Origin of the sequence: Rhodococcus sp. H-CA8f, assembly GCF_002501585.1 — a bacterium.
Taxonomy (GTDB): domain Bacteria; phylum Actinomycetota; class Actinomycetes; order Mycobacteriales; family Mycobacteriaceae; genus Rhodococcus_F; species Rhodococcus_F erythropolis.
Map to the genome: position 1 here is coordinate 5,113,095 of NZ_CP023720.1, position 56,210 is coordinate 5,169,304.

At 62.4% G+C, this 56,210-nt stretch carries 53 protein-coding genes (2 of these 53 cut by a window edge); 24 read left to right on the plus strand and 29 right to left on the minus strand.

Going from position 1 to position 56,210, the window contains the following annotated elements; genetic code table 11:
• Positions 1-1,693 carry the 3' portion of an MMPL family transporter gene (locus CPI83_RS23825; RefSeq protein WP_097387801.1) on the plus strand. Its footprint begins 1,259 nt before the window's first position, so only the last 1,693 of its 2,952 coding nucleotides appear in the window; its start codon lies beyond the left edge, outside the window; its stop codon occupies positions 1,691-1,693.
• A gap of 1 nt (position 1,694) precedes the next feature.
• Here CPI83_RS23825 and CPI83_RS23830 read toward each other — a convergent pair whose 3' ends face one another.
• A complete protein-coding gene (locus CPI83_RS23830; protein WP_097387802.1) occupies positions 1,695-3,539 on the minus strand; it encodes a DUF2339 domain-containing protein in 1,845 nt (614 codons plus the stop codon).
• A gap of 121 nt (positions 3,540-3,660) precedes the next feature.
• Positions 3,661-4,233: a TetR/AcrR family transcriptional regulator gene (locus CPI83_RS23835; RefSeq protein WP_019747106.1), complete on the minus strand. Its 573-nt coding sequence runs from the start codon at positions 4,231-4,233 to the stop codon at positions 3,661-3,663.
• 150 nt (positions 4,234-4,383) lie between these two features.
• Between CPI83_RS23835 and CPI83_RS23840 the strand changes: the two genes are divergently transcribed.
• Together CPI83_RS23840 and CPI83_RS23845 are read left to right on the plus strand one after the other, a co-directional pair.
• Complete coding sequence (locus CPI83_RS23840) at positions 4,384-4,911, plus strand: cupin domain-containing protein (RefSeq protein WP_047889125.1); 528 nt, start codon at positions 4,384-4,386, stop codon at positions 4,909-4,911.
• A gap of 35 nt (positions 4,912-4,946) precedes the next feature.
• Complete coding sequence (locus CPI83_RS23845) at positions 4,947-5,399, plus strand: MaoC family dehydratase (RefSeq protein WP_019747104.1); 453 nt, start codon at positions 4,947-4,949, stop codon at positions 5,397-5,399.
• 4 nt (positions 5,400-5,403) lie between these two features.
• On the opposite strand, the gene CPI83_RS23850 is transcribed toward CPI83_RS23845, so the two are convergent.
• The 4 genes from CPI83_RS23850 to CPI83_RS23865 are packed head-to-tail and all read right to left on the minus strand — an operon-like array spanning position 5,404 to position 9,196.
• Complete coding sequence (locus CPI83_RS23850; RefSeq protein ID WP_021333130.1) at positions 5,404-6,123, minus strand: DUF1707 domain-containing protein; 720 nt, start codon at positions 6,121-6,123, stop codon at positions 5,404-5,406.
• Positions 6,124-6,140: 17 nt separating this feature from the next.
• Positions 6,141-6,773: a response regulator transcription factor gene (locus CPI83_RS23855; protein WP_166655100.1), complete on the minus strand. Its 633-nt coding sequence runs from the start codon at positions 6,771-6,773 to the stop codon at positions 6,141-6,143.
• A 28-nt stretch (positions 6,774-6,801) separates the two neighbouring features.
• Positions 6,802-8,025 (minus strand): DUF5931 domain-containing protein, encoded by a 1,224-nt coding sequence (locus tag CPI83_RS23860; protein WP_020906401.1) that lies wholly within the window; start codon positions 8,023-8,025, stop codon positions 6,802-6,804.
• Positions 8,018-9,196 (minus strand): AI-2E family transporter, encoded by a 1,179-nt coding sequence (locus tag CPI83_RS23865; RefSeq protein WP_097387804.1) that lies wholly within the window; start codon positions 9,194-9,196, stop codon positions 8,018-8,020. Before CPI83_RS23865 ends, CPI83_RS23860 begins: the two co-directional genes overlap by 8 nt.
• A 192-nt stretch (positions 9,197-9,388) precedes the next feature.
• Between CPI83_RS23865 and CPI83_RS23870 the strand changes: the two genes are divergently transcribed.
• Together CPI83_RS23870 and CPI83_RS23875 are read left to right on the plus strand one after the other, a co-directional pair.
• Entirely contained in the window at positions 9,389-10,867 is a 1,479-nt protein-coding gene (locus CPI83_RS23870; RefSeq protein WP_003945952.1) for an adenylate/guanylate cyclase domain-containing protein, read from the plus strand.
• Between the two features lie 9 nt (positions 10,868-10,876).
• The gene (locus CPI83_RS23875; RefSeq protein WP_097387805.1) at positions 10,877-11,983 is read left to right on the plus strand and encodes a YbhN family protein; all 1,107 of its coding nucleotides are present in this window, start codon (positions 10,877-10,879) and stop codon (positions 11,981-11,983) included.
• Here the strand turns inward: CPI83_RS23875 and CPI83_RS23880 are convergent.
• Positions 11,980-12,660, minus strand: coding sequence for a FadR/GntR family transcriptional regulator (locus CPI83_RS23880; RefSeq protein ID WP_007734477.1), 681 nt, complete (start codon positions 12,658-12,660; stop codon positions 11,980-11,982). The two genes, CPI83_RS23875 and CPI83_RS23880, sit on opposite strands and share 4 nt — an antisense overlap.
• 163 nt (positions 12,661-12,823) lie before the next feature.
• Between CPI83_RS23880 and CPI83_RS23885 the strand changes: the two genes are divergently transcribed.
• The 4 genes from CPI83_RS23885 (at position 12,824) to CPI83_RS23900 (ending at position 17,159) form a co-directional block, all read left to right on the plus strand.
• Entirely contained in the window at positions 12,824-14,560 is a 1,737-nt protein-coding gene (locus tag CPI83_RS23885) for a 2-isopropylmalate synthase (RefSeq protein ID WP_097387806.1), read from the plus strand.
• 78 nt (positions 14,561-14,638) lie between these two features.
• The gene (locus CPI83_RS23890) at positions 14,639-15,187 is read left to right on the plus strand and encodes a YceI family protein (RefSeq protein ID WP_097387807.1); all 549 of its coding nucleotides are present in this window, start codon (positions 14,639-14,641) and stop codon (positions 15,185-15,187) included.
• Between the two features lie 61 nt (positions 15,188-15,248).
• A complete protein-coding gene (locus CPI83_RS23895) occupies positions 15,249-15,629 on the plus strand; it encodes a DUF3054 domain-containing protein (RefSeq protein ID WP_097388239.1) in 381 nt (126 codons plus the stop codon).
• A 57-nt stretch (positions 15,630-15,686) separates the two neighbouring features.
• Positions 15,687-17,159, plus strand: coding sequence for an oligopeptide:H+ symporter (locus tag CPI83_RS23900; protein ID WP_019747095.1), 1,473 nt, complete (start codon positions 15,687-15,689; stop codon positions 17,157-17,159).
• Positions 17,160-17,165: 6 nt separating this feature from the next.
• Here the strand turns inward: CPI83_RS23900 and CPI83_RS23905 are convergent, their stop codons facing one another.
• The 3 genes from CPI83_RS23905 to CPI83_RS23915 all read right to left on the minus strand — a co-directional run bounded on the left by CPI83_RS23905 (position 17,166) and on the right by CPI83_RS23915 (position 21,538).
• Positions 17,166-17,903, minus strand: a complete 738-nt coding sequence (locus tag CPI83_RS23905; protein ID WP_003945554.1) for a sulfite exporter TauE/SafE family protein — start codon at positions 17,901-17,903, stop codon at positions 17,166-17,168.
• A gap of 30 nt (positions 17,904-17,933) precedes the next feature.
• A complete protein-coding gene (locus CPI83_RS23910) occupies positions 17,934-19,613 on the minus strand; it encodes an NTF2-like N-terminal transpeptidase domain-containing protein (protein WP_097387808.1) in 1,680 nt (559 codons plus the stop codon).
• Positions 19,614-19,720: 107 nt separating this feature from the next.
• Positions 19,721-21,538, minus strand: a complete 1,818-nt coding sequence (locus CPI83_RS23915; RefSeq protein ID WP_198586317.1) for a penicillin-binding transpeptidase domain-containing protein — start codon at positions 21,536-21,538, stop codon at positions 19,721-19,723.
• 96 nt (positions 21,539-21,634) lie between these two features.
• Between CPI83_RS23915 and CPI83_RS23920 the strand changes: the two genes are divergently transcribed.
• Positions 21,635-22,189, plus strand: a complete 555-nt coding sequence (locus tag CPI83_RS23920) for a hypothetical protein (RefSeq protein ID WP_029254565.1) — start codon at positions 21,635-21,637, stop codon at positions 22,187-22,189.
• Positions 22,190-22,203: 14 nt separating this feature from the next.
• On the opposite strand, the gene CPI83_RS23925 is transcribed toward CPI83_RS23920, so the two are convergent.
• Complete coding sequence (locus CPI83_RS23925; protein WP_232816794.1) at positions 22,204-23,004, minus strand: HpcH/HpaI aldolase/citrate lyase family protein; 801 nt, start codon at positions 23,002-23,004, stop codon at positions 22,204-22,206.
• Positions 23,001-23,825 carry a 2-oxo-hept-4-ene-1,7-dioate hydratase gene (hpaH, locus tag CPI83_RS23930; RefSeq protein WP_097387811.1) on the minus strand — a complete coding sequence of 275 codons (825 nt, stop codon included), beginning with the start codon at positions 23,823-23,825 and terminating at the stop codon, positions 23,001-23,003. Before hpaH ends, CPI83_RS23925 begins: the two co-directional genes overlap by 4 nt.
• Positions 23,826-23,932: 107 nt before the next feature.
• Here hpaH and CPI83_RS23935 point away from each other — a divergent pair, with 107 nt between their 5' ends.
• Entirely contained in the window at positions 23,933-24,529 is a 597-nt protein-coding gene (locus CPI83_RS23935) for a MarR family transcriptional regulator (RefSeq protein ID WP_097387812.1), read from the plus strand.
• Here the strand turns inward: CPI83_RS23935 and CPI83_RS23940 are convergent.
• Both CPI83_RS23940 and CPI83_RS23945 read right to left on the minus strand, forming a co-directional pair.
• On the minus strand, positions 24,496-25,131 hold the full coding sequence (locus tag CPI83_RS23940; RefSeq protein ID WP_232816795.1) for a flavin reductase family protein: 636 nt from the start codon (positions 25,129-25,131) through the stop codon (positions 24,496-24,498). The genes CPI83_RS23935 and CPI83_RS23940 overlap by 34 nt on opposite strands.
• Positions 25,128-25,583: a VOC family protein gene (locus CPI83_RS23945; RefSeq protein ID WP_097387814.1), complete on the minus strand. Its 456-nt coding sequence runs from the start codon at positions 25,581-25,583 to the stop codon at positions 25,128-25,130. Before CPI83_RS23945 ends, CPI83_RS23940 begins: the two co-directional genes overlap by 4 nt.
• Positions 25,584-25,864: 281 nt before the next feature.
• Between CPI83_RS23945 and CPI83_RS23950 the strand changes: the two genes are divergently transcribed.
• The 3 genes from CPI83_RS23950 to CPI83_RS23960 all read left to right on the plus strand — a co-directional run bounded on the left by CPI83_RS23950 (position 25,865) and on the right by CPI83_RS23960 (position 28,971).
• Positions 25,865-27,466 (plus strand): ABC-F family ATP-binding cassette domain-containing protein, encoded by a 1,602-nt coding sequence (locus CPI83_RS23950; RefSeq protein WP_097387815.1) that lies wholly within the window; start codon positions 25,865-25,867, stop codon positions 27,464-27,466.
• A 51-nt stretch (positions 27,467-27,517) separates the two neighbouring features.
• Positions 27,518-28,057, plus strand: coding sequence for a hypothetical protein (locus CPI83_RS23955; RefSeq protein WP_021343034.1), 540 nt, complete (start codon positions 27,518-27,520; stop codon positions 28,055-28,057).
• A gap of 143 nt (positions 28,058-28,200) precedes the next feature.
• Positions 28,201-28,971, plus strand: coding sequence for an alpha/beta fold hydrolase (locus CPI83_RS23960; RefSeq protein ID WP_097388240.1), 771 nt, complete (start codon positions 28,201-28,203; stop codon positions 28,969-28,971).
• An 18-nt stretch (positions 28,972-28,989) separates the two neighbouring features.
• On the opposite strand, the gene CPI83_RS23965 is transcribed toward CPI83_RS23960, so the two are convergent.
• Positions 28,990-31,023, minus strand: coding sequence for a heavy metal translocating P-type ATPase (locus CPI83_RS23965; RefSeq protein WP_232816796.1), 2,034 nt, complete (start codon positions 31,021-31,023; stop codon positions 28,990-28,992).
• Positions 31,024-31,180: 157 nt separating this feature from the next.
• Entirely contained in the window at positions 31,181-31,831 is a 651-nt protein-coding gene (locus CPI83_RS23970; protein WP_029254561.1) for a DUF305 domain-containing protein, read from the minus strand.
• Positions 31,832-32,046: 215 nt separating this feature from the next.
• On the opposite strand from CPI83_RS23970, the gene CPI83_RS23975 reads away from it, so the two are divergent.
• Both CPI83_RS23975 and CPI83_RS23980 read left to right on the plus strand, forming a co-directional pair.
• Positions 32,047-32,760 carry a response regulator transcription factor gene (locus CPI83_RS23975; protein ID WP_030534660.1) on the plus strand — a complete coding sequence of 238 codons (714 nt, stop codon included), beginning with the start codon at positions 32,047-32,049 and terminating at the stop codon, positions 32,758-32,760.
• On the plus strand, positions 32,757-33,863 hold the full coding sequence (locus CPI83_RS23980) for an ATP-binding protein (RefSeq protein ID WP_097387817.1): 1,107 nt from the start codon (positions 32,757-32,759) through the stop codon (positions 33,861-33,863). Before CPI83_RS23975 ends, CPI83_RS23980 begins: the two co-directional genes overlap by 4 nt.
• Here CPI83_RS23980 and CPI83_RS23985 read toward each other — a convergent pair.
• Positions 33,847-34,137: a YiaA/YiaB family inner membrane protein gene (locus tag CPI83_RS23985; RefSeq protein WP_003945505.1), complete on the minus strand. Its 291-nt coding sequence runs from the start codon at positions 34,135-34,137 to the stop codon at positions 33,847-33,849. The genes CPI83_RS23980 and CPI83_RS23985 overlap by 17 nt on opposite strands.
• A gap of 180 nt (positions 34,138-34,317) precedes the next feature.
• On the opposite strand from CPI83_RS23985, the gene CPI83_RS23990 reads away from it, so the two are divergent.
• On the plus strand, positions 34,318-35,526 hold the full coding sequence (locus tag CPI83_RS23990) for a macrolide family glycosyltransferase (RefSeq protein ID WP_097387818.1): 1,209 nt from the start codon (positions 34,318-34,320) through the stop codon (positions 35,524-35,526).
• Positions 35,527-35,532: 6 nt separating this feature from the next.
• Here the strand turns inward: CPI83_RS23990 and CPI83_RS23995 are convergent, their stop codons facing one another.
• Both CPI83_RS23995 and CPI83_RS24000 read right to left on the minus strand, forming a co-directional pair.
• The gene (locus CPI83_RS23995) at positions 35,533-35,979 is read right to left on the minus strand and encodes a hypothetical protein (RefSeq protein WP_097387819.1); all 447 of its coding nucleotides are present in this window, start codon (positions 35,977-35,979) and stop codon (positions 35,533-35,535) included.
• Between the two features lie 57 nt (positions 35,980-36,036).
• The gene (locus CPI83_RS24000) at positions 36,037-37,443 is read right to left on the minus strand and encodes a PLP-dependent aminotransferase family protein (protein ID WP_019747079.1); all 1,407 of its coding nucleotides are present in this window, start codon (positions 37,441-37,443) and stop codon (positions 36,037-36,039) included.
• Positions 37,444-37,581: 138 nt separating this feature from the next.
• On the opposite strand from CPI83_RS24000, the gene CPI83_RS24005 reads away from it, so the two are divergent.
• The gene (locus tag CPI83_RS24005; protein WP_019747078.1) at positions 37,582-38,802 is read left to right on the plus strand and encodes a pyridoxal phosphate-dependent aminotransferase; all 1,221 of its coding nucleotides are present in this window, start codon (positions 37,582-37,584) and stop codon (positions 38,800-38,802) included.
• Positions 38,803-38,885: 83 nt separating this feature from the next.
• On the opposite strand, the gene purQ is transcribed toward CPI83_RS24005, so the two are convergent.
• Together purQ and purS are read right to left on the minus strand one after the other, a co-directional pair.
• Entirely contained in the window at positions 38,886-39,563 is a 678-nt protein-coding gene (purQ, locus tag CPI83_RS24010) for a phosphoribosylformylglycinamidine synthase subunit PurQ (RefSeq protein WP_019747077.1), read from the minus strand.
• Positions 39,560-39,799 (minus strand): phosphoribosylformylglycinamidine synthase subunit PurS, encoded by a 240-nt coding sequence (purS, locus tag CPI83_RS24015; RefSeq protein WP_003945817.1) that lies wholly within the window; start codon positions 39,797-39,799, stop codon positions 39,560-39,562. The genes purQ and purS overlap by 4 nt, the downstream gene beginning before the upstream one ends.
• A 165-nt stretch (positions 39,800-39,964) precedes the next feature.
• Between purS and CPI83_RS24020 the strand changes: the two genes are divergently transcribed.
• On the plus strand, positions 39,965-40,612 hold the full coding sequence (locus CPI83_RS24020; protein WP_097388241.1) for an MBL fold metallo-hydrolase: 648 nt from the start codon (positions 39,965-39,967) through the stop codon (positions 40,610-40,612).
• Between the two features lie 8 nt (positions 40,613-40,620).
• Here CPI83_RS24020 and CPI83_RS24025 read toward each other — a convergent pair whose 3' ends face one another.
• The 4 genes from CPI83_RS24025 to CPI83_RS24040 form a co-directional block, all read right to left on the minus strand.
• Positions 40,621-41,982 carry an Ig-like domain-containing protein gene (locus tag CPI83_RS24025; protein ID WP_097387820.1) on the minus strand — a complete coding sequence of 454 codons (1,362 nt, stop codon included), beginning with the start codon at positions 41,980-41,982 and terminating at the stop codon, positions 40,621-40,623.
• 226 nt (positions 41,983-42,208) lie between these two features.
• The gene (locus tag CPI83_RS24030) at positions 42,209-42,913 is read right to left on the minus strand and encodes a DUF2334 domain-containing protein (protein ID WP_019747074.1); all 705 of its coding nucleotides are present in this window, start codon (positions 42,911-42,913) and stop codon (positions 42,209-42,211) included.
• 100 nt (positions 42,914-43,013) lie between these two features.
• Positions 43,014-43,511, minus strand: coding sequence for a glutathione peroxidase (locus tag CPI83_RS24035; protein ID WP_003945816.1), 498 nt, complete (start codon positions 43,509-43,511; stop codon positions 43,014-43,016).
• Positions 43,512-43,591: 80 nt separating this feature from the next.
• Positions 43,592-44,530: an iron-siderophore ABC transporter substrate-binding protein gene (locus tag CPI83_RS24040; RefSeq protein ID WP_097387821.1), complete on the minus strand. Its 939-nt coding sequence runs from the start codon at positions 44,528-44,530 to the stop codon at positions 43,592-43,594.
• Between the two features lie 122 nt (positions 44,531-44,652).
• On the opposite strand from CPI83_RS24040, the gene CPI83_RS24045 reads away from it, so the two are divergent.
• The 3 genes from CPI83_RS24045 (at position 44,653) to CPI83_RS24055 (ending at position 48,262) form a co-directional block, all read left to right on the plus strand.
• Positions 44,653-45,639 carry a sucrase ferredoxin gene (locus CPI83_RS24045; RefSeq protein ID WP_232816797.1) on the plus strand — a complete coding sequence of 329 codons (987 nt, stop codon included), beginning with the start codon at positions 44,653-44,655 and terminating at the stop codon, positions 45,637-45,639.
• 125 nt (positions 45,640-45,764) lie between these two features.
• The gene (locus CPI83_RS24050) at positions 45,765-47,042 is read left to right on the plus strand and encodes an acyl-CoA dehydrogenase family protein (RefSeq protein ID WP_097387823.1); all 1,278 of its coding nucleotides are present in this window, start codon (positions 45,765-45,767) and stop codon (positions 47,040-47,042) included.
• Positions 47,039-48,262 (plus strand): acyl-CoA dehydrogenase family protein, encoded by a 1,224-nt coding sequence (locus CPI83_RS24055; protein ID WP_019747070.1) that lies wholly within the window; start codon positions 47,039-47,041, stop codon positions 48,260-48,262. The genes CPI83_RS24050 and CPI83_RS24055 overlap by 4 nt, the downstream gene beginning before the upstream one ends.
• A gap of 131 nt (positions 48,263-48,393) precedes the next feature.
• Here the strand turns inward: CPI83_RS24055 and CPI83_RS24060 are convergent, their stop codons facing one another.
• Positions 48,394-49,806 (minus strand): C4-dicarboxylate transporter DctA, encoded by a 1,413-nt coding sequence (locus CPI83_RS24060; protein ID WP_003945501.1) that lies wholly within the window; start codon positions 49,804-49,806, stop codon positions 48,394-48,396.
• Positions 49,807-49,925: 119 nt separating this feature from the next.
• Here CPI83_RS24060 and CPI83_RS24065 point away from each other — a divergent pair, with 119 nt between their 5' ends.
• Positions 49,926-51,512 carry a sensor histidine kinase gene (locus CPI83_RS24065; RefSeq protein WP_019747069.1) on the plus strand — a complete coding sequence of 529 codons (1,587 nt, stop codon included), beginning with the start codon at positions 49,926-49,928 and terminating at the stop codon, positions 51,510-51,512.
• Positions 51,509-52,198, plus strand: a complete 690-nt coding sequence (locus tag CPI83_RS24070) for a response regulator (RefSeq protein WP_020906370.1) — start codon at positions 51,509-51,511, stop codon at positions 52,196-52,198. Before CPI83_RS24065 ends, CPI83_RS24070 begins: the two co-directional genes overlap by 4 nt.
• A gap of 12 nt (positions 52,199-52,210) precedes the next feature.
• Here the strand turns inward: CPI83_RS24070 and CPI83_RS24075 are convergent, their stop codons facing one another.
• The 3 genes from CPI83_RS24075 to CPI83_RS24085 form a co-directional block, all read right to left on the minus strand.
• Positions 52,211-54,325, minus strand: a complete 2,115-nt coding sequence (locus tag CPI83_RS24075) for a S9 family peptidase (protein WP_019747068.1) — start codon at positions 54,323-54,325, stop codon at positions 52,211-52,213.
• Complete coding sequence (locus tag CPI83_RS24080; protein ID WP_019747067.1) at positions 54,322-55,215, minus strand: phosphoribosylaminoimidazolesuccinocarboxamide synthase; 894 nt, start codon at positions 55,213-55,215, stop codon at positions 54,322-54,324. The genes CPI83_RS24075 and CPI83_RS24080 overlap by 4 nt, the downstream gene beginning before the upstream one ends.
• Before the next feature lie 155 nt (positions 55,216-55,370).
• Positions 55,371-56,210: the 3' portion of an ABC transporter substrate-binding protein gene (locus CPI83_RS24085; protein ID WP_097387824.1), read on the minus strand. It continues 195 nt past the right edge of the window; only the last 840 of its 1,035 coding nucleotides appear in the window; its start codon lies off the right edge, out of view; it ends in the stop codon at positions 55,371-55,373.

The window sequence follows — 56,210 nt, forward strand, 5'->3', positions numbered from 1 at the left end:
CGACGAACTCTTCCCCGGCAATCGCACCGAGCCCGTTCGACTCGTCATCGAGGGAGCGGACAACACCACTCTCGGTCAGATTTCCAAGACCGCAAACGCTGCGCCGGGTCTGGTCGAGAAGTTCACCCCGGAGGTTGCGACCAAGGACGGGGTCAACGTCCTCAAAGCCGGTCTGACCGAGCGCAACGAGGCACGTCCCACCATCGACTATCTGCGATCCGCGGATTGGCCCGAGGGCACAACTGTGCTCGTCGGCGGCACTCCGGCCATCGAGCAGGACAGCGTCGACGCGTTGCTCGACCGTCTGCCGCTGATGGTCGTATCGGTCATCCTGCTGACGACCTTGCTCATGTTCTTGACGTTCGGTTCGCTCGTCCTGCCCATCAAGGCTGCGTTGATGAGCGCGCTCGGCCTGGGTTCGACGCTCGGAATCTTGACCTGGATCTTCATCGACGGGCACGGTTCCGGTCTCTTGAACTTCACGCCGGGACCGATCATGTCTCCCGTCCTGGTGTTGATCATCGCGATCGTCTACGGCCTGTCGACCGACTACGAAGTGTTCCTGCTCTCCCGCATGGTCGAAGCGCGAGCGCAGGGCGCGAGTACTACCGAATCCATCCGAATCGGCACGGCACATACCGGCCGGATCATCACCGCTGCCGCACTGATTCTGATCGTGGTCACCGGTGCATTCGGCCTGTCCGATCTGGTGATGATGAAGTACATCTCGTACGGCATGATCTCCGCGCTGATCATCGACGCCACGCTGATCCGAATGTTCCTGGTCCCCGCGACCATGAAACTGCTCGGCGACGACTGCTGGTGGGCCCCGGCCTGGATGAAGCGGATCCAGCAGAAGATCGGGCTGGGTGAGCCGATCCTCGACAACGAGCTCGTGCTCGCAAACGTCCCGCAGATCGCGCCCGTCGGTGCGATCGCCGGACCGGGTCAGCCGCGCAAGATCGAAGCGGCCTCGCGGGTCATGCCGCCGCCTGCCCCGGCTGCACAGCCGGAAAGCGGACCTCGCGTTCCTGATCCCCTCACCGAGCCCATTCCGCTCAGCGAAATGACGATCAAGGCACCGAACACGGATACACCTGCCGCGGAGAAGCCGGCACCGCGACGTCGTCTCGATATCGGGAGTGCAGCCAGCGCGCCCCAGAACTTGATCGAGGCACCGGTCCCCAATCCTTCGTACCGACCGCAACCGAACACCACCGACAAGCGGAGAAACCCGACGCCCGCTGCGCCGGCCGAGCGTCCCATCGAGAGTTGGTTGTCGGACCTGCGGGCTCGGGAACAGACTCCCCCGGCCTCACGGCCGCTGCCGGTGGTCCGGACGCCTTCGCGTACTAACGGTTCGGCAAGCAGCGGTTCAGGTACCAACGGCTCGAGCCGGAATGGCTCTGCAAACGGTGCTACCAACGGTTCTGCAACAAATGGCGCTGCAACAAACGGTTCTGCAACAAACGGCTCGGCCCCGACCTCGGTGGAGGCGACCCCCCAGTCGCCGCCTCCACCGACCGCTCCGGAGCGTCGTAACGGAGTTTTCACGGATGCGCCTTCGCCTACCAACGAGCCCCGAGTCTCGGATGCCTCTGACGGCGACGACAACGCCACCGGCAGGCACCGACCTGACGACGCAGGCGCCATCAGTGTCAGCGAGCTCATCGCTCGCCAGAAGCGAAGCTGACTCATGATCCAGAAGCGGAGCTGACCTGCTCCTGCTTGGCGAAGGCTCGTGCATAACGAGTCCCGACCAGCAGGAGCAGCAAGCCGACCACCAGGAAGGCAACGCTGCGCACCAGCCCACTGAGTGTGGCCAGGTCGAAGAGGAACAGCTTTGCCACTGCCGCACTGGTGAGAGCAAGCCCGGCTCCGAGCAAGACGCGAGCATGCTGACGGTTGTTCAATCCGAGCACCAGCGCTGACGTGGCGGCAAGCATCCAGACGATGGTTGCAACGCTGTGCCCGGCAACAAATCCGGTTGCACTGTCGAAGATTTCGACGCCGGATGAGACGAGCGCACACGTCACCGCGTAGAGGACACCAAACCCTGCGGCCGCCCATAGAACCGCTGCATTTGAATCGGCGATCAACTTCAGTCGGTGAATCGCCCACACCAGCATCACCAGTGCACCTATCGCCGTCAGGCTCGAGAGTGCCGTGATCGCACCGAGTTGCATGGATGCGGCACGGGCAGTCGTCAACGCTTCCGGCGGAACCGTCGTGAGGTATCCGATCGATCCGATTGCCGCAAAGGCGGTTCCGAGGGCGAAGACGAAGCGCGAACCCGCATACAGCGAGACTCCGAGGAAGATCATGCCGACGGTGAGGACCAGCGGTACGACCAGAGATTCCGTCGCCCCGGACAAGCAGCACAGCAACAATGCAAGAGCGCCGGTTGCGCCCAGTCCGAATCGCAGTTGCGTCGGCAAAGGCTTGGCTGCCGCTGCAGCGGAAAGTAGTAGTGCCGCAGCAATTCCGTACAGCACTGCGGATTCGGTGCGCCCGAGCACGGCCCCGACGCTCATCAGCGGAAGGGACGAGACAACAAAGGTAGCGGTGGACCACGCCCCTGCAACTCCGCCGCGCGAGGGCGAACCCGTCCACTGCACGGCCATCGCGCAGCCGGCCCCCACGATTGCAACCACGCCGGCACTGATCACCAATTGCACTGCACTGTTACCGGATTCGCTGAAGATTGCATTCGACGCTACCGCTACGAGCAGCGCGAGAACCACGGGTACGGTGCGCGCCATACCCAGGTACTTCCAGTCACGACCGAGCTGGGCGGAGAATGTCGCCGACTGGATCGCGAAGAGGAAACCGATGAGAGTCAACGATATTCCCGACGTCAACACGGGAGCCAGCACCGCTGCGCCCAGAACGATCATGAGTGCCAGTGATTCGGAATCCCATTTCACCGCCAAAGCAACCCCGGCCGCGGCAATCCCGAAGGCAATCACCACCGCGAGCGGCGTCGTCACCCAACCGTAGAGAACAGAGGCAGCGACGTCGTCGAGGTACATTCCCGCAAAACCGGTGGCAGCCAGAGCAATCGCTCCCACTTTGCCACCTGGTCGTCCGTGGACCCGCACTCCGGCAAACACCAAGGCGCCGGAAAGGAGTGCGCCACCGAGCACCCGCAGCGGCGGTCCGAAGAATCCGGCCTGCGCTGCAAGTACCAGCAGCATCACGACGCCGATCAGTGTGACGGCTACACCGGCCGCGGCCAGGAGTCGACTGATGACACCGTCGCGTTGCCACCAGGGCTGGCGAGGTGCGGCAACCGGATACGTCGGCGGCTGCCAGGTGGGCACGTTCTGCTGAGGACGCATTGGCGGCATCTGTGGCGCCGGAGCTGCGGGTGCCGGAACTACCGGCATGGGCGGGGGAACAGTAGCCGAGGCCAGCTGAGTCTGCAGGATCGACAGGTTCTGGCCCATGTGACGCAACTGCCGGCCGATGCTGTCGCACTCGGCCGAGAGGGCGGTCACCAGTCGCGGATCGACGGCGGAAGAACTCGGTGTGGTCATGGCTACGAGCTTGCTGCGTGGCCGAACCGATCAGATGAGTAGTACTACTCGATCAGCCTGGGGACTTCTCGTATTCAACTGAGGACACCTTCGACTGACAGCACCATCGACCGACAGGGAACTATCGCCGAGGCGCTGCATTCCGCAATCGTTCGGAGAGCAACCGACCCGAAGTGTGAAGCGGAGCGGGATCCTGACGCGCCCGAGCGAGGACAAGCGCGCCCTCGAGTGCGGACAGAGCGAGAATTGCCTCGGACTCTGCGTCTTCGCGGGACCAACCGTCGGCTTCGAGGCGCTGAGCCAGCAGCCCCAGCCACGAGTTGTACCCGTCCGCACAAGCACCACGGATGACCTCTGATTCGGTTGCGGCATCCAGTGTTGCCGTAGCCAGGGCGCATCCACGTTCGTAGTCCGAATCCGACAAACGCGCAGCCAGTGCGGCAGCAAATGCCGAGATCGCGGTGGCGGCATCGGGTGAGCTCTCCAGGAGATGCCGGATGAAATCGGCCATTGCCTCACCGCGTCGCCTCAGAGCCTCGCCTGCGAGTTCTTCCTTGCCGCCGGGAAAGTGAAAGTACAAGGACCCCTTGGTGGTCGCGCTCGCCGAGAGCACTTCCGACACACCCGTTCCCGCGTACCCCTTCCGCTGCAACAAGTCGGCAGCGGCATCGACCAACAAATCCCTTGTAGACATAAGTTCAACATACCGATCAGTACACATATCGACAACACTTGAAGTGCATAAATAGCCAAAGCCTTGCATCACTAGACCGATTGGTACATGATTCGAGAATCGAAACCGGAGCGCAGCCAACGACGCTCACGACGGCAAAGGACCAAATCGATGTCACCGAATTCCGCAAACCACACCACGACGACCGTCCTCGGACCGGACGTAGATCTCACCGGGACTCTCGCGGCCACCGGCGTCCGGATGATGGTTCGAAGCAAACAAACCGAGGGAGGATTCTCTCTTGTACAACACCGCATCGCTCCGCATTCGATGACCTCACCGGTCCATCGCCACAGCCGCGAAGACGAGTACACGGTGGTTCAAAGTGGCCGCGTCGCAGCGATGGTCGGAGACGAGGTCGTCTACGCGGAGACTGGCGCCATGATCTTCAAACCGCGTGGCCAGTGGCACGCCGTGTGGAATCCCGACGACGCTCCAGCACGGATTATCGAAATCATCACGCCCGGAGGGATGGAAGACCTGTTCGAACTGATGCCGAAACTACTGGCCGAAGCAGGTTCCGCCGCGGAATCGGTTGCAGCGCGGGTAGAAGCAGATTTCGGGATCGAATTCGATCTCGTTGCCACCGCCGAGATCGCACAGACGCACGGTGTGGGATTCGGCATCGAAAGTCACTGACCGACTGCCAGCACCTACCGATCAAAGGAAGATTCATGCTTGTACTCACCGGAGCAGAAGACCTCAGCGCCAACCTGAACCAAGAGTTGGGCGTCAGCGACTGGCACGATGTCACGCAGGAGTCCATCGACGAGTTCGCCCGGGTCACCGGCGACGATCAGTGGATTCACGTCGATGTGGATCGCGCGAAGGAGTCACCGTTCGGTGGAACGATCGCGCACGGCAACTACACGCTCTCACTCGGCCCCATGTTCTCGTATGCGATGTTCTCGCTCGAGGGTTTTGCGTTTGCTCTCAATTGCGGATTCGACAAGGTCAGGTTGCCTGCTCCGCTTCCGGTTGGCTCTCGCGTTCGCATGCGTGCGACGTTGAGCAAAGTCGAACCGATCAATGGCGGCGTCCAGATCACGGTGACGCAGACATTCGAACGAGAACACGGTGACAAACCCGTGTGCGTCGCCGAGATGTTGACCCGCGCGTATCACTGAAAGGTCAGGAGCCGAACATCTTTCGGATCGTGGTACCGAAGGGATGCTTCGCGGTGACACTGCCGAATCGCACCTTGCCGTGCACCACCAGATGCAGCGGGCCCATCTGCGGGCCGGAACGAACCTTGTTCGACGCGCTTCCCCCGACTGCCTCGACACCGTTCATGTCCACCGTCGCCTCTTCGGGAACGATCAGTGAAATCGAACTGGCGTAGTCGTCGATCGAGATGTTCACGACCTGCGTCTGCATCACAGCGCGCGTGAAATCGATAGTCACACTGGACATTCTGGTATCGACCACGACAGCGGGAGGAACGATCCATGCGCCGTTTCGCGTCACCGTCGCCATTCGTCCACGAATCACGGCAGCATTTGCCGTTCCGTAGTTACCGACAACCGGAGCGCCGACGGGAGCGCGGTAAGGCGGGCTCGGGTGAACCGGCGGCGGCTGGGGTTGGTATGTCGGCGATGGATACGGCTGGCCTTGGTACATCGGCTGACCTGCATTGGGATACGCGGGTGGGTCGTAGTCGGAGATCAGCGTGATGCCCGGAAGATCGGCGAGAACCGAGTTGAGCTCACCTCGCGTCTTTGCAGCCAAGGCAGTGTCCATGCGCTCGGTGAACTCACCGAGCGAGAGCATCCCTTGACCGACAGCTTTCTGCAGCAGCTCGCCGACGTGCTCTCGTTCGGCATCGGATACGCGTAGATTCCTGGCCTCCATGATTTCCAGGATAAACATTATTCCAGACCTTGTTCTATCGCGTATCGCGTGAGCTCGACGCGATTGGCCAACTGAAGTTTCCGCAGCGTCGCCTGGACGTGGTTTTCGACGGTCCGGTGGCTGAGCGAGAGCCTCGTGGCGATCTGTTTTGCGCTCAGCCCCTTGGCGACAAGACGGAGCACTTCGGTCTCACGGTCGGTGAGCCGAGGCAGCTCGGGTGCGCGATCGTCGGCCGGTGCCGTCGACATCCGGCGGTACTCGCCGAGCACCAATCCGGCGAGGCCGGGTGTGAAGACGGCTTGTCCGTCGAAAGTCGCTCGCACGGCCGCGAGGAGTTCCGCCACCGAAGCACTCTTGACCAGGTAACCCGACGCTCCGGCTTTGACCGCGTCGAGGACGTCGTCACGCTCGGCGGAGGCCGAAAGCACCAGTACCTTGCTCTTCGGCGAAACCTCGAGCACCGCGGTGGTGGCGTCGGCACCGTTTCCGTCCGGCAGGTTCATGTCCATCAGAACCACGGCCGGTTGCACGGCGGCGGCTCGGCGGCGCGCACTCTCGACACCCTCCGCCGTGGCGCTCACGGTGAAGCCCGCGGCTTCGAGGTCCCGGGAGACACCGTCGCGCCACATCGGGTGATCGTCGACGACCATCACCGTCACCGGATTCTCGCCCTTTTCGTCAGCCACGCTCACTCTTCCCCTTCGGAACGTTGATCTCCCATTCGGTGCCCTCCCCCGGCCCCGTTTGCAGGACTGCAGTTCCGCCGAGCACCTGTACTCGACCGAGAATGGACTTCGATACTCCCATGCGGCCTTCGGCCTCGGCCTGCGCCAAGCGACCTTCGGGGATTCCGACGCCGTCGTCGCGGACACTGACGATCACCTCGTCCGGCAGATCTTCGAGCAATACGTACGCCTTCGCCGCAGGACCGGCGTGCAGCCCGACATTGGACAGGGCATTGTCGACGATGGCTGCCAGTTCGATGGCTCGATCGCGCTCGATCACGACCGGGTGCGCGGGCGTCGACACCGACACCGACGTGCTGGCCTGCGTGGTCAGCAGCGGACACAGATCCACTGTCTGTCCGCCGACATCTGCCGCGGCACCCGAAACCTGCTCGGAAATCAGCATTCTCAACGCGACCTCCTGCTCGCCGGCCAGCGCGGCCAGCTCAGCTGCCTCGCCGCCGAGTGCGGCTCCTCGCCGGCGCACCATCGCCAGCACCTGCAGAACGCCGTCGTGCACTTCGCGTGCCAAACGTTCGCGCTCTTCGGTAGCCGCCGCCAGACGTACGGCCTGCTCGAGTTGTCGATGCGAGCGCCGAGCGGTGGTGGTGGCCAAGCCCAACGCCAGGCCGACCGATACGAGCACGGGAGCCGTCGCATCGCGCCAGAGGTCCAGGTTGACCTGGTCGCGGATGATCGCGCTGGCCGCCGAGATGACAACTCCGGACGCCATACCGAGCCACGGCCCGCCGAGAATTGCCGCGGAGATGACCGCGTTGGTGGCCCACAGCGTGGTGGGGAGCGTCTGGTGATTCTGATACCACTCGTGGTCGGAGACCAGCCTCGTCGACGCCATCAGCAAGATGACGACCACCTGATCGGCGATCACCACCTGGTACCTCGGCAGCGTCTTACCGAACAGAGCACCGGAAGTTCCGAGCAACAGCGCCGACACCCCGGTCCACACGGCCATCAGAGCGACGAAGAACCAGCTGAGCCGGGAGTTGGTGTAGTCGGAGGCCGAAGCGAACTGGTAGCTGATCGCGTACACAAGCGTGACGAGGCGAAATGCCTGCGCCGCCCGCCACAGCGGGGCATCAGGGTCGGTGTCGACGCCCGACGCCTCGCGAACGGTCGGCTGATAGTGCAGCCGGCGACGGCGGGTGGGCTCAGTCATCGGGAGGAGTGGGGTTCACGATGCGAGGCTCGGCGCGCGGCTCGTCGGGTTCGGCGGGGAACAGTGGGGTCTCCGGATCTTCGACGTGCAGTTCGGCGTACGCGATGTCCGGGTCGTCGGCGAGGAGGGAACGAATGGCGGTATTCAGGACCGCGACGATCGGAACAGCCAAGAGCCCGCCGACGATTCCGGCGAGGACGATGCCCGTTGTAATGGCGAGAACGACTGCCAGCGGATGCAGGCGAACAGCGCGACCCAACAACAGCGGTTGCATCACGTGCGCTTCGAGTTGCATGACGCCGATGATGATGCCGAGGACGATCAGTGCCGTCAGGAAACCCTTCGTGACCAGAGCGACAAGCACCGCGAGAAAACCGGTCAGAAATGCGCCGACGATCGGGATGAACGCGCCAATGAACACCAACGACGCCAGTGGCAGGGCGAGCGGCACCCCGAGGATCGCCAGGCCGGCACCGATACCGATCGCGTCGGCGGCGGCAACCGCGACCGTGGCGCGCACGTAACCGATCAGCGACCCAAAACCTGCAGAACCGGCGATCCGCACCCGACGACGCGCGTCGGGGGGAACGATCCGGGTGACGAACTGCCAGATCTGGTCGCCGCCGTAGAGGAAGAAGATGAGAGTGAACAGCGTCAGCAATGCCCCGGTGAAGATCTCGCCGATGACCGTCGCCGTGGTCAAGGCGCCGCTGGTCAGGGACTCACGATTGGATTGCACCGACTTGACGACCGAATCACCAGCCTGGCGGATCTGATCCTCGCTGAAGTGCAGCGGTCCGCTGGTGAGCCAGTTCTGAATCTGCGTGACGCTGGCCGTGAACTGGTCGGTGAGCTGGGGCAACCCGTCGATGAACTGCTCGACGACAAACGTCATGATTCCCGCGACCAGTCCGATCGAGGCAAGCAGAACGACGATGACGGCTGCCGAGCGAGGAACTCCCCATACCTGTAGCCGATCGACAACCGGAATCAGCAGAGCCGATGCCAGTAGAGCCAGCCCCACCGGGATGAGCACGGTCTCGAGGCGCAGAACCACGTATCCGAGGACCAGTAGCCCGGCAAAGATCACGATGAGGCGCCACGACCATTCCGCCGCGATGCGCACGCCCGGGTGCACCGCCCGAGCGTCGGCGGAGATGGGTTTGTTCATCCTCGAAGCTCGCTCCGCACGCCCCCTGTTTGCGTTCACCTCGCGAGCCTAACCGGACCGGCCGACACAGGTGAGCGGACCAATAATCGGACGCGCGTACCAACACTTCGAGCTCTGCCAGCTAAATTGAACCCTGTGCGGGCCTCATACAGAGCAATAGCGGTGACCATCCGCAGCCGGTGGCCCCTCTATATGCTCTCCATGCTCGCAGCCAATCTGATCGGCGCGGTGCTGGTCTTTGCCTTCGTCCGGTACGGCGTTCCGATCCAGGAGTCCGACGCGATAGTTGCCGACCGTGTCCGCAACTTCGCGATCTTCGGCGTTTACCTGGCATTCGCGGGTGCCGTCAGCCTCACCGCGGCGGCCATGATGTTGAAGTCGGTCATTCGTTGGCGGCTGCGCGGTGGTCCACCGACGAGGTCCGAGCAGATGGCGGCACTTCACGCGCCGCTTCGCCAGGCCATCGTGCACCTGGTGCTGTGGATTCTGGGCGGCATCATCTTCGTGTTCCTGACCATCACCGAGATGCCCGGACTCGCGATCGCCGTGATCGTGACGGTCTGCATGGCCGCGACCACGACCTTCGGGTTCACCTACATGCTCGGCGAGCGCATCTTGCGTCCGGTCGCCGCCCAGGCGTTGAGCGAGGGCGAATTCGATCGGACCATGGCGCCGGGCGTCGGAACCCGGCTGGCGATGACCTGGGGACTCGGCACGCTGATGCCCGTCGCAGGCATCATCTTGCTGTGCTCGACGCAGCTCACGACCGATCTCGAGTTCTCCCCCGACTCGCTCGCGTGGGCGATCCTGCTCATCTCGATCATGGCGATCGTGCAGGCCTTTGCACTGTCGATGCTGACGGCTACTCAGATCTCCGATCCGATCCGACAACTGCGACGCGCCATCGAGCGAGTGCAGCGCGGCGCCACGGACGTACGCGTCGAGGTGTTCGACGGCAGTGAGATCGGCCGGCTACAGGTCGGATTCAACCGCATGATGAAAGAGTCCGACGAGCGGCGCCTGCTGCGTGAGCTGTTCGGTCAGCACGTCGGCGAGGACGTGGCCCGGCGCGCGCTGAAGTTCGGTACCGAACTGGGCGGCGAAACTCGATTCGTGGCAGTTCTGTTCGTCGACATGGTCGGGTCAACCGGTGCCGCGGCCGAGCGCCCGCCGGGCGAAGTGGTCGAACTGCTCAACGAGTTCTTCCGTGTGGTCGTCGACGTCATCGATCGCCACCACGGTTTTGTCAACAAGTTCATGGGTGATGCGGCGCTCGCCATCTTCGGTGCACCACTCGATCGACCCGACGCTCCGACGGCAGCTCTCGCGGCTGCTCGCGAGCTGCGGTTCAAGCTCAACGACATCACCGGCCTGGACGTCGGTATCGGCGTGAGCGCGGGGCTCGCGGTCGCCGGCAACATCGGTGCTGCCGAACGTTTCGAGTACACCGTGATCGGCGATCCGGTCAACGAAGCGTCGCGGCTCACCGAGCTCGCGAAACTTCGGCCCAGCCGGGTGCTGGCGTCGACGAGCGCGCTGTATTTCGCCGACGAAGAGGAACAGGCCGAGTGGGAACTCGGCGAGCAAGTCCAACTGCGTGGACGCCGACGACTGACGCATCTGGCGTGGCCCGAAAAGTATCCAGAGGTCGATCCGGATCAAATTGGTTAGGGTGAGTCGATGGCTCAGCCTGGAAACACCCCACGGCGACTGAGACGACCACGCTCGCCCGTGGCCGAGACCAGTCGGGCCAGAGGGCGCTTCTGGTGGTTGAAGTGGCTGCTCGGGGTGGCTCTGATCGCCCTTCTGATCGTCGAGGGAATCATCCTGTGGCCTCGTCTCAACGAGTACTGGCAAGCTCTCACCGAAATCCATTGGGGTTGGGTGGCTGCCTGTGTAGCCGCCCAGGCGGTGTCCCTCAGTGGTTACGCGTCCGTTCAGCAGCGCCTTCTCAACGCGGCAGGTGTTGTCGCCGGTCACCTCAAGAACCTCTCGGTCATCTACGCCAGCACGGCGATGGCGTTGACGTTGCCTGCCGGCCAGGTCTTCTCGACAGCGTTCACGTACAAGCAGACTCGAAAGTGGGGGGCTACGCCGGTTGTCGCGTCCTGGCAGTTGGCAATGTGCGGTGTCATCGCCGCCGCGACTCTGGCACTACTCGGTGCCACTGGCGCAGTGGCGTTCGGCACCAAGGTCAGCCCGGTGACGCTGACGATTTCGCTCGTCGGCATGGCAGCACTGTTTCTGGCGTTGCGATACGTAGCCCAGAATCCCGGCAGCATCGAACGCATCGGGCACCGAGTTCTGGCGCTGTACAACCGTTCCCGCAAAAACCCGACCGGGCGCGGTATGCACCGTTGGTCCGAAATCCTCAAGCAACTGGACTCGGTTGAACTCAATCGGACCGACACTGCGGTTGCCTTCGGATGGTCGGCAGTTCACCGAGTTGCCGACGTCCTCTGTCTCGGTTTCGCTTGTTGGGCAGTAGGAGCCGATCCGTCCTTCGCCGGCCTGCTGATCGCGTTCACAGCGGCGAAAGCGGTGGGCAGTATTCCCCTCATGCCGGGCGGTCTCGGCTATGTCGAGCCCGTGCTCATCACAGCACTGACCATGGCGGGCTCTACCTGGGCGCAAGCCGCAGCAGCGGTATTCGTTTATCGGATAATCAGTTTCGTACTTGTCGCTCTGGTGGGATGGCTCGTCTTCCTCGTGTCATTCCGTGCAACCCACCACGAAGACCTCGAGATGGATCTCGAGTTCGAACGCCGCGAACAGCCGGGCGTTTAACGTCGCAACGCTGCCGCCATGTCGTCGAGGTGGGCTCGGCTGATCCGTACCGCTGCCTCCGCGTCGCCGGCTTCGATGGCGTCCACCAACATTCGATGCTCGTCCGCATCCGGCTGACTGTGTGGATGCAGGTCCAGAACCGCGATCAACTCGATCAACGCGGCCCGCAGACGCGGCACAAAAGTCTCGAAGAGTTCCGACAGCACGGGATTGTGTGCCGCATCCACCACTGCCCGGTGGACCGCAATGTCGGCGTCGACGAAGGCTGCGTCCCCGGAATGGGCGGCAGCAGTTCTACCGTCGAGCGCCTGCCGCAGAGCCGCGACGTCAACGGCATCGCGGCGCTGCGCTGCGAGGCGAGCCGCTTCGATCTCGACCGCGTTTCGCACCTCGACGACATGAAGAATCGCCTCGGCTTCGAGCACGCGCGGCCACTGATCCGGAGGCGTCGTACTCCGTAGGAAGACGCCGGCACCCTGTCTCGATTCGAGCATGCCGAGGCCCGCGAGGGTCCGCACCGCTTCCCTGATGGTGGACCGACCGATACCCAACTGCGCAGCCAAAGTGGTTTCACCTGGAAGTTTGGCGCCGACTTCCCATTCACCGCTCACGATCCGCGCTCGCAGCAACTCCGCAGCCTGGTCGGTGAGCAGCCGACGCTCGACGATCGGTGACACGTGAACTCCTCAGGTTGTCTGATAAGTGATTTCGTTCTAGTCTAGCCCGCATGGCTACAGGAGCACTCCTTCTCGACTGCCGCGGCGGGGCCTGACAGACCGGCACCCCTCCGCGGGGTTTCGCCATGCCGGTCTCTCGACTCGACCGCAGGAGAAACCGAAGATGAGTACTACCCGCGCCAACCGCTGGAACAACCAGAAGCCGTCACCCATGCCGTCCGAGCGCTATCGCGCCGCGTGGGATCGCGTCGACATTCCGATTTTCGACCGAACGTGGCCGTCCAATCGCACCACCGCGGCGCCCCTGTGGGTGCCCGTCGATCTGCGTGACGGCAATCAAGCCCTCGCAGAACCGATGGACCCCGAACGCAAGCGCCGAATGTTCGAACTGATGGTGGCGATCGGCTACAAGGAAATCGAGGTCGGCTATCCCTCTGCGAGCCAGACCGATTTCGATTTCGTTCGCGACCTGGTGCGGTTCGATCTCGTTCCCGACGACGTCACCATCGTCGTATTCACCGCCGCGCGTACGGATTTGATCGAACGGACGTACCAGTCGATCGAGGGACTGCCGAACGCGGTCGTCCACATGTACACCGCGACTGCGCCGACGTGGCGAAACGTGGTTCTCGGCAAGGAGCGAGAAGAGCTGCACGACATGATTTTCCGCGCGGCACAGGACGTGGCCCGTGGCGGCGAAGGCCACGACGGGTGGCGATTCGAGTTCTCCCCCGAGGTCTTCAACCTCACCGAACCCGATTACATCTTGCAGGTCTGCAACAGCCTCACCGAACTCTGGGACGCCAGTCCCGATCGCCCGGTCATCCACAACCTGCCTGCCACAGTCGAAATCGCCACCCCCAACATCTATGCCGACCAGATCGAATACATGCACCAGAACCTGGCCCGACGCGATTCGGTGATTCTCTCGGTCCACCCGCACAACGACCGCGGCACCGGGGTTGCATGTGCCGAACTGGCAGTACTGGCCGGCGCGCAGCGCGTCGAGGGATGCCTGTTCGGCAACGGCGAGCGCACGGGCAACGTCGACCTGGTCACGCTGGGGCTGAATCTGCATGCACAGGGCGTCGATCCGGAAATCGACTTCTCCGACATCGACAAGATCCGTCGAACGGTGGAGTACTGCAACCGAATTCCCGTCCACGAGCGCCACCCGTACGGCGGAGATCTCGTGTACACGGCATTTTCCGGAACCCACCAGGATGCGATCAAGAAGGGCTTCGCCCATCACTACGAGAGCGCGGAGGCTGCCGGCGTCGATCCGGGATCGGCGCCGTGGGCAGTCCCCTATCTGCCGATCGACCCCGCCGACGTCGGCCGCGATTACCAGGCGGTGATTCGTGTGAACAGCCAGTCGGGCAAAGGCGGAATCGCTTATCTGTTGCAGACCGAGTACGGGGTCGAACTCCCGCGGCGCCTGCAAATCGACTTCGCCTCGCGGGTGCAGCTCGAGACCGACGACTCGGGCACCGAAATGACCGCCGACCAGCTGTGGAAACTGCTGCTGCGCGAGTACGGGTACAACGGAGGAGTGCGTCGGTACTCACTGGAACACACCGCCGACGGTGATCAGTTGTTCGTCGCCATTGATCGCGACGGACACGAGGTCACCGCCGCCGCGAGTGCGTCCGGCCCGGTCGAGGCATTGAGCAAGATCCTGACGGAACAGGGCTCGGCCGTCGAGGTCGTCTCGCTCACCCAGCATTCACTGCCCCGCAACCCGGAGTCTTCCGGTAGTGCGAATTCGGCAGTCACCATCGCAGAATGCGTGGTGAACAGCGAAGGGCGCTGGGGCATTGCGGTGCATCAGTCAGTGACAGCGTCGGCGCTTCACGCCGTCTATGCCGCAAGCACAAACACTGTGATGCAGCTCACATGATCTTGCGGAAGGATTTCCTGGGGTCCATAGTTGAAGCTACAAGAACTTGAACATTCAACTACTTATTCAGGAGCTTCCATGACCACCGCAACCTTGCCCACATTGACCGCCGGAACCTGGGTCATCGACACCGTCCACTCCACTGTCGGATTCTCGGTTCGCCACCTCATGGTTTCCAAGGTTCGTGGAACGTTCGACGAGTTCTCGGGAACGATCACCGTTGCCGAAGACGGAACCCCCGCCGTCGAGGCCGAGATCTCCGTGGACTCCATCAACACCAAGAACGAGCAGCGCGACGGCCACATCAAGTCCGCTGACTTCTTCGACGTCGAGAAGTTCCCGAAGGCCACCTTCAAGTCCACCGCAGTGCGCTCCAAGGGCAGCGACTTCGTCCTCGCCGGCGACTTCTCGCTCCACGGCGTCACCCGCGAGGTCGAGCTGAACCTCGAGTTCAACGGCGTCAACCCGGGCATGGGCCAGGGCCCCGTCGCCGGATTCGAAGCCACCACCGTCATCAACCGCAAGGACTTCGACATCTCCATCGAGATGCCCCTCGAAGGCGGCGGAGCAGTTGTCGGCGACAAGATCACGATCACCCTCGAGATCGAAGCCGGCCTCCAGGCCTAACAACGTGCGCCTTTATTAACCGCCCGCGGTTAATAAAGGCGCACAGTCGTATGGTGTGAGCGTGAAGAAGTACGCACTCCCCTTGATCCTCGACGTCGTTCTCGTCATCGTGTTCTGCGCGATCGGACGTCAGACACACGACGAGGAAAATGCGATCGCCGGTCTTGCAACGACTGCATGGCCGTTCCTGAGCGGGCTCCTGATCGGGTGGGCAGCAACGTACGCGCTCTATCGCGACAAGTTCGATGCCTATCTCGTGATCCCGACTGGAGTCATCGTCTGGCTTTCCACCGTCATATTGGGGATGGCTCTGCGCATAGGCGTCTCAGGGCACGAATTCAAGATCACGTTTGTCATGGTCGCGACTCTCTCACTCGCGGTGTTCCTTCTCGGTTGGCGCGCACTCGCTCCGCTGGTAGCGAGGATCCGCACCAAGTCGTAACCAAACTCCACGGCTCGGAACCACCCGAAATGCTCGAGCACGTAGGACACTTTTCGAATGAGCAACACTACGGAGCCCGTCGAACGTAGCGAGAAAGAAGACCGGGGGTTCTTCGGCCAACCCTTTGCGCTGGCGAACCTGTTCGGCGTCGAAATGTGGGAGAGATTCTCCTTCTACGGGATGCAAGGCATCCTCATCTACTACCTGTACTACAGCGTCAGCGACGGCGGCCTCGGAATCAGTCAGGCGGCAGCGACCAGCATCGTCGGCGCATACGGCGGCACCGTCTATCTGTCGACGATTCTCGGCGCGTGGGTGGCCGATCGACTTCTCGGCTCCGAGCGCACGCTCTTCTACAGCGCTTCGCTGGTGATGGCCGGCCACATCGCCTTGTCGGTTCTTCCTGGCATGTGGGGTGTGGGTGTCGGCCTGGTCATGGTCGCCTTCGGCAGCGGCGGCTTGAAGGCCAATGCGACCTCTCTGGTCGGAGACCTATATTCCGAACAGGACAATCGCCGCGACGCCGGATTCTCCATCTTCTACATGGGCATCAACATCGGCGGTCTTGTCGGTCCACTGCTCACCGGAGCCGTCCAGGACGCCTGGGGATTCCATGCCGGTTTTGCTCTCGCCGCCGTCGGCATGGCTCTCGGCCTGATCCAGTACACGCTGGGTCGGAAGCATCTTCACGGAATCGGAGCCGAGCCAGGCAACCCGTTGCCCGCGGACAAGCGCGCGCTCTACATCGGGATCGGCATTGCTGCGATCGTCGTCGTCGCGGTCGCCTCGATCACCGGTTTGATCACCGCGGACAACATGTCCGACGTCGTTGTCGGACTCACGATCGTCGCGTCGGTCGGTTACTTCCTCCTCATGCTCACCAGCAAGAAGGTGACCAAGGTCGAACGCAGTCGAGTCTTTGCGTTCATCCCGATGTTCATTGCGAGCGCGGCCTTCTGGTCGCTGTTTCAGCAGCAGTTCACCACCGTGCCGGTGATCTCCGACAAACTCCTGGACCGCAATCTCTTCGGTTGGGACTTCCCGCCGACGTGGGTGCAGTCGATCAATCCGGTGTTCATCATCATCTTTGCCGGTGTGTTTGCAGCGATGTGGACAAAACTCGGTGACCGTCAGCCGTCGTCGCCGATCAAGTTCGCGCTCGGTACCGGCACGATGGGTCTGGCGTTCCTGGCATTCATCCCGATCACCGGTGGCGGACCGAACAGTGCACCGCTCCTCGGCCTTGCCGGAGTGCTTCTGCTCTTCACCTTCGCGGAACTCTTCCTGTCCCCCGTCGGCCTTTCCCTTGCAACCAAACTCGCGCCCGAGCATTTCCACACCCAGATGGTGGCGTTGTTCTTCTTGTCCGTTGCGTTGGGTTCTTCGATGGCGGGAACCTTGGCCGGTTACTTCGACATCGACGACAGTCGCCCGTTCTTCCTGATCATCGGTTTCTCGTCAATCGGAATCGGAGTACTTCTTGCTCTTGCCTCGCCCTGGATCAAGAAGCTGATGCAGGGCGTTAAGTAGACGGTCTCACTTCACCCACAACCACAGAGCCAACACGAATCCCGCTATCGCTACTGCCACACGCAGTACCGATGGCGGGATTTTCTTGACTACGGGCGGGCCACACCAACCTCCAGCCAACGCTCCGAGCGCCATCGCCAACGCGGCCACCCAATGCACCTGTCCGGAGAAGGCGAAGATGAGTGCAGCCACAAGATTGGCAATGCCGAGAAAGAAGCTCTTCAGGATCGTTGCACGCCACACCGTTTCGGAAGTGAGGATGAGCGTCGCGGCCAGGAAGATGACGCCGGCACCAGCACCGAAATAGCCGCCGTAGACCGCGACGGCAAACAGTGCGGCCGAGTAGATTCCGGGACGGTCACCGCCGCCGGACAACTCACGAATCTTCGGTTGCAGTAGCAACGCGAGCGAGGCGAACACAACCATCGCCGGCACAACGGATTCGAACGAACCTTCCGGTGCCAGCCACAGAATCAGGGCACCGATGATGCCACCGGCAGCCGAATAGAGAGACCAGCGAACAAGTTTCGGACCCGTGTCGGCAACTTCACGGGACGAGTTCGCCAATGCGCCGACGCCGACGGCCACCAACGCGACGGTATTGGTCATGTTCGCGCTGACCGGCGAAAGCCCGACGCTCAGCAGCGCCGGATACGAAACAATCGATGCGAGACCGGTGACAAAACCGACTAGACCGCTGAAGAATCCCGCTACGACGAGGAAAAGGAAATCGAGCAGGTTCACGAACCAGGAATCTACCCGCGGTGCCTGGTACTACTTGTCGGCAGGCTTGCCGAGTTCCTGGAAGAGCTTGTCCGTCATCTGCATTGCTCGATCGCCGCCGTCGGCGTCTGCGACGAACACTGCAAACGCGAAGTCACCACGTGATCCATAGAACCAACGATCGTCACCGCTCGCTGCACCGGCCGCCATCATGTCCGGGTACCCGGCCAGTCCGCCGGCCCCTCGCATGGCGTCGCGCAGACGATTGTTGACGTCGCCGGGCAATGCCGTCGGCGTGACGTCGGCGGTAGCCGGTTGTCCGAAGACCATCATCGGCAGCGGGGCACTGCCGCGGGCGATCGATGCCGCGAGCATCGCCATTCCGAACGGAGTCACTGTCGGCGCGTCCGCGTCGTTGGACGTCTTGTTGGCCATGACGTTGTTCATCGCCTGGTCCACGCCGGGGCGGTTCGCGGCAAGTACTGCCGTCTGCTGATCGAGTCCCTGAATGTGGAAGCCGTTGCCGAGTCCGAGTTGCTGCCCGGTGTCGGCCAACTGTTCGGGTGACACAAATCCGGGGTCGACGCCGTTCTGCATCGACGATGCGAGGCGGACCAAATCGAGGGCGCCGCCGGCCGGGCGCAACCCGGTGAATGCGATCGGGCCCTGTTCGATGGCCTGATTGTTCTGTGCTGCAGCCAGAATGGCGCCGTCCGACGGGCGGATCGCGACGATGGCGGCGGGAGTACCTGCACTGACGACGGCTTCGATCGCAGCGAGTTGAGCGTGCGAGTCGAGGGTTGCGGCGACGTCGGGGCCGGGAGGTCCTTGGAAGCCGGCTTGTTTGATCGGGAATCCGTTGGACTCCACCAGGTTGACCGCCCAACCGGCGGTGGCGTCGCGATTGGCCTGCCACACGGTCCGAAGCGGGTCCAGGAGCGGCGAGTTGATACGACGATCGGAGGCGATCAGCTTGGGTGTCTTGACCACGACGACGCCGGGGATTGCAAAATCGCTTTCCAGGTACGCGTAGTCGGGATCGCGGAGCAGTACGGCGGTGACGGGCTTGCCCGGGTTGGCCGCGAGGTCGGCCAGCATCGACTCCGAGGTCACCAACGGTGCGACGGGTTCGAGAACTGCGGCGAGGCGACGAGTGGTGTCGACGGGGTCCGGCATGGTCGCCGGGTCGAGAGTGATCGCGTTGATGGTCTGCTCGTTCATGAGCAGGGTGCCCGTGCTGTCGACGACCTTCGGCGGCGCAGCGTCGGTGCGGGTGTACGAGACGGTGCGCCCGTTTCCGAGGTCGGGAACCAGGACTGACGGGTCCCAGGACACCCGCCAACCGACGGAAAGATCGCGAACCTCGCCCTGCGACTGGTAGCTCCAGTCCTTGCCTTCGCCGAAGTTCCAGGACGCGTCGAGTGTGAAGAGTCCGGAGTCGCTACCCAGATCCATGACCTGAGCGACGTCGAAGTCGGTGGACTTGGCGGCCAGTCCGTCGAACATCTGCTGGATCGAGGGCCGGGCTGCGTTGGGGTACGACGTGAGCGCCGCAGCAGCTTCGGCGTCGTGGTTGTTGAGGGCGGTGACGAAGTCTTCCACCACCGAAGCGGCGTCGGTTTTCTTCTCCCCACCGATGACACATGACGCGAGCGCCACTGTCAGAACGACAGCAGTTATCGAAGCAACGACATATTTTCCACGACGGTTGTGCTGTCCTCCGGGCCCCATGCATGTAACTCTTTACTTCTGTCACACGAGTAACAAGCACGGGATGCCTACGAACGTGTCACGGTTGAGCTACGACGGCGTGATCCAACTGCAACGGAAAACAGGTTTCAGCGCAGAAAAGTGCCCGCTACCTGCACCGCAGGCGAAGAGCTGTCCGCGCCGGCAATGAACACCGCAAATGCGAGATCTCCCTTGATTCCGACAAACCACCCGTGTGCTGGACCACCTTCGGTTTCGGCCGTACCGGTCTTGCCCAGAAGCCCCGGAATGTCCTGCAACGACGTTGCCGTACCGCCTGTGACGGTCTCGCGCATCATCACCCGCAACTGTTCGGTCACCTCGGTGGGCGCGGGTGCCACGGTCTGATCTGCCACGCCGGGCTGTCCCTTGACCAACATCGGCGCGGGTGTCGTCCCGTTGGCGATCGAGGCCGCCACGAGAGCCATCCCGAAAGGCGTGGCGGTCACCGTGCCCTGTCCGATCGCGGACTCGACGCGTTCGGCGGGTGTGTTCGCATCGGGGACGTTGCCCGTCACCGTCGTGAGGCCCGGAGTGACGTAGTCGACGCCAAGCCCGAACTGCAGAGCCGCGTTGTGTAGAGCATCGGCAGGCAGACCGACGGCCATCCTGGCCATGGTGGTGTTGCACGACTTCGCGAACGCGGTGTGCAGCGGAACCGATCCGAGGTCGAACTCGTCGTCGTTGGGGATCTGACGGCCCTCGATGTTCTCGGTACCCGGGCACGCCAGAACGGTGTCCGGTGTAGCGACGCCGGCTTGCAGCGCCGCGGAGGTCGTCACGGTCTTGAACGTGGACCCCGGCGGGTACAGGCCGGTCAACGCAATGGGGCCCTGTGCGTCGGCGGGGGCATTCTGGGCCACCGCCAACACCGCTCCGGTCGACGGCTGTAGCGCTACGATCGCCGCCTGTTGCGTCACCCCGGCGAGCGCGTTCTCGGCGGCGAGCTGCAGTGGTCGGTCGATGGTGGTCGCGATGTTCGGAGCAACCGGCCCGTCTTGGCCGGCGACGGTGGTGACGGTTCCGTTCTGCTTCACCTGCTGCACCGCCCAGCCTGCGGATTTGTCCTGCCCCTCCTGCCACAGATCGGACAGCCCACTGAACGTCGGCGACGCCAAAGTTTTGTCCACCGAGAGCAACCGCGCTTGCGGCGCCAAGCTCACTCCGGGAATCGCCGCCAACCGCTCTTCGATCGGTGCAAGATCCTCGGCACGCAAAGTGATTGCGGTGACCGGCTTCCCGTTCGCCGACGCAAGGTCGCCGCTGAGCGATGCCGCCGTGATCGTCGGTGCGACGGGCGAGAGCAGGGCGGCCACGGCTGCCGTGTCCACCGGAGGAACCGCAGCGGAATCCAGATTGACCAGCGTCACCACCTGCTGCTCCATAATCGGCTGGCCTGCTGCGTCCATCACGGACGGCGGCGCACCGGGCGTGGGCGTGTAGCGCAGCGTGGTCGAGGCGGTCAGGTCCGGAGCCAGCAGCGCCGGATCCCACTGGATCAGCCAGTTGTCCCCGCTTTTCGACGCGTTTCCCTGCGTCGAGTAGTTCCAGTCCTGACCTTCACCGAACTTCCACGCCGCATCGAGTGTGAACGTCCCCGCAGAATCACCGGACTCGGTGGCGTCGGAGACGGTGAATGTCCCCTCGTCCTTGCCCAGCCCGTCGATCAGAGCCGAAATCGCAGTCGAGGCCGCTGCCGGATCGGTGGTCAGGGCTGCCGCCGCTTGCACGTCATCCGACGTGAGCGCGGAGGCGAACTCCTCTGCCACTGATTTCGGCTGGTCAGGGCCAGAACTGCAGGCAACTACCGATCCTGCGGCCAATACCCCCAGAGCCACGGCAGCCACGGGACGACGGAAAGTTCGGAAGCTCTGACGAGCGTGTGAAAGGCGCACGACTCCGATCATGCCCGAATTTGTGGCGCCGGTTCGACTATCGGTGTAATCATGTAATCAGTGCAATAAACGCACGTCATGCTCCACCAGCTTTCCGAGGAGAACGCCATGAAGAACTCACAAAGCTCCGGCGACCGCAGGTTCGGCCGTCCCGGAGGTTGGCAACAGGCATCAGTTCCCGACGCGAGTGATGCGTCCGACTGGTTTGCCGGTCGACTTCCAGATGACTGGTTCACCGGGACCGCCGACGTCCAGGTCGACCGCGAAGAAATCGTCGTGATCGGTGAACTCCCGGCAGTCGACGGTGGCGAGGCCGCCGCGGACGGAAGGATCTCGCGCTTTCGCGAAACCACGCGCGCCGACCGGATGCGCATCGCCGACGAGGCCGAGGCTCGCTACGGACGCAAGGTCGCCTGGGGTGTACGCCTGGACGAAAAGACCGTCCTGTTCACACATCTCGCAGTTCCGGTGATGACACGACTACGTCAGCCCGAACGCAAGGTTCTCGACACCTTGGTGGACGCGGGAGTTGCTCGCTCGCGAGCGGACGCTCTCATGTGGACAGTCCGGCTGGCGGGCAAGCACAGCGAACAATGGCTCACGGAACTCCGCGAAGCAATGTCGAAGGTCGACGATCTTCGGTCCGAAGGCCCGAAAATCTGAGGACCGTGCGATTTTCAGTAGACCGAGACTTTAACTCCACGAGTAGCTTTCGGAGCACGATACCTTTCCAACAAGGTCTCACAGCCTCGAACCAGCACCGCGACGTCGGTCCCGATTGCCACGAATCGACAACCGAGACCGATCGCGAAGTCGGCCACGGCGTCCGACCCCGCCAAAGTTCCCACCGGAACTCCGATTCGTGTGCACTCGTCCACCACGAATCGAAATGCCTCCTGCACCTGCGGATGCAGCGGCTGTCCGAGATGACCCGACGTCGCAGCGAGGTCCGACAAGCCCACAAAGACAGCGTCGATACCGGCTGTGCCCGCAATATCGCCTATGTTCGCCACAGCGCCGGGGGTTTCGATCTGCGCGATGAGAGTTATTCCGTCCGCGGAATTTTCGAGGTAGTCGACATCTCTGTTCCATCGTGAGGCGCGAGCGAGGGCGCTACCGACGCCGCGGTTCCCGAACGGCGGATATCGTGTTGCGGCAACGGCATCCCTCGCCGCTGAACCGGATTCGACCATCGGCAGCAGTAGCGTTCTCACGCCGATGTCCAGAAGTCTCTTGATATCAACGGCGTCGGTGCTCGGCGGGCGCACGATCGGTTCGACCGCATCAGCTGCAACAGCTCGCAACTGATCCGCCACCGACCGGAGGTCGTTCGGACCGTGCTCGGAGTCGATCAACACCCAGTCGAACCCGGCCCCGGCGCATATCTCGGCAGTGACCGCTTCACCGAGCCCGAGCCACAAACCGAGGGCGGGAGCAGTATCGGACCGAAGCGCGACCTTGAACGGCTTGGTTGTCATTGTTCCCCTTGTCCGGTCTCGGCGAACCGACACGAGACGGTGCCGAGCGAGCCGTAGTCGATGTGAAAGGTGTCCCCCGGCTGCGCCTGGATCGGACGGGTGAACGAGCCGGCAAGAATCACGTGGCCGGCTTTCAGTCCGACACCGAGACGTCCGAGTTTGTTCGCGAGCCACGCAACACCGATTGCCGGATGATTCAGGACCGCGGCAGCTACTCCGCTTTCCTCGACAACTGCGTTTCGATAGCAGAGCGCTGACACCCAGCGCAGATCGGTCTCGTTCGGTACCACCGGACGCCCACCGAGAATGATTCCGGCGTTCGCTGCATTGTCCGAGATGGTGTCGAACACTGTTCGTGTTCGACCTGATCCCGGGTCGACCTGCACGATCCGCGCGTCGATGATCTCCACCGCCGGAACGACATACCGCGTCGCGTCGAGTACGTCGTACAGTGTGACGCCGGGGCCACTGAGGTCCCGATCGAGGACAAACGCCAGCTCCACCTCCACCCGCGGAACAATGAAGCGCCCATGCGGTATCTCGGAACCGTCGGCAAAGAGCATGTCGTCGAGCAGTACCCCGTGGTCCGGTTCGGTGATGTTCGACGCCCGCTGCATCACCTTCGAAGTCAACCCGATCTTGTGGCCGATGATCGTCCTGCCCCTGGCAAGCTTTCTCGCGACCCATGCGGTCTGAATTGCATAGGCGTCGTCGAGGTCCATCTTCGGATATCCGAGTGAGAGCTGTCCGACCTGCCCACCGGACAGCTCTGCTTGGTCGAGTTCTTCGGCGGCGGTCCGTATTTGACGTTCAGTCAGCATGACGCTCCTGCTGTCGAGATTTCTGGGGGAGGTGAGTGCAGCGATCCGCGCGCGAGACGCTTCCGCCGCATTGCCGCGGTCGGCCTGCAGACTTGTAAGCTCGATTCGTGGAAGCGACGGGAACAAATGCCGATCGGCGCGGCGCGACAGGAACAAATGCCGAGCGCAGCAAACGGACCGCTGATGAAGCTATGGAACCCGTCCTGGCAATGTTCGACCAGTACGGATCTGCCGACGACCCTGCCGCTGCTCGACTGGGGCTGCTCGCGCTGTGGCTGGCCGACGACATCATCGGTTCGGTGAACCGAAGCCTCGAACCGTTCGAGATTTCCGAACGAAAGCTCGACGTTCTGCTCATCTTTGCCGCTCAGGCGATCAGCGACACAGACGAGCCGTACATGCGGCAGACACCGAGCGGCATCTCGGATTACTTCGGGATCTCCCGTGCCAGTGCAACCGGCGTCCTCGACTGGCTCGAGAAGCGCGAATTCGTCGAGCGCACTCGGACCGGGACCGACCGCCGGTCCACTCCCATCCAGATCACGGAAATCGGGAAAGGCACTGTCGCGGAGACGGTTCCTGCCTTCGAAGAGGCTTGCCGTGACCTCCTCGCCCCTCTGTCCGATCGAGACCGAAAAGACCTCGGCCGAATCCTCGGCAAGTGGTGGACTCATTTCAAAGATCCGGACACGACTGAAGGCTGATCGACCCGAGCGAGTCTGAACGGGTCGGAAGTGGTTGTGTACCAACCGCCACCGTGCATTCGCCCCACGAGATCGAGCGAAGCACCGTCGATGTGGCCTCGGCTCGGATCCAACACGTGCTCGTCGTCGACATGTGCGGTCGTGATCTCGCCGACCACGATCGATCGCCCGTAGCCGATCGACAACGTCTGTTGTTCCACGCATTCCAACGAAACTGGTGCTCTTGCCAACCGAGGGGGCGCAATGCTCTGTGAAGCAACCAGTTCCAGACCCGCGACAGTCGTTTCGTCGACTGCGGCTGGATAGTCTCCGGCGGTGATATTCATACTCTCGACAGACTCGAGATCTACAAGATTGATCACGAACTCACCTGTGTCGCCGATATTTCGAGCAGTATCCTTCGGAATTCCCTCACGAGCGCCGATCCCGATGCACACGAGCGGTGGCGTCCCCGACATCAGATTGAAGAACGAGAACGGGGCGGCGTTCACCAAACCCCTGACGTCCACCGTCGTGATCCAGGCTATCGGTCTCGGAACGATGAGGGAGGCGAGGAGGTTGTAGCGAGACTTCGGTGCCATCTCCCCCACGTCGAAAATCATTCGTTCGCACCGGCCGCAGACTGGGCGCGCAGGCTCTTACGGCATCTACACAATCCGACCTGGTGGAGTTCGACGAGGTTGCCGGCCGGGTCACGCACGAACAACTGCTTGAGGTCGGGCGAGGCGACGTTGTCCAGAGCAAAGTACTCAACACCGAGCTTGTCCAGTTCACGTTCGGCGGCCCCGATGTCAGCCACCGCGAGCGCTATGTGGTTTTCCACCGGATCCTTGCCCGGCCCCTTGCTGTAGGGCGAAGGTCCGTCGCTACCGAGAAGATGAATCTGCACGTCACTCGGAAGATCGAGGAAGTAACCATGAATACCGGGAATGTGCCAGCGTCCCGCATCCTGGGTCAAATTGAGAACGTCCCGGTAGTAGTCGCGGGTTCGGTCGGCGATGTCATTCCCCATCCCCAACCCGATGTGATGCAACTCGAGTACCTCTACGGCCATGATTTCCTCCCTGATACTTGCTCGAATATTTAGTATGGCAGACATATCATCTGGCAGGCGTAACAATGCCGATGCGTTTGCCTATTGTCAAGATCACAAGGAGCCGGACTCGAATAACCCATTGCACCGCCAGGTCGACCGCGTTAGCCTGGAACACGAATCATTCCCGACAGAACAGGAAACGGGCCGTTGCTCCTCTAGAGGTTCTTCACGCGAAGGCACTCGCACCCATCAGCAATTGCTGAGCCGGGCGCACAGTCCAAGCACCCTCTGGAGTACTCATGACCCAATCCCATCCTTCTCTGTCGCTCTCGGATCTCACCTTCATCTGGCCGGACGGCGAATCAGTCTTTTCCCGCACTAATTTTGTATTCCCCAGTGGCCGTGTCGGTCTCGTGGGACTTAACGGATCGGGAAAGTCGACTCTGCTGCGATTGATCGCGGGAGAGCTCTCACCGGGATCCGGATCAGTAACCGCTTCCGGCGAGGTCGGCTACCTCCGTCAGGACATCACACTCGATCCGAGTGTTCGGGTGGACGGCATCCTCGGTATCCACGAACTACGAAACGCTTTGCACCGCATCGAAACCGGTGACGGATCCGAGTCCGACTTTGCACTCGTGGACAACAACTGGGATATCGAGGAGAGCGCTCTCTCCACCTTGCATCGACTCGGCCTCGCGAAGGTAGTTCCGGATACGGCGGCACTGAGCCGAACCGTGGGCACCCTCTCCGGCGGAGAGACCGTCCTACTCGGCCTGACCGCAACGCTGCTGAAGAATCCGCAGGTGCTGCTCCTCGACGAGCCGACCAACAACCTGGACCGCGACGCTCGATCACGAGTTCATGCTGCAGTCCAACAGTTTCCGGGAACCGTACTGATCGTCAGCCACGACCGGGAACTGCTCGACACCGCGGAGTACACGGTCGAACTACGTCGGGGGGATCTACGCGTGTTCGGCGGCAACTACTCGCACTACCAGGAGGTCGTGACCGCTGAGCAGGAAAACGCACTCGCCACTGTTCGCGACGCCAAGGCCGATCTGGCGAAGCAGAGCCGCGAGCTGATCGACGCTCGAACAAAACTGGACCGACGTAAGCGCTATGGGCAGAAGATGTTCGAGAACAAGCGGGTGCCACTGATTATCGCGCAGGAACGAAAACGCCAAGCCCAAGTTTCGGCCGGAAAGCTGGCCCTCAACCATATCGGGAAGGTGGACGAGGCCAAGTCCGCCCTGTCGGAGGCAGAGGAACTCCTTCGAGACGATCGCGAGATTCGCCTGGACCTTCCTGCTACAGAGGTTCATCCGGGGCAGCAGGTTGCGCGGCTCGCCGAGGTGACGTTGCGGAGCGGCCAAGTGGTGTCGCTCCAGATCACCGGGCCGGAGCGGATTGCGCTACTGGGGCGCAATGGAATCGGCAAGACAACGTTGCTCGATGCACTCGCTGCGTCGACTCCGTTCGTAGCCTCTCGTGCGCTCCCCCAACGTCTCGACGTGTTCGACGAGGATCTCTCGGTGGCGGACAACGTCGCTTTGGCCGCGCCACATGCAACAGCCGAGGAAATTCGTGGGCAGTTGGCACGGTTCCTTTTCCGGGGAGCGGATTCCGACGTGTTGGCTTCTGCGCTCTCCGGCGGTGAACGATTGCGCGCGGCGTTAGCGACGATCCTTCTGGCCGAACCCGCGCCCCAGCTGCTTCTTCTCGACGAGCCGACAAACAACCTGGACCTACCGAGTCTCGCTCACCTCACGCAGGCACTTTCCGATTTCCGCGGTGCCATGGTGGTGGTGAGTCACGATCTGCCGTTCCTGCGCGACATCGGCATAACGCGATGGATCAGCATGGACGAGAATGGTATTCAGGACATCGATCCCGAGTAGGCCGACGGTTGACGCTATCGGTGCGAGACGGTCTGGCCTTACTGTGGGGCGATGTGCCTTCACCTCGACGCAACCGCCGCGCTGTCGATCGCAGGTTGGGTTCGCGAAGAACCTACTCGATCGGCCTCTGCCCCAGTTCCGCAACCGCTGGTCGGCGTTTGTGATCAACTCATCGTGTGGGCGAGTTCGTTCTCCGTACTTGCCAGTTCCGACGACCAGGTGTGGTTTCTCTCGGCGGAGAACTATGCCGGTGGAGTCGGCGTCAGTGATGAGGCGTTTCCTTGGAATGCGTTCCGGCACGAGAGCCTGGCGGTCGCTTCCGGGCCGGCTGAGCGCGCGGCGATCAACGCCTTCTGGTCCACTCACCTCCCGGTTCTGCTGTCGGTACGCAATGGGTACGAGTACCTGGCGCTCGCACCGGACGGTCAGGTTGTCCGTGGGGGAGAGCCTGAGTTCGAGGAGGTCACCGTAGTTGCCACTGATTTCGAGGCTCTGCTTCGGGGCATAGCCGCAGGCGTCAGCACGGCAGACCCCTTCACCGATGCACTGCTTGGAACGGTGGGTACTGCCCGGCCGGGCAGTGACCGGTAGCTCTGAGGGAGGCCGAGTTGATTGCTCGACTGGTCGTGAAAGTTCACGGCATCCGTCGGAATGGCTCCGGACGACTACTCGAGTTCGTGTGCGCAGTAGCTGGCACCCATACTGGACGGGTGTTGCACGACGTGAGAAATCCGGTGGACGGTGCGCGGATCGCCTATCAGATCGTGGGCGATGGCCCACCCCTGTTGATGGTGCACGGCACAGCGTTGTCGCGCTCCATCTGGCGTGGCTTCGGGTACGTCAAGGCGCTCCAGGAACAGTATCGTCTGATCCTCGTCGACATGCGGGGTCACGGACGCAGTGACAAACCACACGACTCCGATTCGTATGCAATGGATCTGGTGGTCGACGACCTCCTGGAGATCCTCGACACGGAGTCTCCGTTCGAACCGGCGCACGTCCTCGGATACTCGTTCGGCGGGCGCTCGGTGATGTCGCTGACTGTCGAGCACTCCGAACGGGTGCGATCGCTGACCGTCGGGGGCGGTAGTAGCCGGCCGATGACGGGGGCGTTCGACGCATTGTTCTTCCCAGGCTGCATCGACGCACTCGAAAGCGGCGGTATCGAGGGGTTTCTGAGCGGTTGGGGCGCGAGGCGCGGCAAACCGGTGGATCCACAAACTGCGACTGCCTTTCGAATCAACGATGCCCTCGCACTCGCGGCCTACATGCGCCGGGCCGAGAAGGAGCAGGGCATCGACGACGCCGTGCTTCAACGGATCACCACACCGGCGTTGTTGTTCGTCGGATCGAGAGATCGCGAGCGCCTGCCGGATACCGAGCATCTCGCGTCGCTGATCCCGGACAGTGCCTTGACTGTGATCGAGGGGGCTGATCACGCGAGCGCAGTCGCGGACTCCGAAGCTGTGCTGCGTGCGCTCGTTCCGTTCCTGAGCCGACAGTAGTCCGCCTTCATCCGCTCACTACTGCGGTGTGAGCACTCTCGACTCGGACGCGGTCACCGGTGGTTGCCGCAAGTCCAAGCGTCGCAGCAACTGGGCATTCGCGGCAACGACCACAGTGGATACCGACATCAGGATTGCTCCGACCTCCATCGGCAGCACAAACCCGACGGGCGCCAGTACTCCCGCAGCGAGGGGAACCGAGATCGCGTTGTATCCCGCTGCCCACCAGAGGTTCTGAACCATCTTGCGGTAGGTGGCGCGGGACAGCTCGATGACCGAGCTCACCGAACGCGGATCATCGCTGGCCAGAACAACTCCCGCCGATGCGATCGCCACGTCGGTTCCGGCACCGATCGCGATACCCACATCCGCCTGGGCGAGTGCCGGCGCATCGTTGACCCCGTCACCGACCATCGCAACGCGGTGGCCCGCAGCCTGAAGCCGAGATACCTGCGCGCCCTTGTCCTGAGGAAGCACCTCGGCGAAGACCTCGTCAATTCCGAGTCTGCGGGCGACCGAATGAGCCACGGCCTCCGCGTCTCCGGTGACCATGGCCACTCGAACACCGCGAGCGTGGAGGGCGTCGACGGCCAATGCTGATTCCGGGCGAATCTCGTCGGCCAATGCCAATGCGCCGATTACCTTCTCGTCACGCACTACATGCAGGACCGTCGACCCGTCACTGAGCCACTCTTCGGTCCCCGGGATCGCTGTGGCCCCGACCGATCTCAACATCCCCGGTCCGCCGACACCGACGCGTGCGCCGCCGACGTCCGCAGCAACCCCGATCCCGTTGTGCGCCTGAAAGTCGGAACCCGAAGTGAATTCGAGCGACAAGTCCCGCGCCGCTGCGACGACCGCGCGCCCGAGTGGATGTTCGCTGTCGAATTCGACGGCAGCGGCTGCGCTGAGAACTTCGTCGTCGGAATACCCGTCGACGCCGCGCACACCGACCACTGCGGGCTCCCCCTTGGTGAGAGTGCCGGTCTTGTCGAAGAGAACGGTGTCTACGTTGCGCATCGCCTCGAGGGCCATGCGGTCGGTGATCAGAATCCCAGCCCGAGCTGCTCGTTCCGTCGCGATGGAGACGACCAGCGGAATCGCCAACCCGAGCGCGTGCGGGCAGGCGATCACCAGAACGGTGATCGTCCGGGTGACTGCGCTCTCCGGTGTGCCCCAGATACTCCAGGCGATCGCGGTCAGCACTGCCGCGCCCAGTGCGTACCAGAACAGCAGAGCAGCGGCCTTGTCCGCCAACACCTGAGCACGACTCGACGAGTTCTGCGCCTGTTCGACCAGGCGCCGAATACCGGCGAGCGCGGTGTCTTCTCCCACAGCGGTGACTCGAAGCCGAAGTGCCGAGTCGGTGGCTACGGTGCCGGCCACCACCTGATCTCCGACAGTCCGGCGGACGGTCTTCGACTCGCCCGTGATCATGGATTCGTCCATGTCGGCACTGCCCTCGACGACCGTTCCGTCCGAGGGAACGCGGGCGCCGGGACGAACTATCACCAGGTCGCCGGTGGCCAGAGCTGCGGTGGGCACGGTTTCCACCGACTCCCCCACCACCCGTTCGGCCTCGTCGGGCAGCAAAGCGGCAAGCGAATCCAAGGCGCTCGATGTCTGACTGAGCGAACGCATCTCGATCCAGTGACCCAACAACATGATCACGATCAGAAGCGCGAGCTCCCACCAGAAATCAAGAGTGTGATCCACCCAGTGCAGACTTGCAGCCCAAGAAGCGAAGAAGGCAACGGTGATGGCAAGTGCGATCAGAAGCATCATTCCGGGTTGCCGAGAACGTATTTCGGCGACAGCGCCGGTGAGGAACGGCTTGCCTCCCCAGAAGTACATCACGGTGCCGAGTACCGGTGAGATCCATTCCACCAGAGAGTTTTCCGGCAATGTGTACCCGACCAGATCAGCGAACATCGCATCTGCCGCAACAACCGGAACTGCGATTACCAGCATGACTGCGAACAACGTCCGGAACTGTGCGACATGATCCGCGTGACCACCGTGTGCACCGTGCTCCATCTGGCTATGGTCCATCGCGCTATGGTCCGTCTCGCTATGGTCCATCTGACTGTGATCCATGTGGCGGTCATCCCCTCGCGTGTGATTTCGGCACTGCAGCGGTCAAACCATCAGCCTCGAACGTATGCCCGACTCGGCCACCGAGCAAGGTCACGCGGCCGAGGTCAACCGTTCATTTCTCCTTCAACATCGCTTCCATCTGAGTGATTTCCGCCTGCTGACCGGCAATGATCGCTTCTGCCATCTTTTCCGCCGATGGATCGAGCCCGTTGTCGAGTTCGGTCTGGGACATGGTGATGGCACCCTTGTGGTGCTCGATCATCATCGTCAGCCACAACTTGTCGAACTCCGCGCCACTGGCGTCGGTGAGGGCGGTCATGTCGTCGGCCGACATCATGCCCGGCATCTCGGCCATCCCGACGCCGTGTCCCGCATGCGCCGAATCATCCATGCCCTCCATCGAACTCGACGAAGGATCGGGGCGTCCCCACTTCGTCAGCAATTCCGTCATCTGAGCCATTTCCGGGCCTTGCGCTGCCTCTATCTGCGCTGCAAGAGAGAGAAGTTCGGCATTGTCGGTTCGACCGTCGACCATTCCGGCCATGTCCAATGCCTGCGCGTGATGCGGGTACATCCCTTCGAGAAACTCGATGTCGGCAGCATTGACACCCGCAGGAATCTCCGACTGTGCTGCGACGCTGGTTGTTTCGGAAGAATGGTTGACGCTCTCCCCGGAGTTGTCCGAGCATCCGGCAATCAACAGTGCTGCCGCTGCCACAACCGGTACGAACCGTGCGGCGCTCTTCCTGACCGTCAAAGACATGTTTCACTCCCGAGAATTGATTCTGTTCGATATGCGCTGCACCACAATTGATTTGACAACAATGCTGCACATGCACAGTTGCCACGTTACCGGCGAAAATCCGACTCGAAGCCCGATAACCGGCCCAAACAGGCTTCCTTCATCGAATCTTCACAGTCGAGCGGAAACCACCACACGACAGCAATGCAGACACACAGTCGACTAACCTCGGTTTGATGAGCGCCGAACTACGACCTGGTGAGGAACCGGGGCGTGTACTTGTCGTCGACGACGAGACTGCCCTCGCGAAGGTTGTCGCCAACTATCTGACACGCGAAGGATTCACCGTGCGCCTCGCCCACGACGGGCCGAGCGCAGTACGCTCGGTGCGCGAATTCGAGCCCGCGCTGATCGTGCTCGATCTGATGCTCCCGGGCTTCGACGGCATGGAAGTCTGCCGACGAATCCGCACCTTCTCGGACGCGTACATCCTGATGCTCTCCGCCCGCGGTGAAGAGTCGGACAAGGTGACGGGTCTGGCGGCCGGCGCGGATGACTACGTGGTCAAACCCTTCGGCCCCCGCGAGTTGGTTGCGCGAGTGAAAGCTCTGCTCAGACGGCCACGCGCGTCGAGTTTGCTGCCGAAAGTGCTGCCAACGCCTCCCGGACTCGACATCGACGTCCTGGCCCGCACGGTCCGTGTCGACGACAACCTGGTCGATCTGACCCCCACCGAGTTCACCCTGTTGTCCGCGCTCGCATCCCGACCCGACGCAGCCTGGAGTCGGGCCGAGATCATCGCCTCGGTGTGGGGGTCGCCCTGGTTCGGGGACCAGCACATCGTCGACGTCCATGTCCGTGCATTACGCCGCAAACTCGGCGACGACGCGACCGATCCGCGGTTCATCAGAACCGTCAGGGGCGTCGGATACTCACTGAGGTCGTCATGAACGCGGTCGTCATGAAAAGACTCGGGCTACGCGGAAAACTACTGCTCGCGCAGCTCGCCGTCCTGTTCGTCGCCTGCCTCGTCATCGCCGCCGTTGCCATCGCCGTCGCTGCCCCGCTCTTTCACAACCACCTCATGATGGCCGGCATCGAAGACTCGAATGTCCGTACCCACACCGAAGAAGCATTCGCTCAGACCATGACCATTGCTCTGTTGTGCGGGATCGCGGTCGCGCTGGTGGGCGCAGGCATCGCCGCGGTCTACATCGTCCGACGCGTCACGGCACCGATCACCATGCTGGCAGAGGCGGCGCAAAGCGTCGCCGACGGGAACTTCGACGTGACTATCGGCAGGTCCGACGTAGATGCCGATTTCACGCGTCTCGAAACGGCATTCGCCGACATGGCTGCACGCCTTGATCATTCGGATCGGGTCCGCAAACGACTGCTTGCCGACCTTGCCCACGAATTGCGCACTCCGGTATCGACTTTGGCTGCGTACGTGGACGGTATCGAGGACGGAGTTGTGCCGACAGATCCTTCGTCGTGGTCGGTGATGCGCGATCAACTCGAACGCCTGCGTCGGCTGTCGTGCGATCTGGCGGACGTCTCCGCTGCCGACGAACACGCTCTCGAACTCGATCGCCGGACCGAGAATCTCGACGACATCGTCTGCAGCGCAACGGCAGCAGCGGGGCCACGTTTTGCCGATCGTGGAGTCGAATTGACAACCGCCCTGCCTCCGCAACCGGTCACGGCCGAGGTCGATCGCCAACGAATCGAACAGATCCTCGCCAACCTGCTCGAAAACGCGTTGCGGCACACTCCAACCGGAGGTTCGGTGACGGTGACACTCGCACGGGAAGGTGATCACCTCACGGTGTCCGTCACTGATACCGGTGACGGAATTCCCGCAGACCAACTCGAATCCGTCTTCGACCGTTTCCATCGCGGTGATCGATCCGACGGCTCTGGTTTGGGACTCACCATTGCGAGGAGCCTCGCGCTGGCGCATGGCGGCAACCTGACGGCCCGCCGCAACGAGCAGCCGCTCGGCAGCACGCTCGTCCTCACTGTGCCGATGGGACTCAGGCAGCTGCCTTGAACGGATCGTGCTCGGCGATCAACTTCTCGAGTCGAGCCTCGTCCACTCGAACCCTGACGGTAGACGCCTCCTGCTGATCACGAATCACCTTGGCCAACGTGAACGTACTGGTGACCAAGAACAGCAAGGACATTCCGAGAAATCCGCGTTGCCACGCATCGATCGGAAGATACGCAATTCCGAGGAGGGTGCCGACAAAACTGACGGCAAAGGCTATTCCGGCCTGCAGATAGAAGGCTGCAGTGGTCTTCGAAGGTGTTGTCGGTGTGCTCATGCTTCGAAGTCTGCTCGCCCATCCCGGCACTCGGATGCGTAGTCCTACTCGAGTGCGCACGGTACTTCCCCGGCATAAATCAGATGCCGTTACCCATCCTGGTGGATAGTCTCGGTCCGGTATCCGGAGTTGTTCCAGAACAGTTGTTGTTCGACAACAGTCAGACGGCAGGAGTGATCGATGACCCGCAGACATATCGCCATGGTGAGCATTCCGGCACCTGGCCACGTCAATCCAAGCCTGGCGATCATCGCGCGTCTCGTCGCCGCCGGTCACCGCGTCACCTACGCCAACGACGAGTCGATGCGCGAGGTCATCGAGGCGACCGGGGCCGAATTCGCACCGTACGTCTCCACGCTGCCCAGCCTCGTTCCTTCCCCTGACGGCGCCGAACCGGAGAAGAGTTGGGATGGGGATCTGATCGATCAGTTGACGATTTTCCAGGACGACTACGAGGCGATGCTGCCGCAGCTGCGCCAAATCTACGACGACGACCGTCCCGACCTCTTTCTCTACGACATCGCCGGGATCCCCGCGCGAATACTGGCTCAGCAGTGGAACGTTCCCATCATCCAGTTGTCGCCGACGTATGTTGCCTGGGACGGCTACGAAGCCGACGCCGCACCGATGTACGACGAGATTCGTTCCGATCCGAGAGGCGTCGACCTGCTCGATCGGGAGGCCCGGTTCTTCCGCGCCGAAGGCGTCGAGGTCGATCCGCGTGAGTTCACCGGACGCCCACCCCGTGCAATCGTGCTGATCGCAGAATCGATGCAGCCCAACGCCGATCGCGTGAACCGCGACGTCTACACGTTCGTCGGCCCCGCACTCGAACCGAGCAATCAACCCTGGGTGAACCCGGATCCCGAACGCAAGCTTGTGTTGATTTCGCTGGGTTCAGCCTTCACCGATCATCCGGATTTCTATCGCACCTGCGTCGAGGCTTTCGGCCCGATGGACGGCTGGCACGTCGTCCTCCAGATCGGAAAGCAGGTGCAGATCTCGAATCTCGGACCACTGCCCGACAACGTCGAAATACACCGATGGGTACCGCAGTTCGCGATTCTGCAGCAGGCCGACGCGTTCGTGACCCACGCGGGTATGGGCGGATCCAGCGAGGGACTCGTGACCGGCACGCCCATGATCGCGGTGCCGCAAGCCGTCGATCAGTTCGGCAACGCCGACTCGCTCGTCGACGCCGGTGTCGCAGTACGCGTCGACGGCGCTACCGTCACGCCAGTAGAGCTTCGTGAGGCGCTGACCCGGGTGAGCTCGGACGAGTTCCGCCGACGCAGTGCAGAGTTGGCAAAAGAACTCGCAGCGGCGGGCGGTGTATCTCGTGCCGTCGAGTTGATCGAGGCCGCCCTGCCAGACAGCGGGCGGCGGTAGTGGTGGCTACCAGTGCCAGGCGTCGCCGCCCACGTTCTTGATGGTTCGCTGCAGAACCGTGATGGTGGTGACGAATTCTTCTTCGCTGATTCCCTGCATCCGCTCTTCCTGCAGCATCTGCTGTACCCGCGCGGCGCGATCGAACTGCTGGGAGCCCGCATCAGTAGGGAGAAGGACAGACTCGTCTTCACGCGCCCAGCCCAGGTCGAGAGCAGAGTCGACGGCCGCGTCGATCACGTCAGTTGATTCGTTCGGACCGATCGTTCGCAGGAGGACAGCTCGCTCCACCCCTTCAGGGTGCAGCGAAAGTTGGTGCAGGACCCACCACCCCGGCTGGGTCACGCCGATTGCTTCGAGCGCTCCGCGCGTGCGCGCGCGAATCGCTTCACCGGCGCGCGCTGTCCAGAATCCGATCGGCTGATTGGCCGGTGGCTGCATCGCTTGTTTGTTCATGGACACGACGATAAAACCTCAACGGAAGTTCAGGTCAACCACCAGCGAGGTGAAGTTCTACATATGTTGTGTGATTGCTCGGCCGATGATGCGGGCGGCGTCGGGGAACTCACCCGGGTTCGGTCCGGCGTAGTTGAGCCGCAGGAACTTTCCGGTCGGTTCTGCCGGGAACCAATCGTCACCGGCCCCGACGATGACGCCGGCCGACCGGCAGTCCTGCACGACACGTTCGAGATTCGTGGTGTCCGGGAGCCGAAGCCAGAGGTTGAGTCCGCCTTGCGGTACAGCGTCGAGGTGAGCGTCCGGCGCATGCTCGCGCAGACTCGACACGAGGAGGTCGCGTCTGGCCTCGAGTTGGTGACGAAGCCGGCGCAAGTGCGTACGCCAGGCCGGTTGGGTCACGACGTCGAGCGCTACCGCTTGCAGCATCCCACTGACATACATCGAATCCGCCTGTGTATCAGCAAGAATCCGCTCGTAGGCCGGCCCTCGGGCGATCAATCCGGCAACTCGCACCGATGGCGACACGCTCTTGGTCAGTGCACGAAGGTAAACGACGTGTCCGCTGTCGTCGCGTGCAGCGATGGGGCTGGGATCCGCGGTGATTCCGAAGTCGAGCGCCGAACTGTCCTCGATGAGGAAGGCGCCGTGCCGACGGACGGTGTCGAGAACCTTGTCAGCCAACGACGGCGACCACAGCGCTCCCGTCGGGCTCGCGAAGCTCGGTTGCGCGTAGAACGCACGGGCACCGGTCTGTTCGAATGCACGCGAAAGCTCTTCAGGATCAGGACCGTTGGCGCCGCTGGAGATCGGAATGACCGTCACACCGGCCTGCGCGGCAGCCAGGATCGCACCCCAGTAGGTCGGCGATTCCATGAGCAACGGACGCCCCTCCCCCACCAGCGCACGGAAGGACGTCGCAAGCCCACCCTGACTGCCGGGAAGTACAACCACGTCGTTCGGCCCGGGCGGAGTGATCCCGGCGGGAGTTGCGGAACCCAATTCGGAGGCAAACCAGGACTGCAGTTCCGGAAGCCCGGCGGCGAGGGGCCGATTGAACACGGCGTCGGTTCGCGTCGCCCTGGTGAAGGCTGCACGAACCAGACCTTCCGGCAAGAGCTCTCGGGCCGGATAGCCGGAATGCAGCGCGATCACGTCGTTGGAGGTGGACTGCAGCGCAATAGGAAGCTGCAGACGATAGTTCGGCGATCCGAGCGCCGCGGTCTGCCACCCGTAATCGTTGGGTCGCACGACGCGTGCGGCGCGTACGAAGGTCCCCACACCGGGACGAGCCTCCACAACCCCCTGAGATACCAGCGTTCGCAGCGCCTTCTGCACGGTGACCGGGCTCGCCCCGTGCAGGCTCACGAGCGACCGAGTGGACGGAAGCTTCGCGCCTGGAGGTGCCGTCGCGATCCATTCGCGCAAGGCTGCGACAATCCTCGAACTGCTATCATTGGACATGTCGAATCATAGTAGCGCTACTCCCCTCTCGCCGCTAGCGCTATCGCGAATCAATGTCCGTTTCCAGACCGAACCCTGAGGCGCCCTTCTCATCAGAAACACAACTCGCCCACCCGAACCGGAGAGGTACGTAACCGCGTGAACACACCCATCGATCAGGCCCGCAAGCTCGAGAATGTCAGGTACGACATCAGAGGGCGAATTCTCGACAAGACCGAAGAACTCGAGGATCAGGGACACACGATCCTGCGACTCAACGTCGGTAATCCAGCCCCCTTCGGATTCGAAGCACCGGACGAAATCATGATGGCCATGATCCGCAATCTCCCTACCGCCCAGGGATATTGCGATTCTCGCGGACTGTATTCGGCGCGCACCGCGGTGGTCCAGTACTACCAGACGCGGGGTATCACCGACGTCACCGTCGACGAGATCTATCTCGGAAACGGCGTCTCCGAACTGATCACGCTGACGATGCAGGCGCTCTGCAATCCCGAGGACGAGATCCTGATTCCCGCTCCCGACTACCCCTTGTGGACGGCTTCGGTTTCACTTGCCGGCGGCACGCCGGTTCACTACCTCACCGATGAAAGCCAGGGCTGGGCACCGGACTTCGACGATCTGGAAGCCCGGATCTCTCCGCGCACCCGAGGGATTGTCGTCATCAATCCCAACAATCCGACGGGCGCCGTCTACTCGACGGAGGTGCTGCAACGCTTCGTCGACATTGCCCGCAAGCATGACCTGATGCTCTTCGCCGACGAGATCTACGAGAAGATCGTCTACGACGGCCGATCCATGACAAACCTTGCGTCGATGACCGGGCGAGACGTTTTGTGTCTGACGTACTCGGGGCTGTCCAAGGCCTACCGCGTCTGCGGGTTCCGAGCCGGATGGCTGGCCATCACCGGACCACTCGAGCGGGCGTCGAGTTTCATCGAAGGCATCAAACTGCTGGCCAACATGCGAATGTGTGCCAATGTGCCGGCGCAGCACGCGATCCAGACCGCACTCGGCGGACGCCAGTCCATCGAGGACCTCCTGCTCCCGCAAGGTCGACTGACAGCACAGCGCGATCTCGCGCACAGCACGCTCAACAGCATCGACGGGATCAGCTGTCAGCAGGCCGACGGCGCGCTGTATCTGTTCCCGAAGCTCGACGTCGACAAGTTCGGCATCGTCGACGACGAGAGGTTCGTTCTCGATCTACTGGAATCGGAGAAGATTCTGGTCAGTCACGGCCGCGCGTTCAATTGGATCGAACCCGACCACTTTCGGTTGGTGACCCTGCCGAACACCGACGACCTCGCGACCGCCCTCGAGCGTCTCGGCAACTTCCTCAGTTCCTACAGCCAGTAACCCGAGAACCGGGACGCCCCCACAAACGACTGAACGCCGACCGGATTTCCGGTCGGCGTTCAGTGGTGAAAATCAGCAGGCGATCAGGCAGTGACGATCGCGTCGAGTGCCGAGTAGAACAAGCCGAGTCCGTCGTCACTCGGTCCGGTGAGAGCCTCGGTGGCGTGCTCGGGGTGCGGCATCAAACCGACGACGCGGCCGTTGGCCGAAGAGATACCGGCGATACGACGCTGCGAACCGTTGGGGTTCTCCTCCGAGTAGCGAAAGACGACGCGGCCTTCACCCTCGAGTTCGTCGAGAACATTTTCGGAAGCCTGGAATCGACCTTCACCCGACTTGAGCGGGATGAGGATCTGGGCGCCGGCCTCGTAACGCGAGGACCAAGCCGTGTTGTTGGCTTCGACCGTCAACCACTCGTCGCGGCAGATGAAGTGCAGACCCTGGTTACGGGTCAGGGCACCGGGGAGCAAACCTGCTTCGCAGAGGATCTGGAAACCGTTGCAGATGCCCAGGACCGGCATGCCGCCCTTGGCTGCTTCGACAACCTTGCCCATCGCGGGAGCAAAACGTGCGATCGCGCCGCAACGAAGGTAGTCGCCGTAGGAGAATCCGCCGGGAACGACAACCGCGTCGACACCCTTGAGGTCTGCGTCGCCGTGCCAGAGTTCGACAGCTTCACCGCCGGCCAGGTTGATGGCCCGAGCAGCATCGATGTCGTCGAGCGTGCCCGGGAACGTGATAACCCCGATACGTGCGCTCATGCCTCGACTCGCCTGACGGTCCAATCCTCGATCACCGTGTTGGCCAGCAGGCCTTCGGCGATCTTCTCGAGTTCGGCGTCTTCGACACTGCCGTCGATCTCCAACTCGAACCGCTTGCCCTGACGGACATCGGATACTCCTGCAAAGCCCAGGCGAGACAGTGCCCCGACAATTGCCTGTCCCTGGGGGTCGAGAATCTCGGCCTTGGGCATGACTTCGACGACGACACGGGCCACGTGCTGCTCCTCGGTACTAGTGCGCGAACCCGGAGTGAAACGCTCGGGTGATGGCCAGTTTACCGGGCGCACCCGAGATGGTTCGCATCGAGTGATCGGGGCGTGACGGCCAACACCCGCGAAACCCGCCTGCGAGTCACTCCAGGGCGGCGCATACTCGAAATCATGCGACTGACACATTTTGGCCATTCCTGTGTGCTCGTGGAGTTGAACGGATCGAAAATCCTCTTCGATCCCGGCAACTTCTCGCACGGATTCGAAGGCATCACCGGCCTCGACGCCATCCTCGTGACACATCAACACCCCGATCACGCCGACCCGACGCGGCTACCCGAACTGACCGAAGCGAACCCCGACGCGGTGCTGTACAGCGATCCGCAGACGGCTGAGAAGCTCGGTGGGCGCTGGACGGGAGTCCGGCCGGGCGACCGGTTCAGCATCGGCGACGTCGAGGTGACCGGAACCGGCGGAGAGCACGCGATCATCCATCCGGACCTACCGATGATCGACAACACCGCGTTCCTCCTCGGCGACGCCACCAACCCGGCGCAGTTCATGCATCCCGGCGATTCCCTCTACATCCCCGAACAGAAGGTCGACGTTCTTGCCCTTCCCGCCGCCGCACCGTGGCTCAAGATCTCGGAGGCCATCGACTACCTTCGCGCGGTAGCGCCGCGCGTCGCGGTTCCCATCCATCAAGCGATCATCCGCGACGAAGCCACAGGCATCTTCTACGGTCGCTACTCGGAAATGGCAGCCGACGGTACCGAGTTCCGAGTTCTCGGCGAGGAGTCGAGCGTCGAAGTCGCCTGATTCAGTCCTCACGCACTCACATCGACGACGATCCAGCCGGTGCTCGTCCCACCGGCCGCGTCGGTGAGTGTGTAGAGAATCCTGTCGGTGCCTGTCTTCGTTCCGGCCTCGAACACCACTTCGCCGTTTTCGAGCTTTACGGTGCCACCGAGAAGTGACGTCGCCTCGACCCCGGTTACCTTGATCGAATCTCCGTTGCTGTCATGATCATTCGCGGCGGCGTCGACGGTGACTGTGCCACCTGAGCGGATCTGCGCGGTGTCGAGTGCGGCGTACGGCGGGATCGGGCTTGTCGTGTACCGACCGACGTCGTCGAGTCGATCCGAGGCCACGTCGGCGGCATCGACGATGGCAGCGAATTCGGTGCCGTCGAAGCGCGAGAGGTCGTTGCCGTTCATGATGGTCGATCCCTCGGCGCCGCCGCCGTGATAGTCGTCGGCGTAGAAGTTGTGGCCCAACTCGTGGCGGAGAACGCGGCTGAAGTTGCCATCGGGCTCGGCCCCGACCTGCGCGTAGCTGTGATCGAGTTCGAACCTCGAGTAGTAGGCATTTCCGCCACCGGAAGCGCAGACGACAGTCGCCTGGTCGACGCTCGTGCCGACCTGATCGGACCACAGACCTTCCAACTGGTCGAGGTTTTCACAACTGCTCGAATACGGGTCACTCGCGGCATCGGCGCGAAGGACAACCCGACCCAGGATCGGTCGAATTCCGACGTCTCTGATCCAGATGGCAGCGGTTCGGGCCATTGATTCCTCGGCCCGATCCAGAGCGACGGCGGGACTGCCTGCGCCGTGCGCGGAGTACCACTCGCCACTGAGATCCAATCCCACCACGAACTGCTTCACCGTCTTGCCGACGCTTGCGGCCGAGGCCGACGCAATAGAGGTGGTCGGCCACTTGGGTTTTGCGTCGATCGGCGCCGTGCTGCGACCGACCACGTCGGATCCCACGAACTCGATCGAAGCACCACGATCGAAAATCACCTGCCCGCGCAGTGTTCCGGCGGAGTCGACGATGGCCGAGACGATTGCGTCCGGATGCCCTTCCACACTGCCGATGTACGAACGGGGCGCCGGGATCACCACATCGGTCAGTTCGCCGCCGCTTTCCTGTACGGCCATCGAGAAGTCGGATCCCCGCAGATTCATCTTGTGAAGCCGCAGTGCGAGTTGCTCACCTTCGTCGTCGACAGTTGCGGTGCGGGTGCCTTCGCTCGCACCACCGTCGACACCGCCCGTCGGCAGCGTGTGAACCACGCCGGTCGGAGCGGCAGACGCAACTGCCGGGACGATTGCAGCACAGACGACTGCGCCCACAGCCAGAGCGACAAGACCCTCGGCCGACTTGGAGAACCCTCGTGCGCGCATGGTGAACCTCAACTTCGTCTACTAGCGGCAGATTAACTGCACGCACTGTAGCAGCGAAAAGGTTGGGCGACGCCATACTCGAATTCAACGTCCACTTTATGCGACTTTGACCTAATCGGCCCTACTGCCTGCAAGGAACGGGATAAATGCGAAGAGTCTGCCTGCTCGGGCAACCCGGACACACGACACCATCTCGCAGCTATCGAATAGTTGCCAATGGCCGAATTCAGGCAGCGCCGAGTTCCTGCGACGGGGAGTTCCATCGGTATACCTGCGAGGTGGCCTCATGAAAAAGCGCGAGGTCCACAGCGTCGAGAACAGCCTGACGTGGGCCCTCGTTTCCCAACTGCTTGGCAGTAATCGACAATCTGACCAGTCCCCCACGCTTGGCGGCGCGCCCGGCTCCGAGAACCAATGCGCGACACCACCACGGCTCGGCCTTGAAGCCCTCGCCGATACCGAAAACCCTTCCCCGTTGCAAGGTTCCACGGGTCAGATCGTGTACTGCGCCGAGGCCTGCCATCGTCCGAAAGCCGGTCTCCGGTAACACCGACATGGCACCAGGCGACGCCACCCAGCGCGGCGGTGCGAACACCCGGGTCCTAAGACCTGCATGCTCGAGAACCCGATCCGCAGCGAGTAGTCGCAGTTTTGCTTCGTGCTTCGACAGAGTGGCGAACTCGGCTCGACGACGCTTGGTCGCGGCCTGGTCGTAGCCGTGCAGAACGATGGCGTCGCCGTGCTCACGACGCTCACGCAGCCAGGCCGTCGTCACCGCGTCGTCGGCCAGTCGATATTTGTCCTTCAGTCGCGGCGCCACCAGGAGCGACAGGCGGACACCTCGAGCGTCCATCTCGTCTGCGAATCCGGCAGCGAGATAACATGTCTCGTCTCTGATTCCGGATACCGACACGATCAGTTCTGCGGACATACTCCGATAGTGGCAGCTGTGGGTGAACAGCACACTGCCGCCGGATGATCATCCGGCGGCAGTTTTCAGCACAGCTACTAGTTCTTGAGAAGCGCGGCTACTAATTCTTGGGAAGCGCGGCTTCGATGGCGGCGACAACCTCGGGAGCGTCAGGTTCGGTCCGCGGACGGAAGCGGTTGACGACGGTGCCGTCCGGTCCGATCAAGAACTTCTCGAAGTTCCACTGGATGTCGCCCGCAGCGCCTTCGGCGTCGGCAGCCTTGGTGAGTTCGGCGTACAGCGGATGCTGGTTCTCGCCGTTCACCTCGATCTTCTCGAGGAGCGGGAACGTGACGCCGTAGGTAGTGGAGCAGAACGTCTCGATCTCTTCGGCGGTACCCGGTTCCTGCCCCATGAACTGGTTGCACGGGATGCCGATCACGGTCAGACCGCGATCGGCGTACTCGCTGGCCAGCTTCTCGAGCGCCGAGTACTGCGGGGTCAGTCCACACTTGGATGCCACGTTGACCACGAGCACGGCACGGCCGTCGTATTCACCCAACGAGGTGGGCACGCCACCGAGGGTGTTGATCGCGATGTTCTGTACTGGAGTTGTCATAGGTCCAACTTAGCGACTCTTGCCGACTGCCAGTTCTCGCCCACTACTTGTTCTCACCTACTGCTTGTTCTCACCTACTGCTACTTCGATGCTCCGAGAATGCGATCGAGGTCGTCCAGAACGGTGAGGCCGCCGAGCGGTCCGACGCCCGTGATCCAGTAGGACATGTCGACCAGATGTGGGTTCGGGAAGAATCCGGCGTTGTCCGCCACGGCCTTCGGCATCGTGCTGGCATCTGCCGGCTTCGCGGAGGTGACCAGGATGAGGTCGGCGTTGGCTCCGGAGACGAATTCCGGGGAGAGGTCGACGGAGATCGAGTTCTCCCAGTCGCGTGCGGGAATCGTGAGTCCCGCGCATTCGAGAGTGCTTCCGGCAAACGACGTGGGTCCGTACAGCGTCAGAACGTCGTCGCGTGGGCGGATGAGCTGAGCGGTCTTGCCCTCGGTGCTGTGCTTGCTCTCCACTTCCTCGCAGCGTGCCGTGTAATCACCGAGCAGTTCGCCTGCCTGATCGGTCTTGTTCAACGCCTCTGCGACGAACTGGACGTTGTCCTGCCACGGATCGGCCTGGGTCGCCATGTAGACGGTCGGCGCGATGGCAGCGAGTTGCTCGTACAGATCACCGTGCCGCGATTCCGTTCCGATGATCAGGTCCGGGCTCAGTGCGACGATCTTCTCGAGGTTCGGCGCCGCGACGGTGCCGACCATCTCGATCTCTGCGGCCTTCTCACCGAGGTACGCCGGAACCCCGGTCGTCTCGCTGAGGACCGCGGTGCCCACGGGAATCACGCCCAGCGCTACCGACGTGTCGAGCTGAACCGGCTCGAGCACGACAACTCTCTGCGGATCCATCGGTACGTCCGTGGTTCCGCGGGCATGGGTGACCGCGTGCACGGTGTCGGCGGACTGACTGTCGGTATCCGTCTTGTCGTCACTGCCACACGCCGTTGTCGTTGCCACGATGGCGGCGAGGACAAAACCACCCAGCACGTACTTCGCCCGCGAGTTACTGCGTTTCATTCCCAACACTCCTGTTACCGACTGCTTTCGACCGTCACAGCCACGCGTATTCACCACGGCTGAGCAAAGGATTCACCATCCAATAGTCTGGTGAGCCTAACCTACGAGACTGGAGCCTCATCATGTCTTCCCTTCCCTGCCACACCTGCAGCGACGGTGTCCTGGGGAAGGCATCTATGCAGTGCTTTCCGGAATTTGTCGCCAATCCGCAAACCAGTCGACGCCCTCACGCCTGTACACGGCAGTCGTCGACCGCCGGCGAACCGATGGTCGGTCGCGCCGGAATGACACATCTGTGGGTGTTGATCGAGCACCCCGGCCCCTGGCCGGCGTCCGCTCCTGACGACGTTCTCCCAGTCGCACTCACCGAAAAAATCTACGCAGCGCAGGGTCGTATTCGCCTCGTGGTGATCCGGCGGCCCCGCAACCGCCGAGTCCTCACCCCGATGTGCGTACTCGCCTGGACGGACGGCACACGTCAGTGGATGCGGGAAGGGTCGGTCGACCGATACGAGGACCTGTCGGTACTGCCGTTCGAATCGATGGCCACCGGAGTGGAACCCGACTTCGGCCGCTCCCGCACGGAACCGCTCTTCGCAGTCTGCACACATGGAAAGAAGGATGCGTGCTGCGCGGAACTCGGTCGCCCGGTCGTGTCGGCGCTGAACGCGGCACAGATCGTAGATGTGTGGGAATGCAGTCACATCGGCGGAGATCGTTTCGCGGCCAACATGATTGCGTGGCCCGCCGCAGTCTATTTCAGCCGACTGGACGGCAACTCCGCGATCGATGCAGCCGAAAAATACCAAGCCGGAGAATTGGAGCTGCTGCACCTGCGCGGCCGAGCGGCACTGTCACAGGCCGCTCAGGCCGCCGAACACGCAGTCCGACGCGTTACCGGCATCGTCGCGACGGACGCACTCGAGAGTGTCGCCGAGAGCGTCGACGGAGAACATACGACTGTCGATCTTCGATTGGAGGCGAGAGACTTTCGCGTGGTCGTTCGACCCGGCTCTCCAGGACAGCCGTTCCGACACGATTGCGGTTCCGGAGGAACTGTCGAATGGAACGGATGGATCGTAGAACACCTTCACGAGCAATCGCACTGACCATTCGATTCCGGCCCAACTGCCCGGCAGGCCATCGAACCGAGATTTGCGCGGACTGACAACACTTCGAATCAGGTCGCGATGAAGGATCGACGCCCCTGGTGATTACAGCTTGCATTCTTCCCATGACCACCGCACTGACGCCGAATGCCGTTTCCCGGTCTGCAGATCCGATCAAGAGTGAGGTCGACTACGAAACACTGGCAGCAAAATTCCGTCCGATCTTCGCGGACATCGCACAAGCCGTCGTCGAACGCGAACGCGATCACGTGCTTCCCTTCCAACAGATCGACGCACTCAAGAAAGCAGGCTTCGGCGCCGTTCGGGTGCCGACAACACACGGTGGATCCGGCGCGAGCATCCCACGATTGATCCGGTTACTAGTCGAGTTGTCGAGCGCCGATTCCAACATCACCCAGGCACTGCGCGGTCATTTCGCGTTTGTCGAAGACCGACTGGTCGCCGACCCCGGGCCTGAGCGTGACACCTGGCTCCGACGCTTCGCGGAGGGACAGTTGGTCGGCAACGCGTGGACCGAAATCGGCGACGTTGCATTGGGCGAAGCCAACACCAAGGTCTCGCCCGCACCCGATGCCGACCATTTCCTGGCGAACGGGGCAAAGTTCTACAGCACGGGTTCCATTTTCGCCGACTGGATCGACCTGTACTCGCAGCGCACCGACACCGGCGCATTCGTGATCGCCGCAGTCGAAGCGAGACAACCGGGTGTCACACACAGTGACGACTGGAACGGGTTCGGCCAGCAGACGACTGGCTCCGGCTCGTCCGTCTACGAGAACGCAATAGTCCAGCCGGAGAACATCTTCGATTTCTCGACGCGATTCAAATACCAGACCGCGTTCTACCAACTGTTCCATCTCGCCACTCTCGCCGGCATCGCCAAGGCTGCGACAACCGAGATCTCTCGTCGAGTCGCCTCTCGTACTCGAACCTTCAGTCACGGCAACGCTCCGAGATACGCGCAGGATTCGCAGATCCAGCAAGTTGTCGGCGAGGTGTCCTCGGCTGCCTTTGCAGCCGAGGCCGTGGCGCTGCACGCAGCACAGTCGTCCCAATGGGCATACGAAGCCGCATTCTCCGGCTCGCCGGAGGAAGAGAAAGCCGCCAACATCGCAGCCGAAATCGATTCGGGGCGAGGGCAAGTCGCCTCGATCGGACTCGTCGTTCCAGCCACGGCCAAGATCTTCGACGCACTCGGCGCTTCCGGAGTGAGCCGCGACCTCGATCTCGATCGGTTCTGGCGCAACGCGCGCACCGTGGCCAGTCATAATCCGGTCGTCTTCAAATCCAAAGTTGTCGGCGACTACGAAATCAACGGAACCGAACCGATTTACGTGTGGGCCATCGGGACTGCACCGACCGAAAAGGATGTACAGGCATGACCGTGACCAGTGAAACCGAAGTCTTCGTCGGCGTTCCCGACACATCCGAAGGCTGGATCGACCGCGCTCGCGAGGTGAGCAACGTCCTTGCCGTCGACGCGCTCGCCCGCGACCGAGCCGGCGAACCACCGTTCCGAGAAGTCCAGCTGCTCAAGGACAGTGGTCTGGTGACACTGCTGGGTCCGATCGAGTTCGGCGGCGGTGGGCAGCGATGGGAGACCGCCTACAAGGTGGTTCGGGAGATCGCGCGCGCCGACGGCTCGATCGGGCAACTGCTCGGGTATCACTACCTGTGGGCATGGGCAGCCAGATTGGTCGGAACCGATCCGCAGATCTCCGCTGTCGAGGAGCTGTACACGAGCAACCGATTCTTCTTCGGCGGCGCGGTGAACCCTCGAGACACCGACCTCACCGTCGTGGATCGCGGAGACACCCTGGTATTCAACGGTGTGAAGTCGTTTTCCACCGGCGGACGAGTCACCGACCTCACGGTGCTCGAAGGAATCATCGACGGAACTGCGACGCATGTGTTCGCTATCGTGCCGACTGCTCAGGACGGCATAGTCTTCCGCGGCGATTGGGACAACCTCGGGCAGCGCCTCACCGATTCGGGCAGTGTCGAGATCAACGACGTCGAGGTCGACTGGGCAAGTGCGGCAGGCTTTGTCGACAAGGAATTCCAACCTCTGGTCTACAACACCCTGAACTTCCCCGCGATCGAGATCGTGTTCGCGAACTTCTACCTCGGGATCGCCCGTGGCGCACTGGACACTGCGGCCGAGTACACCCGAACCCGTACGCGTCCATGGCCGTACGGCGGTGACAACCGCGAAATCGCAACCGACGAGTGGTACCTCCGTGAGGGCTACGGCGACTTGCAATCGAAGCTGTGGGCGGCGGAGGCCTTCGTGGATCAGGTCAGCCGTGAGGCCGACGCCGTGCTCCACGACGCTCGCGAAAACCTCACCGAGCAGGCTCGCGGCGACCTCGCCGTACGCATTGCGGCCGCAAAACTTCGCGCCGCCGACGTCTCCTTGGAGATCAGCAACAAGATCTTCGAACTGACCGGTGCCAGAGCCACGTCCAACGATGTCGGCCTGGATATCTACTGGCGCAACATCCGGACGCATACCCTTCACGATCCGCTCGCGTACAAGCGCCGTGAAGTCGGTAGTCGTTTTCTGACCGGCGAGATTCCCGAACCCACCTGGTACACATAGCACCCACGAACAGAAAGAGACCGTCGCACGGTTGGTGCGGCGGTCTCTTTCATCGTTACGACCAGGATCACTGATCGTAGATCGGGTTCCGCGCCTGCTGTGCGGTCAAACGTTCAGCAGAGCGGAAGTATCTAGTGATGGCTCACAAATGACTGCTTGGTGCCGGTCGGAGCCGTTTCGAGTTTGTGCTGCTCTTCTTCGTCCTCGTCGTCGAGCATCGTGGCTTCGTTGAACGGAATCTTCCCGTCGAGCACCTCGATGACGCGTTCCTTGTCGATCGTCTTGGTCCACGCGCCGACCAGGAGAGTCGCGACCGCATTGCCCGAGAAGTTGGTGATCGCTCGCGCTTCCGACATGAAGCGGTCGATTCCGACGATGAGTCCGACGCCGTCGAGAAGCTCGGGGCGATGGCTCTGCAGTCCGCCTGCCAGCGTGGCCAGACCGGCGCCGCTGACTCCCGCAGCGCCCTTGGAGGCGATGATCATGAACACCAGCAGCGAGAGCTGTTCACCGAAGGCGAGCGGCTGTCCCATGGCGTCGGCGATGAAGATCGAGGCCATCGTCAGGTAGATCGCGGTGCCGTCGAGGTTGAACGAGTAGCCGGTGGGAACGACGATGCCCACCGTGGTGCGCTCGACGCCGACGTGCTCCATCTTGGCGATCAGACGCGGCAGTGCCGATTCGGAGGATGACGTGGCGAAGATGAGCAGGTACTCACGGGCCAAGTACTTGACCAGCTTGAAGATGTTGAATCCGGTGACGGCGCGCAGCAGCGTTCCGAGAACACCGAAGACGAAGATCAGGCAGGTCAGGTAGAAGCCGATCATCAGGGTTCCGAGCTGGACGACGGCGTTCAAACCGGTCTGGCCGACGACGCTGGCGATGGCGCCGAAAGCACCGATCGGGGCGAGCCAGAGAATCATCGTCAGGATCTTGAACACGAGCTTCTGGATGTATCCGACGGCCTTGAGAATCGGCTCACCCGACTTGCCGAGCGACTGGATCGCGAAGCCGACCAGAAGGGCGACGAACAGAGTCTGCAGCACGCTGCCGGCGGTGAGGGAGGACAGCATCGACGTCGGAATGATGGACGCGATGAAGTCCCAGGTACCGCCCGCGCTGTGGGCCTGATCTGCAAGCTTGGCCACGGAGGCCGCGTTGGGCGTGATGTTCAGGCCGCTGCCCGGGTTGAGCAGGTTGCCGACGCCCAGGCCGATCGCGAGTGCGATGGTGGACATCCCGATGAAGTAGGCGAGTGCGAGGCCGCCGACCTTGCCGACCTTGGCAGCAGCTCGAACCGAGCCGATGCCGAGCACGATGGTGCAGAAGATGACCGGGCTGATCATCATCTTGATCAGGCTGACGAACAACGTGCCGAGTACACCGACGGACTTACCGAACTCGGGTGCGAGCCAACCGACGAGGATGCCGCCGATAACCGCGACGATGACGCTCATGTAGAGCCAATGCGTCTTGTCGCGCTTTGCCTTGGTGCCCTCGGGCTGTGGGGAACCGTCTACTGTCCCTGTTGCCGTGCTGCTCATGGGGTGTCCTTTGGATCGGATATCTGTGAAGTGATCGGGATCACTTCGAGTCGTGGAGAATTCTTGTTGCAAACAGGTGGGCCCGGAAGTTTGTGTTCATTACGTTCAGGAGGCGCTCGATGGTCGAACGAAAGACCGGCCGACGTATGAGCGTCGCCAGGCAGATCCTGCTCCTGCAATTGGCGTTGTTGGCGCTGGTCATCGGCGTGGGGGCCGCGCTCGCAGTTGTCGACGAACGCCGAGACAGCGACGACGCGATCCGCAGGCAGGTGAGCTCGATAGCGCAGACTCTTGCCCTGTCGGATTCGACGGCGGCCGCCCTGACGAGCCCGGACCCGACCGCGATTCTGCAACCACAGACCGAGAAAATACGACAGGCAACCGGCGTCGATTTCATCGTGGTGATGGCGCCGGATCGCACTCGATTCACCCACACGAGCCCGGAGCTGATCGGTCAACTGTTCAACGGAAACATTGACCGCGCACTCGCCGGCGTGACCTTCACGGAGACGTACGCCGGGTCGCTGGGGCCGTCGATCCGCGCAGTCACTCCTGTCTACGATTCCGGCGGAACCCTGGTCGGTCTGGTTTCTGCCGGTGTCACCCGCGAGCAGATCAGCAAGCAGTTCGCCCAAAGCGTTCCGGTCATCCTGTTCGTTGCCGGCGGCGGTCTTCTTGCCGCCCTCCTGAGTTCACTTCTGGTGAGCCGACGCATCAGGCGACAGACCCTGGGAATGGCTCCGGACGAACTGCGCACCATGTACGAGCACCACGACGCCGTACTGCACAGCATCGGTGAGGGTTTGGTGGTGATCGGGCAAGGCCGAAGCAAAGACGCGAGAGTGGACATCGTCAACGACGAAGCACGTCGCCTCCTCGATCTACCGGACGGGCCCGTGCCACTTTCATCCATCCCTGAGACCATGCGGGTCGACGACGCCTCTCCCGCGAAGGATCAAGTGCACCTCACCGACAAGCGTGTGCTGGTGGTCAACCAACACCCGGTTGAGTGGGAGGGCAACAGAATTGGCACCGTGCTGACAATTCGCGATCACACCGAACTTCAGAACGTACTCGGGGAATTGGATTCGGTACGTAGTTTTGCCGAGTCGCTTCGATCGCAAGCCCACGAGAGTGCAAATCGTCTGCACACGATCATCACGATGGTCGAGTTGGGGCGAAACGAGGACGCAGTGGCCTTCGCCACCAACGAATTGCGGGTGTCCCAACAGCTGATCGATCGTCTGATGAATGCGGTCCACGAGCCGGCGCTGGCCGCACTACTGCTCGGGAAAATGAGCGAAGCGACCGAACGCGGGGTCGACCTGACCATCACGGAAGACACCGCGCTCGGTCCGGTTCCTTCGCTCAATGCACGCGAGTTGGTCACGCTGGTCGGCAATCTCGTGGACAATGCTATTGACGCATCGCGCGCGAGCGAGTCTCCGTGGGTGGAAGTGACGGTAATGGAAGAGGATTCGATGATGGTTGTTGCCGTCGCCGACAGCGGCCCGGGAATGACACCCGAAGCACTCGAAAAGGCCAAGGGCCGTGGCTACTCCACAAAATCCGGCTCTCGCGGACTCGGTCTCGCGCTGGTCTCTCAAGTCGTGAAACGGCACGGCGGCACGCTCACCAGCGAGCCGGCGATGGGCTCCATGCTGGTTGTCCGTATCCCGCTGCGCGAGGCGGAAGCACCGCGATGATCCGTGTACTGATAGTCGACGACGAACCGTTGATCGCCCAGGCGCACCGTTCGTACGTCGAGCGTGTGCCGGAATTCGTGGTCCACAGCGTGGTTCATTCCGGGAACGCCGCCGTGCGTGCAGTTACGGCGGCCAACGCCACCGACCAGCCCATCGACCTGGTCCTGCTCGACATCGGGTTGCCCGACGCCAGCGGTCTCGACGTGGCCTCCGCCCTGGGCGGGTTGCGGCCCAGTCCGGACATCATCGCGGTTACCTCGGCGCGCGATCTGGAGGTGGTCCGAAGCGCCGTGGCTCGCGGGATCGTCCTCTATCTTCTCAAGCCGTTCACTTTCGCAGCATTCCGCGACAAGCTCGAGCGCTACCTCGAATATCGTGCAGCACTTCCCGCTGGCGAGTCTGCGGTCAGTCAACACGACATCGACCGCGCGATGTCCGCACTACGAACGTCCGACGATCGCGCAGCGGCACCGAAAGGCTTTGCGTCTCAAACACTCGGACTCGTCGCAGCGTCTGTCCGGGATTCTGAAGGACCGGTGACCGCTGCAGAGGTGGCAGCATCGGTCGGCGTGTCCCGGGTGACGGCCTGGCGCTACCTGGAAAAGCTGGCAGACGACGGCATGCTCACCCGGGAGACCGAGTACGGGCGCGCTGGGCGCCCTCAGGTTCGTTACCGCAGAACCTGATTGACACAGAATCTAGTTTGCGCCAACCGTGTCGAGAACCCAGGCGAACTCGAATGCGACCTCTTTCCACTTCTCGTACCGACCGCTGACACCGCCGTGTCCGGCGCTCATCTCGGTCTTGAGAAGTAGCGGAGCATCACCGGTCTTCGTGGCGCGCAGTTTCGCGACCCACTTGGCCGGCTCCACGTACAGAACACGGGTGTCGTTGATGCTCGTGATCGCAAGAATGGCGGGATAGTCCTTGGCTTCCACGTTCTCGTACGGGCTGTACGAGCGCATGTAGTCGTAGACGTCCTTGTTGTGCAGCGGATCTCCCCATTCGTCCCACTCGATGACCGTCAACGGCAGCGACGGATCGAGAATCGACGTCAGCGGGTCGACAAACGGAACATTGGCGAGAATGCCGGCAAACAGTTCCGGGGCGAGGTTGGCGACAGCCCCCATCAGCAATCCACCCGCACTACCGCCGTCGGCAACCATCCGATCAGCGGCTGTGACACCGGTGTCGATCAAATGCTTTGCGCATGAGACAAAATCGGTGAAAGTGTTCTTCTTCGTGAGCGTCTTGCCGTTTTCGTACCAGTGACGACCCATCTCGCCGCCGCCGCGCACGTGTGCGACCACGAAGACGACGCCGCGATCGAGCAACGACAAGCGGGCAACCGAGAACGACGGGTCGATGCTCGCCTCGTAGGAACCGTAGCCGTACAACAGCAGCGGCGCGGGACCTTCCGGCGCACCTACGCGCCTCACGATCGAGAGCGGAATGCGGGTTCCGTCGTCGGCCACTGCCCAGTCGCGACGCTGCTCGTAATTACTCGCATCGAAGTCACCGAGAACAGGCTGCGACTTGCGCAGTGCCAGTTCACCACTGGCGACGTAGTAGTCGTACACCTGCCCGGGAGTGATGAACGACGTGAAGCCGAGTCGGATGGTGGGCTGCGCCCATTCCGGGTTGGACCCCATACCGATGCTGAAGAGTTCTTCGTCGAAGTCGATTTCGTGACGCTCGCCGTAGCCGTCATCCGTCAACGGCCACACGGCAACCCGAGTGAGCGCCTCGCGGCGGTAGCTCAGGACGAGGTGTCCGGCAAAGGCTTCGGCTTCTTCCAGACGAACGTCTGCGCTGTGCTCGATCAGCGTCGTCATGTTTGTCGGATCCGACACGGGAGCTTCCACCAACACGAAGTTCTCGGCCTTGACTCCGTCCACGACGTCGTTGTGGAGGATCAGGAAGCGGTCCTCTCCCCCGATCACCGCGTGTTCAGCGCCGTACTCGACGCCCTCGCGACGCGGGATGATGACGCGGAAGTCGCCTTCCGGGTTCGCCGATTCCAGCATCCAGCCTTCGCTGGTCACCTTGGAACCGACCCAGATCATCAGGTACTTCTCACTGCGGGTAGACCCCACCGAAACCCAGTACCGCTCGTCGGGCTCGTGGAACACCGAAACATCTTGACTCTGCGGCGTTCCCAGCTTGTGACGCCACACGGTGTCCGGACGCCAGGAATCGTCGACCGTCATGTAGAAGACGTGACTGTGGTCGATCGCCCAGGTGGCGCCAGGCGCGGTATCGGGAATCTCGTCGGCGAGCATCTCACCGGTCTCGAGGTTCTTGAACCGCAAGGTGTACCGCTCGTCGCCGACGATGTCCACCGAGTACGCGAGCAACGTGCCGTCCTCGCTGATGGAGAACGCGCCGAGCGAAAAGAACTCGTGCCCTTCGGCTTCGACGTTGCCGTCCATGAGGATCTGCTCGCCGGCCAGCTCGACGCCGGGCGTCAGGTTGGGCGGAGTCCAGTCGTCTTCACCGGCGATGGGGCACCGGCACTGGACGGTGTACGACTTGCCTTCCACGCTGCGCGAGTAGTACCACCACTTACCCATGCGAGTGGGCACCGACATGTCGGTTTCCTGCGTCCGCGACTTGATCTCCTGGAAGATCTTCTCGCGCAACGGCTCGAGCGCGGCCGTCTGCTCGTCGGTGTACGCGTTTTCGGCTTCGAGGTATGCGACTACCTCGGCGTTGTCCTTGTCCCGCAGCCACTCGTAGTCATCGACGAACGTGTGTCCGTGATGGGTACGTTCGGCGGGGACCTTCTTTGCGACCGGCGGGATCAGGCTCATGCGCTGGGACCGACCCAATCGTCGAAGGACAGACCGGAAATGCGCTCGTACGCCTCGATGTAGCGTGCCCGAGTCGCGTCGACGATCTCCTGCGGCAACGGCGGCGGTGTCGTGTCCGAGCTACGGTCCCAGCCGGATTCGGGGCTCGTGAGCCAGTCGCGCACGAACTGCTTGTCGAAACTGGGCTGCACCTTGCCCGCTTCGTAGCCTTCGAGAGGCCAGTAGCGCGACGAGTCGGGGGTGAGCACCTCGTCGGCGAGCACGAGGTTTCCACCGGAGTCGAGACCGAATTCGAGCTTGGTGTCGGCAAGGATGATTCCGCGATCGGCCGCGAAGTTGGAGGCGCGGGCATAAACGTCGAGAGTGTCCTCGCGAAGCTGCACTGCCAGCTTCTGGCCGACCTTCTCCACTACCTGATCGAAGCTGATGTTCTCGTCGTGATCCCCGAGAGCGGCCTTGGACGCCGGGGTGAAGATGGGGTCGGGCAGCCGCGACGCCTCGACGAGGCCCTCGGGCAACGCGACGCCGCACACTGCGCCGGTGTTGTTGTAGTCGACCAGGCCGGAGCCGGTGAGGAAGCCACGAACGACGCATTCGACGGGAACCATGTCGAGGGAGCGCACCACGAGAGCGCGGCCGAGAACCTCTTCCGGGATGCGATCGTCGTCGGGCTCGCCGGCCAGGTGGTTGGTGCCACCGAGGACGTTGAAGAAGAACACGCTCATCGCGGTGAGCACGCGACCCTTGTCCGGGATCGGCGTGCTGAGCACGTGGTCGTAGGCCGAGATCCGATCACTCGCGACAAGCAGCAGATGCTCGTCGTCGATCGTGTAAAGGTCACGGACCTTGCCACCGGCCAGATGAGTGTAGGAATCAAGTGTAGGACGCACCCGGTCACCCTATCGGGCGTTCGCAGTTCGTACAGAACCCCGGTAGCCGGGACAGGTGAGCGTCCTCGCCGTTCGGAGAGCTGTCCGCCCTGCTCATCCGGGTATGCAGGTGGCCCCTCGCCAGCAGGCGAGAGGCCACCGTCACAGTCGATGAACTACTGGTTTGCGGGCAGCTTCGACAGGCCCTCGTCGATCGAATCCAGCGTCAGAAGAGCCGTCTGATAGGTCGCGGCCAACGAATGCTGGAGCTGGACGACGTTGCCGGCCTTCACTGCGGGCAATTCCTTCCACAGCTCGGAATTGACCAGCTCCTGCAACTGCGGAGACATCGAGCCATCGGCGTTGAGGCCGTAGACGATCACGTCGACATTTCCGAGATTTTCGCCGATCTTCTCGATGGATACCTGTTCGACGTGGATGTCGGCGGGGTCTGCGGGGGTGCCGGGGAACTGCAGTCCGAGTCCGTCGAACAGATTGGTCGTGTACGAAGACGCGTACTCGCGTGAGAAGGTGCCGGCCTCCGGCTTGCAGACGTTGCACACGCCGCCGAAGGTCAGCGAGCCGAGCTTGTCCTTGTACTTCGCGGCCAGTTCGGCGGTTTTGGCGTCGTAGTCGTCCTTGAACTCGCCGTAGGTGTCGGAGACATTCGCGGCATCGGCGAACTGCTCGCCCAGCACTCGCCAATCAGCAGGAACCGTCGGTCCCAGGAAGACGACGGGAGCGGCCGCCTTGAGCTGCGTCATGTCCAGCTGGCTTTCGACACGAGCGGGAACACCCATGATGATCAGATCGGGCTCGGCAGCGACGATTCCCTCGTAGTTGAGCTGGGAGACGTTGCCGTCGGGCGCGACCTTCGGCAGAGCTTCGTAAGCGGCCTTGGTCTTGTCGTCCATGTTGCCGAGTTCACGGGTCCACTCACATACTGCTGCCAGGTTCGCTCCCGCCTGAATCAGCGGCAGAACTGCGTATCCGCAGGCCACGATCCGCTGCGGGTC

What these genes read in the sequence shown, in the direction of transcription:
- CPI83_RS23830 (WP_097387802.1), bottom strand. Translation starts at nt 3,539, where the DNA reads ATGACCACACCGAGTTCTTCCGCCGTCGATCCGCGACTGGTGACCGCC.
- CPI83_RS23835 (WP_019747106.1), bottom strand. Translation starts at nt 4,233, where the DNA reads ATGTCTACAAGGGATTTGTTGGTCGATGCCGCTGCCGACTTGTTGCAG.
- CPI83_RS23840 (WP_047889125.1), top strand. Translation starts at nt 4,384, where the DNA reads ATGTCACCGAATTCCGCAAACCACACCACGACGACCGTCCTCGGACCG.
- CPI83_RS23845 (WP_019747104.1), top strand. Translation starts at nt 4,947, where the DNA reads ATGCTTGTACTCACCGGAGCAGAAGACCTCAGCGCCAACCTGAACCAA.
- CPI83_RS23850 (WP_021333130.1), bottom strand. Translation starts at nt 6,123, where the DNA reads ATGGAGGCCAGGAATCTACGCGTATCCGATGCCGAACGAGAGCACGTC.
- CPI83_RS23855 (WP_166655100.1), bottom strand. Translation starts at nt 6,773, where the DNA reads ATGGTCGTCGACGATCACCCGATGTGGCGCGACGGTGTCTCCCGGGAC.
- CPI83_RS23860 (WP_020906401.1), bottom strand. Translation starts at nt 8,025, where the DNA reads ATGACTGAGCCCACCCGCCGTCGCCGGCTGCACTATCAGCCGACCGTT.
- CPI83_RS23865 (WP_097387804.1), bottom strand. Translation starts at nt 9,196, where the DNA reads ATGAACAAACCCATCTCCGCCGACGCTCGGGCGGTGCACCCGGGCGTG.
- CPI83_RS23870 (WP_003945952.1), top strand. Translation starts at nt 9,389, where the DNA reads ATGCTCTCCATGCTCGCAGCCAATCTGATCGGCGCGGTGCTGGTCTTT.
- CPI83_RS23875 (WP_097387805.1), top strand. Translation starts at nt 10,877, where the DNA reads ATGGCTCAGCCTGGAAACACCCCACGGCGACTGAGACGACCACGCTCG.
- CPI83_RS23885 (WP_097387806.1), top strand. Translation starts at nt 12,824, where the DNA reads ATGAGTACTACCCGCGCCAACCGCTGGAACAACCAGAAGCCGTCACCC.
- CPI83_RS23890 (WP_097387807.1), top strand. Translation starts at nt 14,639, where the DNA reads ATGACCACCGCAACCTTGCCCACATTGACCGCCGGAACCTGGGTCATC.
- CPI83_RS23900 (WP_019747095.1), top strand. Translation starts at nt 15,687, where the DNA reads ATGAGCAACACTACGGAGCCCGTCGAACGTAGCGAGAAAGAAGACCGG.
- CPI83_RS23910 (WP_097387808.1), bottom strand. Translation starts at nt 19,613, where the DNA reads ATGGGGCCCGGAGGACAGCACAACCGTCGTGGAAAATATGTCGTTGCT.
- CPI83_RS23915 (WP_198586317.1), bottom strand. Translation starts at nt 21,538, where the DNA reads ATGATCGGAGTCGTGCGCCTTTCACACGCTCGTCAGAGCTTCCGAACT.
- CPI83_RS23920 (WP_029254565.1), top strand. Translation starts at nt 21,635, where the DNA reads ATGAAGAACTCACAAAGCTCCGGCGACCGCAGGTTCGGCCGTCCCGGA.
- CPI83_RS23925 (WP_232816794.1), bottom strand. Translation starts at nt 23,004, where the DNA reads ATGACAACCAAGCCGTTCAAGGTCGCGCTTCGGTCCGATACTGCTCCC.
- hpaH (WP_097387811.1), bottom strand. Translation starts at nt 23,825, where the DNA reads ATGCTGACTGAACGTCAAATACGGACCGCCGCCGAAGAACTCGACCAA.
- CPI83_RS23940 (WP_232816795.1), bottom strand. Translation starts at nt 25,131, where the DNA reads ATGATTTTCGACGTGGGGGAGATGGCACCGAAGTCTCGCTACAACCTC.
- CPI83_RS23945 (WP_097387814.1), bottom strand. Translation starts at nt 25,583, where the DNA reads ATGGCCGTAGAGGTACTCGAGTTGCATCACATCGGGTTGGGGATGGGG.
- CPI83_RS23950 (WP_097387815.1), top strand. Translation starts at nt 25,865, where the DNA reads ATGACCCAATCCCATCCTTCTCTGTCGCTCTCGGATCTCACCTTCATC.
- CPI83_RS23955 (WP_021343034.1), top strand. Translation starts at nt 27,518, where the DNA reads ATGTGCCTTCACCTCGACGCAACCGCCGCGCTGTCGATCGCAGGTTGG.
- CPI83_RS23965 (WP_232816796.1), bottom strand. Translation starts at nt 31,023, where the DNA reads ATGGACCATAGCCAGATGGAGCACGGTGCACACGGTGGTCACGCGGAT.
- CPI83_RS23970 (WP_029254561.1), bottom strand. Translation starts at nt 31,831, where the DNA reads ATGTCTTTGACGGTCAGGAAGAGCGCCGCACGGTTCGTACCGGTTGTG.
- CPI83_RS23975 (WP_030534660.1), top strand. Translation starts at nt 32,047, where the DNA reads ATGAGCGCCGAACTACGACCTGGTGAGGAACCGGGGCGTGTACTTGTC.
- CPI83_RS23980 (WP_097387817.1), top strand. Translation starts at nt 32,757, where the DNA reads ATGAACGCGGTCGTCATGAAAAGACTCGGGCTACGCGGAAAACTACTG.
- CPI83_RS23985 (WP_003945505.1), bottom strand. Translation starts at nt 34,137, where the DNA reads ATGAGCACACCGACAACACCTTCGAAGACCACTGCAGCCTTCTATCTG.
- CPI83_RS23990 (WP_097387818.1), top strand. Translation starts at nt 34,318, where the DNA reads ATGACCCGCAGACATATCGCCATGGTGAGCATTCCGGCACCTGGCCAC.
- CPI83_RS23995 (WP_097387819.1), bottom strand. Translation starts at nt 35,979, where the DNA reads ATGAACAAACAAGCGATGCAGCCACCGGCCAATCAGCCGATCGGATTC.
- CPI83_RS24000 (WP_019747079.1), bottom strand. Translation starts at nt 37,443, where the DNA reads ATGTCCAATGATAGCAGTTCGAGGATTGTCGCAGCCTTGCGCGAATGG.
- purQ (WP_019747077.1), bottom strand. Translation starts at nt 39,563, where the DNA reads ATGAGCGCACGTATCGGGGTTATCACGTTCCCGGGCACGCTCGACGAC.
- CPI83_RS24020 (WP_097388241.1), top strand. Translation starts at nt 39,965, where the DNA reads ATGCGACTGACACATTTTGGCCATTCCTGTGTGCTCGTGGAGTTGAAC.
- CPI83_RS24025 (WP_097387820.1), bottom strand. Translation starts at nt 41,982, where the DNA reads ATGCGCGCACGAGGGTTCTCCAAGTCGGCCGAGGGTCTTGTCGCTCTG.
- CPI83_RS24030 (WP_019747074.1), bottom strand. Translation starts at nt 42,913, where the DNA reads ATGTCCGCAGAACTGATCGTGTCGGTATCCGGAATCAGAGACGAGACA.
- CPI83_RS24035 (WP_003945816.1), bottom strand. Translation starts at nt 43,511, where the DNA reads ATGACAACTCCAGTACAGAACATCGCGATCAACACCCTCGGTGGCGTG.
- CPI83_RS24040 (WP_097387821.1), bottom strand. Translation starts at nt 44,530, where the DNA reads ATGAAACGCAGTAACTCGCGGGCGAAGTACGTGCTGGGTGGTTTTGTC.
- CPI83_RS24045 (WP_232816797.1), top strand. Translation starts at nt 44,653, where the DNA reads ATGTCTTCCCTTCCCTGCCACACCTGCAGCGACGGTGTCCTGGGGAAG.
- CPI83_RS24050 (WP_097387823.1), top strand. Translation starts at nt 45,765, where the DNA reads ATGACCACCGCACTGACGCCGAATGCCGTTTCCCGGTCTGCAGATCCG.
- CPI83_RS24055 (WP_019747070.1), top strand. Translation starts at nt 47,039, where the DNA reads ATGACCGTGACCAGTGAAACCGAAGTCTTCGTCGGCGTTCCCGACACA.
- CPI83_RS24060 (WP_003945501.1), bottom strand. Translation starts at nt 49,806, where the DNA reads ATGAGCAGCACGGCAACAGGGACAGTAGACGGTTCCCCACAGCCCGAG.
- CPI83_RS24065 (WP_019747069.1), top strand. Translation starts at nt 49,926, where the DNA reads ATGGTCGAACGAAAGACCGGCCGACGTATGAGCGTCGCCAGGCAGATC.
- CPI83_RS24070 (WP_020906370.1), top strand. Translation starts at nt 51,509, where the DNA reads ATGATCCGTGTACTGATAGTCGACGACGAACCGTTGATCGCCCAGGCG.
- CPI83_RS24075 (WP_019747068.1), bottom strand. Translation starts at nt 54,325, where the DNA reads ATGAGCCTGATCCCGCCGGTCGCAAAGAAGGTCCCCGCCGAACGTACC.